Origin of the sequence: Colwellia sp. BRX10-3, assembly GCF_014077505.1 — a bacterium.
Lineage (GTDB): Bacteria > Pseudomonadota > Gammaproteobacteria > Enterobacterales > Alteromonadaceae > Cognaticolwellia.
Window position 1 is genome coordinate 57,672 of sequence record NZ_JACGWA010000002.1, and the last position, 57,671, is coordinate 115,342.

Below are 57,671 nucleotides of genomic sequence, written 5' to 3' on the forward strand. Positions count from 1 at the left end.
TAAATCCTCAGTAGGGCTAGGATTATTGCTTGCTGAAGGCATTGGCGATACTTTGAGAGTTTCACTAGCGGCTGACCCTATTGAAGAAATTAAAGTCGGTTATGATATTTTAAAATCATTAAAGCTGCGCAGTCGTGGCATTAATTTTATTGCTTGCCCAAGTTGTTCGCGTCAAGAGTTCGATGTTATTTCAACGGTAAATGCTTTAGAACAACGTGTTGAAGATATTATGACGCCCATGGATGTGTCAATTATTGGTTGTATTGTTAACGGGCCAGGTGAAGCGTTAATTTCTGATTTAGGGTTAACGGGCAGTAGTAAAAAAAGTGGCTATTACCTTGATGGCATCCGTCAAAAAGAGCGCTTTGATAATAATAATTTGGTTGACCAACTGGAACAACGCATTCGTGCAAAAGCTAAAATGCTCGATGCGAGTTATAAAATAGCGATACAAGAAGTCGATTAATAATAGTTAATTAATTCCTCTATTGCGCTGTTATTTACGTTTGACAGTAAACTGCCTATACTATGCGCGCGATAAATATATGTGCGTGCGATAAAATATTCTTTGTATAAGCCAATGAATAAATAATTGAACAAATAAACACTAGCGAGAAAATGATACGTGAGTAAAGCACTTCAAGCAATTAGAGGTATGAACGACTGTTTACCATCTGAAACAGGCGTTTGGCAAATGGTAGAATCAGTATTACGCCGAGTTGCCAGTAATTATGGTTTTGCTGAAATACGTATGCCAATTGTCGAATCTACGGCACTATTTAAACGCTCTATTGGTGAAGTCACCGATATTGTAGAAAAGGAAATGTATACTTTTGATGATCGTAATGGCGACAGTTTAACATTACGTCCAGAAGGTACAGCAAGTTGCGTGCGTGCTGGTAATCAACATGGATTACTGTATAACCAAGAGCAACGCTTATGGTATATGGGGCCTATGTTTCGTCATGAGCGTCCGCAAAAAGGTCGCTATCGTCAATTTCATCAATTTGGCCTAGAAGCCTTTGGTATCGCAACACCGGATATTGACGCTGAAATTATTATGTTAACTTCTCGACTTTGGCGGGAACTTGGCATTAATGAATTTGTCACACTAGAACTAAATTCTTTAGGTTCGAATGAAGAGCGCGGAAAATATCGTGATGCGTTAGTGATATTCTTAGCTGAAAAAGAACATCTTTTAGATGAAGATAGCAAGCGACGCATGCACACCAATCCATTGCGCGTACTGGACAGTAAAAATCCAGAGGTACAAGCCGCATTGGTTGGCGCACCTAAATTAGCGGATTATTTTGGTGAAGAATCAAGTACACATTTTGCTTCGGTTTGTCAGCGCTTAGACGCTGCCGGTATCAAGTATGTGATTAATGATCGTTTAGTACGCGGTTTAGATTATTATAATCGCACCGTTTTTGAATGGGTGACATCTAGCTTAGGTGCCCAAGGTACTATTTGTGCTGGTGGTCGCTATGATGGGTTAGTTGAACAACTTGGTGGTAAATCTACACCAGGGTTTGGCTTTGCTTTAGGCATTGAACGTTTAGTGTTAATGCTGACCAGTTTAGAAAAAGCCAATAATATTAGAGCACAAGTGGACGCTTACGTTATTATGCTGGGCAATGACGTTGAAATCACGGGCAATGGCCTTGCAGAACAATGGCGAGATCAAGTGCCAGATATTCGCTTACAATGTCACTGTGGTGGTGGCAATATGAAAAAACAAATGAAGCGTGCGGATAAGTCGGGTGCCCAAATAGCATTGATTCTTGGTGAAGATGAAATAGCTCAACAGACGGTAACCGTAAAATATTTGCGCGGACAACAAGAACAACAAAGTTTGCCACTTGAGCAAGTGCCAAGTCTTTTAACAAATTTACTTTAAGGGTTAGTTTTGGATATCAATCAAACAGAAGAACAACAAGTCGAATCAATCAAAAGATTTTGGAGTGATAATGGTAATGCCATCATTGCAGGTTTAGCTATTGGTTTTGCCGGATTTATTGGTCTTAATTATTATAACGACCATAAATTGCAACAAGAGTTAAATACCTCAGAAGCCTATCAAACGATGATCGAAGCTGCGGCTGAAGATAGCGTTGCTTTTGAAACAGCAGGTAAAGCTTTTATTGCTGAAAATGACGCCTCTAGTTATACCATGTTAACGGCTATTGCTTTAGCAAAAGAAGCCGCTGAAAAGCAAGATTGGGTAAAAGCCGAAACGTATTTGACTACGGCAATTGAGAAATCAGTTGATGATGGCATTAAAGCAATTGCTATCGTGCGCTTAGCGCGTGTGCAATTACAATTAGAAAAATATGAACAGGCTTTAGTGACATTAACGCCAAAACTACCGGCTTCATTTAACGCTAGCGTTGAAGAAATTAAAGGTGATATATACTTTACACAAGGTAAAACGGAGTTAGCCCGTAATGCATATCAAGCAGCAATTGATGGTGCTACAGAAGGCACTAATCCTGCATTACAAATGAAATTAGATAACCTAGCGCAAGTTATTAACTTAAGCAAATAGAGAGTGGTATAAGCATGTTTATGAGTAAACGCTTTAACAAAAATCTCCTTGCTATGTGTTTTCTAGCGGTGGGGATTTCTGCGTGTTCATCAACAGATGATGAAGATGATGAACTGAGAGTTGCGGATTTAACCGAAATTAAAGCCCTATTTACACCTGTTGTTAAATGGGATGCAAGTGTTGGTAATGGTGTGGGAGGTTACTTCTCTCGTATTCAGCCAGTTGTTGCGTACGGAAAAGTATTTAGTGCAAGTCGTGACGGTGAAGCTTACGCATTTGATGAGAAAACCGGTGAACAAGTTTGGCATGCTGACTTAAGTGACATTGATAAAAAGCTTGGTTTTTTCGATAAGAAAGAACCTGCTTTAATTAGTGGTGGTGCTGTTGCTGGTATTAATAAAGTGTTTTTCGGTAGTGAGAATGGTGATGTTATTGCCCTCGAAGCTGAAAGTGGCAAGGTATCATGGCAAGGAAAAGTTAAAGGTGAAGTGATTGCTGCACCCGCGCTCGATTCTGGCAAACTAGTGGTTAATACTGCTTCTGGTGTTATGAAGGCTTTTAATGCTTCAAATGGCCAAGACGATTGGCAAATTGAACAAGATGTTCCACCACTTACCTTGCGTGGAATTAGTGCGCCAGTAATTGCTGGCGGTGGTGTTATTGTTGGTTCAGCTGACGGCTCTTTGGCTGTTTATTTGCTAGAACAAGGACGCCAAGGCTGGACAGTAGACATCGGCGAAGCGACAGGGTCGACCGAATTAGAACGAGTAATTGATGTTGACTCAACGCCATTAGTATACGGTGATAACATTTATACCGTGTCTTCTCGCGGTAATTTAAGTGCGGTTGAATTACGTACGGGTCGATTGTTATGGCAACGCCAATATTCATCTTATCGTGAAATATCTATTAGTGGTAATAGCTTGTTCTTAACGGATGTTAAAGGACATATCTATGCTGTCGATCGTAATAATGGCTTAGAGCTTTGGAGCCAATTATCGTTTACAAATCGTGGTTTAACCGGGCCTGCTCCTATGGGTAGCTATGTTGTGGTTGGTGATTTTGAAGGTTACCTGCATTGGTTAGATCAAGCAACGGGTGAAATTGTTGCTCGTCATCATGTCGATAGTAGCGGTATTCACGCAACACCGACAGTTGATAATAACGTTTTGTACAGTCAAGCACGTAATGGTGACTTAGAAGCGATTACCATTCCAAAATAAGTTATTCGACTAACTGGCAAATAATTAGTGGCTAGTTGAATATGTAGACTAAAATTATAAACGGCTCCAATGTAAAGTGCATTGGAGCCGTTGTTTATTAATAAAACTGATATAATTGTTAAATTATATTAAGTATAAAGAGAGATTTGAGGTGAAAATGCTTCCTGTAGTAGCACTTGTTGGGCGACCTAATGTCGGAAAATCAACATTATTTAATAGATTAACACGCAGTCGAGACGCGTTAGTTGCCGACTATCCAGGATTAACTCGTGATCGACAATATGGTAAAGCGGAAGTTGAAGAGCATCCTTTTATTGTTATTGATACCGGTGGTATTGAAGGTAACGAGAAAGGTATTGATGCCCTGATGGCAGAGCAATCACTGATTGCCATTGATGAAGCTGATGCCGTGCTATTTATGGTTGATGCCAGAGCGGGTTTAACTTCTGCTGACCAAGGCATTGCCAGCCATTTACGTAAACAAGACAAAAAAGTATTTTTAGTTGCCAATAAAGTTGATGGTATTGATGCTGACTCTGCAGTTGCCGACTTTTATTCTCTTGGCTTAGGCGATGCTGTACATCAAATTGCAGCGGCACATGGCCGTGGTGTTACGCAACTACTCACCTTGGCACTAACGCCTCATATAGAAGAACTTGGTCGACCCAAAGCACAAGAAAATGATGAATTCGATGGTGAGTATGATGAAACCATAGATCATGAAGCGTTAGACCAAAAAAATATTGATGACGCCCCTGAAGAAACTGACACCATTAAGTTAGCTATTATTGGTAAGCCTAACGTTGGTAAATCAACGTTAACTAACCGTATTTTGGGTGAAGATAGAGTTGTGGTATTCGACATGCCAGGTACAACACGTGACAGCGTTTATATTCCAATGGAACATAATGGCCGACCGTATACCTTAATTGATACTGCAGGTATTCGTCGCCGTAAAAATGTTACTGATATAGTAGAGAAGTTTTCTGTTATTAAAACGTTACGTGCGATTGAAGATGCTAACGTTTGTTTATTAATTATTGATGCGCAAGAGGGTATTAGTGATCAAGATTTAAGTCTGCTTGGTTTTATTCTCGAGGCTGGTCGCTCTTTAGTATTAGCGGTAAATAAATGGGATGGTTTAGATGATCATGTTAAAGATCGTATTAAATCTGAATTAGATCGTCGTTTAGGTTTTATCGATTTTGCCCGTATTCATTTTATATCGGCGTTGCACGGCACAGGAGTTGGTCATTTATACGAATCAGTTGAAGAAGCTTTTGTTTCAGCGACTAAGCGTATTTCTACTTCTATGGTGACTAAGATTTTAGATATGGCGGTGTTCGATCATCAACCCCCTATGCATCATGGCCGCCGTATTAAACTTAAATATGCTCATGCGGGTGGTTATAATCCACCTATTATCGTTATCCACGGTAATTTAGCGAAAAACTTACCACTTTCTTACAAGCGTTATTTAATGAACTACTACCGTAAATCGTTAAAAATTATGGGTACGCCAATTAGAATTGAGTTTAGAGAAACCTCTAACCCGTTTGCTGGTAAGAAAAAGCTAACTTATACTGAGCAAAAGAAAATGGCTCGTGCTACTCAAGGTTATAAGAAAGATTAAATTGTAAATATGTAACCACATTTTAGTTTCAGACATATCATGATGAAAAGCTGATTATAAAATCAGCTTTTTTTATGAAAAATTTCACGCATAATAGCGATAAACTTTATTGCTTTAGCAGTAATATTCCGCTAATGTAAAATTTCTAAACAACTTATTTAATTGTATTATTTTGTTTCACTGAGGCCGAACCTTTAGGAAATTTATGCCTGATAATTCTACAAGAATGGAAACGGAAGGGCGGTTAAATAACAATTTAGCGTTATTGCACCCGGGTTCTGTGGTGACATTAGATATGACGACTCCCGCAGGGCAACGCGGTAAGTTCCGTTCAACTTTTATTGGCTATCTGAAAAAAAATTACGTTTTAGTGCAATATCCTGACAGTTCAAAAATAGGCAGTTTTGCAAAATATATTGCGCCTGGTATGGGCGTTACAGTACGTGGATTAATTGAAGGTCATGAAGGTGCTGTAGTAGCCTTTGTTTCTAATGTTAAGCAATCAATCCAAATTCCATCACGCATTTTAGTACTTGAATTTCCTCGTGAAGTCAGTTTACAAAATTTACGTGCCTCAATGCGTATCGAAACGCATATTAAAGCTAAAACTAAGATAAAAGATGAGTATTGGTCTTCAGTAATATCTGATATTTCTGTCTCTGGTTGTAAGCTGATGATTAATAATGGCGAAAAGCTGACATTAAATGATGATAAGCCAGTAGAAATAATTATCGAAGATTTTCAAAGTTTAAAAAATCTTAAGTTAGAAGCAGAAATTTGTAACAGTAAAATTCAAACAGGTGGCGTGATGCTAGGGGTTAAGTTTAGTGAATCATGTAAAACTGAAGTCACTAAACTATTACAAGAAGCTGTTATTATACCTGGCTAACTAGCTTGTACTGTTATAACTTTCGCCTTGATTATACCATCTGAAACTTCCACCTTAATATTATTCTCGATATTTATATCCTTAATACTTTTAATCATTTGCCCTTGTTCATCACGGGTTATACTGTAACCGCGCGCAATCGTTGCTAGCGGACTCACCATATGAAGTTGTTCGCATTGATGCGCAAAATTTTCTTGTTTAGTTATTAATAAACGCTGTTGTGCGCTAATAAGTTTTGCCTTGAAAACAATTGATTGCTGTAGGTTTTGCTTTATTTGGTTTAACGGTGAGGCATTGAGCAGCCGTTGTTCGAGATATTTAGGTTTATGCTGAAGTTGGCTTAACGCTCGGGTAATAAACCTTTGTAAACGAATGCTAAGCTCATCAGACTTTTGCTGCTTATTTTGTAACTGCTGTTCAGGATGTACTTGGCTCAACCTATGGTTCAAACTGGTTAATGTGTGAGTAGAGCTTTTTAACTGTTGCTTAAGCGCCCAGTGCGCCCGGTAGAGTAGTTCTGCGACTTTATTGATACGTTCATCTACATCAGCAGAAACCATTTCAGCAGCCGCTGATGGGGTAGGGGCTCTTAAGTCGGCAACATAGTCAGATAACGTGGTATCAATCTCATGTCCAACAGCACTTATGGTTGGTAAAGTAGATTGGAAAATAGCCCGGGCAACTATTTCTTCATTAAATGCCCATAAATCTTCCAGTGACCCACCGCCGCGACCTATTAATAATACGTCAACTTCATTGCGTTGATTAGCCATAGCTATGGCACGAGCAATATCATATTTAGCTTGTTCACCTTGTACTAATACCGGGTAAATAACTACCTTTAATAAAGGATTTCTGCGCTTTAATACTGTGATGATATCTTTTACCGCAGCGCCGGTAGGGGAAGTTATAATGCCAACCGTTTGAATTAATTTAGGTATAGCTTGTTTGTGATGAAGCTCGAATAAGCCTTCGCTGTGTAGCTTGTCTTTTAATAATTGATATTGCTGGCGTAATAGTCCTTCACCGGCTGATTCCATTTGTTCGATAATCAGTTGGAAATCGCCTCGAGGTTCATATAACGAAACTTTAGCTCGTACCAAAACTTGTTGGCCATTTTGAGGCTTTATTCTTACCCGACGATTATTACCTTTGAACATGGCGCAACGTACTTGTGACTTTTGATCTTTTAGTGATAAATACCAATGCCCAGAGCTTGCGGCGATAAAATTGGATATTTCTCCACATAACCAGACCGTATTTAACTCACTTTCTAAGATAAAACGTACTTTTTTAGTGAGTTCACTTACTTGTAGAATATGCTGTTGAGCCATAAATGCTTTACTTTTTCAGTTGTTAAGAGGTAATAAAGGAGTAATTGCCCAGTATTATATATTTGTTTAAACAGTCATCGACAGTTTATTTTCGTTTAATTGCAATTTTAAGTTTACCTTAGCAGTGAAAGCGGTTAAAATTCTGCCGCAATATTTCCTCCCTAACCACTCATTTTAGAGAGATGTTGCGATGCTAAGAATTGCCCAAGAAGCGTTAACTTTTGACGATGTTTTACTGGTACCTGCTCATTCCACGGTACTACCCCATACTGCCGATTTAAAAACCAAATTAACTCGAAAGATCAATTTAAATGTTCCTATGATCTCTGCGTCGATGGACACAGTGACCGAAGCACGTTTAGCCATTACCTTAGCACAAGAAGGTGGCATAGGTTTTATTCATAAAAATATGACCATAGCTGAACAAGCCAAAAACGTTTCTCAAGTTAAGAAATATGAAAGTGGTATTGTTTCAGATCCCGTAACGGTCAACCCAAGCGCGCGTATTGAAGACACTATGCGATTAGCGGATGAAGTTGGCTTTTCTGGTTTTCCTGTTGTTGATGAAAAAAATAAGTTGGTTGGTATTATTACCGGTCGTGACTTACGTTTTGAAACTGACTTAACAAAACCTGTTTCAGCATTAATGACCAAAAAAGACAAATTAGTTACGGTGAAAGAAGGTGCGTCACGCGAAGTAATTTTAGGTTTAATGCATGAACATCGCATTGAAAAAATTCTTATGGTTGATGATGCCTTCACGCTTAAAGGTTTGATCACAGTTAAAGATTACCAAAAAGCGGAAAGCAAACCTAACGCCTGTAAAGATGAATTAGGTCGCCTACGTGTTGGTGCGGCTGTTGGTGTTGGTGCTGGTACAGATGAACGTATCGACGCACTAGTAGCTGCAGGTGTTGATGTATTATTGATTGATACCTCTCATGGCCATTCACAAGGTGTACTTGACCGCGTTGCTGAAACGCGTGCTCGGTATCCTGATTTACAAATTATTGCGGGTAATGTCGCCACTGGCGCTGGTGCTAAAGCATTAGCTGATGTTGGCGTCGATGCGGTAAAAGTTGGTATAGGTCCAGGTTCTATTTGTACGACTCGTATCGTTACCGGTGTAGGTGTACCGCAATTAACAGCAATTTCTAATGCGGTTGAAGCATTAAAAGGCACGGGTATTCCAGTTATTGCTGATGGTGGCATTCGTTTTTCTGGTGATATTGCCAAGGCATTAGTTGCCGGTGCACATTGTGTGATGGTTGGCAGCATGTTGGCGGGCACAGAAGAAGCACCAGGTGAAGTAGAGCTTTATCAAGGTCGATATTACAAGTCATATCGAGGCATGGGCTCTTTAGGTGCCATGAGTCAGAAGGAAGGCTCAAGTGACCGTTATTTCCAAAAATCAGATGGTGAAGCAGATAAGTTAGTGCCTGAAGGCGTCGAAGGTCGTGTTGCTTATAAAGGGCCTGTTGCCGCTATTATCCATCAACAAATGGGTGGTTTGCGTTCATCAATGGGTTTAACAGGTTCAGCAACGATTGAAATTATGCGTACTAAACCTGAATTTATGAAGATTACTTCTGCAGGTATGGGTGAGTCGCATGTGCATGACGTAGCCATAACCAAAGAAGCACCGAATTACCGTATGGGATAATCCAACAGTTGATTTTATTGCTATTTAACATGCTTCGAAGTCAACTATTCTCAAATTGGGGTGGATTATTTATGCGCATTTCGTTGTTGCAAGTGCTGACCTAGTAAACTAGGTTTCGCGCTAGCGCCTTGAACTAGGATGGCAATATTTTCAATTGAATGTGAATAGAAAGTACAAAAATTGATGAAGGAGAATACTTCATCGAGAAAAAACTCAAATAGGCTGAGCTCAAACTCGAAAAGAGGCAGCTCAGCCTGTTCATTTTATAGTTAAATAAAAGTAGGAAAACAACATGAGTAAAGACATTCATGATCACCGCATACTGATATTAGATTTCGGTTCACAATACACTCAACTTATCGCACGTCGTGTTCGAGAAATTGGCGTTTATTGTGAGTTATGGGCTTGGGATGTTACCCAAGAACAAATTAAAGGCTTTAACCCTACGGGTATTATTTTAGCTGGCGGACCTGAGTCAGTCACTGAAAATAATTCGCCACGTGCGCCAGAATATGTGTTTAATGCCGGCGTACCTGTATTAGGTATTTGTTACGGCATGCAAACCATGGCTGAACAATTGGGCGGTGGTGTTGAGGGCTCTGAGCATAAAGAATTTGGTTATGCTGCGGTTGAAATTATCACGCAATCTGCACTCTTTAATGCTATTGAAGACAATGTGGGTGAAAACGGTAATGCTTTATTAGATGTTTGGATGAGCCATGGCGATAAAGTGTCAGCTATTCCTGAAGGTTTTGTTACGGTTGCCCAAACTCCTAGCTGTAAATATGCGGCTATGGCGAATGAAGATAAACAATTTTATGGGGTGCAATTCCATCCTGAAGTCACGCATACAAAACAAGGTATGCGTATTCTTGAGCATTTTGTAGTTGATATTTGTCAATGTGAAAAGCTTTGGACCTCAGCGTCAATTATTGAAGACGCGATTGAGAAAATGAAGGCGCAAGTCGGCGATGATGAAGTGGTGCTTGGTTTATCAGGTGGCGTAGATTCATCGGTTGTAGCTATGCTTTTACATCGCGCTATTGGTGATAAATTAACTTGTGTTTTTGTTGATAACGGCTTGTTACGTTTAAATGAAGCTCAACAAGTTATGGATATGTTTGGTGACCATTTCGGTTTGAACATTATTCATGTTAATGCTGAGAATCGTTTCTTAGACCGTTTAGCGGATGAGAATGACCCTGAGAAAAAACGTAAAATTATTGGTAATGTTTTTGTTGAAATTTTTGATGAAGAAGCTAATAAACTTAAGAATGCTAAATGGTTAGCGCAAGGCACTATTTATCCTGATGTTATTGAATCAGCAGCCTCGGCTACCGGTAAAGCGCATGTGATCAAGTCTCACCATAATGTCGGTGGTTTACCTGAACATATGAAACTTGGTTTAGTTGAGCCATTACGTGAATTATTCAAAGATGAAGTTCGTAAAATAGGTCTTGAATTAGGCTTGCCATACGATATGTTATATCGTCATCCGTTCCCAGGACCTGGCTTAGGTGTAAGAATCTTAGGTGAAGTGAAAAAAGAATATGCGGATTTATTACGTCGTGCGGATCATATTTTCATTGAAGAATTACATAAGCATGACTTGTACAAAAAAGTAAGCCAAGCATTCACAGTATTTTTACCTGTTCGCTCAGTGGGTGTAATGGGCGATGCACGCAAATATGATTGGGTTGTGAGTTTACGTTGTGTTGAAACTATCGATTTTATGACTGCACGTTGGTCGCACTTGCCATATGACTTCTTAGGATTAGTGTCTAACCGCATAATTAACGAAATTGATGGTATTTCGAGGGTAGTTTACGACATATCAGGTAAGCCACCTGCCACGATCGAATGGGAGTAACTTTGTCTTAAACTGGTTAGAACATTTAACTTCTGTGTGGGAAGTGCTCACCTAGTAAACTAGGCTTAGTGCTACCGCCTTGAATTTAAATGTTCTACTTGCACTTAAGTACCAAGTTATTACATATTGAATATCATAAAACCCTGAGGCTTAAACCTTGGGGTTTTTTATTTAAATATATTAAGGAAGTCATAATGACTATTGAAAGATTAGAAACTAAACCGCGCATGAGTCGTATTGTTAAACACAATGGTACGGTTTATTTGTGTGGTCAAGTTTGTGCTGACGCGACGCAAGATATTACTCATCAAACACAAACGATGTTAGATAAAGTTGAGACATTATTAACACAAGCTGGAAGTTCAAAGCAGCATATGCTTTCAGCGACAATATACCTAAAAACAATGGCTGATTTTGCAGCAATGAATGCCGTATGGGATGCTTGGGTTCCTGATGGTTTCGCTCCTGCGCGTGCTTGTGTGCAAGCAGCAATGGCAAGAGATGTATTGTTAGTTGAAATAAGTGTTGTTGCTGCCCTAATACAGTAAGCTATTGCTAGATTCAGAATAAATAGGCGAGATATGTCGACGTTACAGCAATCATTAAAAACTACCTTTGGCTTTGACGATTTTAGAGTCGGGCAAGAGCAAACGATAATGCAGTTACTTAATGGTGATTCATCATTAGCTATTTTCCCTACCGGTGCTGGCAAGTCACTGTGTTATCAATTAGCCGCAATAAACTTACCGCATTTAACCTTGGTGGTATCACCTCTGCTGGCCTTGATGAAGGATCAATTAGCATTTTTACATACTAAAGGCATCACGGCAGCAAGTATTGATTCAACTTTATCATTTGAAGAAAGTCAGCTAATTACGCGTGATGTTCGTTCGGGTAAAATAAAAATTTTGATGGTGTCGGTTGAGCGTTTCAAAAACGAGCGTTTTCGTCAGTTTATTGAATCCATTGCTATTTCAATGTTGGTGGTAGACGAAGCCCATTGTATTTCTGAATGGGGACACAATTTTCGGCCCGATTATTTAAAATTACCACGTTATCGACAAGAACTTAATATCCCATTAGTACTGTTGTTAACGGCAACGGCGACTAAACAAGTTAAACTCGATATGGCGAATAAGTTTGCTATTAGCCAAGAGCATATAGTACAAACCGGCTTTTATCGTAGTAACTTAGATTTATCTGTTTATCCGGTTGCGGAGATAGCAAAAAACCAAACACTGGTTGATTTAATTCGTCACCACGAGGGTTGCGGTATTATTTATGTTACCTTGCAGCAAAGTGCTGAAAAAGTGGCAAATTTCCTACAACAACAAGGCATACCCGCAAAGGCTTATCATGCCGGTTTTAAAGACGACGTACGAAAGCAAATCCAGCAAGATTTTATGCAAGGTAAAACACCAATAATCGTCGCAACTATTGCTTTTGGTATGGGGATAGATAAATCAAATATTCGCTTTGTTATTCATTATGACTTGCCAAAATCAATTGAAAATTACAGTCAAGAAATTGGTCGAGCAGGTCGAGATAAAGCCGATGCGGCTTGTTTTACTTTAGCCAATCTTGATGGTATTCATACCGTAGAAAATTTTGTTTATGCTGATACACCTGAGCGCGCAAGCATCGACTATGTTTTGCAAAATATACGTAGTGAAGTGCAAAATGGCCAATGGGAATTACAAGTGCTGAGCTTGTCAAATGCCAGTAATATTAAGCAGCTACCGTTAAAAACCTTGTTGGTTCAGTTAGAACTGCTCGGTGTTATTGATGCGAAATTTAGCTATTTTGCCGATTTTAAATTTAAATTTGTTACGCCAAAAGAACAAATCATTAGTGCTTTTAATGCTGAGCGAAATGAATTTTTAGCGCAAGTGTTTAGTTGTGCAAAAATGAAAAAAATCTGGGGAGAACCTGATTTTGAGCTAATGCACACTCGCTATAACGCGCCAAGAAAAAGAATTGTTTCGGCATTAGAATACTTAGCAGATCAGCAGCATATTATTTTGGAAACGAAAAAGGCCACTGAAGTATTTAGTGTTAATACAGCGGCATTTGAAGATAATACTCTGCTTGATACGCTCACCCATTACTTTCTTGAGAAAGAACAATCTGAAATTGAGCGTATAAGTAAGCTGGTCGCGTTTTTCCAAAGCGATAGTTGTTTAACTCAGCAGCTTTCTCATTACTTTGATGATCAACATGCACCAAAAAAATGTGGTCATTGTTCAGTTTGTCGTGGTCAGGTGGCAATATTACCTTATTCGAGTCATCATCAAACGGTAAATTCTGAGACCATTGCGCTCGCCATTTCGCAGTTACAGCAACACTTTTCGGCTTTAAAAACTAATGCTACACAACTTGCAGATAGGTTATCTATTGACACTATTTGTCGATTTTTATCTGGCATGAGTGTACCGCTCTTTACTCGTGCTAAAGTGCGACAACTCAGTTATTTTGGCGTTTGTCAGTACATGCGTTACAGCGAGATTAAGGCAAAAGTAATAAGTTATTTAGAAGTGAATCAATAAGATCAAAAAAGGCACTGATAAAGTGCCTTTTTTGTCATCTGAGATCAGATTAAAATAAACTAACGACTAGTGACTATGGCCACAACCGCCTTCACCATGAACATGGCCATGTGCTAACTCTTCTTCAGTAGCATCGCGTACTTCTAAAATTTCAACATCAAATTTTAAGTCAAGACCGGCTAGCGGGTGATTCCCGTCAACTGTAATCTCATCTTCTTGAGCATCAATCACTATCACGGTTTGTTCGCCGTCGTCAGTAGTAGCACGTAGCTGACTACCCACTTCTAAATCTTCAATACCAGCAAACATATCTTTTGGTACCGTTTGCACAAAACCGTCTTCACGTTGTCCATAAGCATTATCTGCACTTACTTCAACTTCGAATTTATCGCCCGCTTCGTGACCAACTAAAGCTGCTTCCAAGCCTGGAATAAGGTAATGAGAGCCCTGAATTACCGCTAATGGGCTGTGATCATATGAACTATCAATTAAGGTGTCTTCGCTATCAGATACCGCGTAATGCAGTACAACAACTTTGTTGTCAGTAATTTTCATATTATGTCCTATTCAATGTCTGTGCTTAATTTGTAAGGTAAGGGTAGTATGGTTAAATTTGAATCTTGTGTTTTAACTCTTAGTTCGGTGGCATCATCAATATCGTTAGCTAAAACGCCTTGAATATAGCTCTGTTTATTGCTCGCTTGATAAACCGCTAATACATCACCAGCTTTACGCCAATTTTCACCGAGCTTTTTCTCGATAATATCACCAACGTTAACCACCATATCTTGGCCGGTAAGCGCAAAAAGCGCACGTTTGTTTTTACCTAAATATTGCATGCGCGCAACGGTTTCTTGGCCTAAGTAACAGCCTTTAGTAAAGCTAATGCCATTAATTGCTTGTAGGTTAAGCATTTGCGGTACATATTCGGCGACATACTGTTGAGCAAGTAATGGAAAACCTGCTGAAATGTCCAGTAAGTTCCAGAGCGCACTTTCATAAATTGGAAAGTCAAAAGTCGCTGAAATTTCTGTTATTTTTTCAACATTATCAATAATGACATAGCGGCTAGTATTACCAGCAATATAAATCAAGGTAGTATTATTTTCATGAACTACTGGTGTTAAACTATCAGGCACTTGTTGAAATAACTCGGCCATTTTTATCGATGCTTGCTGACCCGCAATCGCTAAATAAGCATGCTCAGTGTCTTGGGTTATTTCAACTTTAGCAAAAACACCAAATTTCTTTAGCTCTGCTAATGACTGTTCAATCGAACTTTTCGGTTGTAACAGTAAGAAGTTTCCTTGACGCTCCAATAAGCGAAACGCAGAAAAGACTTTACCTTTAGCATTACAGTGCGCGCCAGTCAGTAGTTTTTCTTTCGCCAAGCTGGCAACGTCACAAGTGACTTGCCCTTGTAGGTATTTTATTTGTTCTTCACCCGTTAAGGTAATGGCGCCAAGACTATCAAGGTTGATTGCAAATACTTCTGGTAATTCGTTATAACTTGGTAAGTTATTATTCATTATGTGGTTCATCCGACAATAGTGCTAAAAAAAGGCTATTAACCTCATAGGTGAGGACATTTATTCAAATTACAACCATATACTTTATTTTTTCTGCTACTTTACTATAAGATGATTCCTAATTTAATGATCAATTCGTGGCTATTTTAACTTTGGTTTTGATAGAATACGGTGAATTTTACTAATTAGGCTGATGTATGACATTAACAGATAATAAACCTCGACTGCGCTGGGCTTGTCGACGTGGCATGCTAGAGTTAGATGTGCTTTTTATGCCATTCGTTGAAGAGGCATATGATGAACTATCTATTGAAAATAAAGCTATTTTTGAGCGTTTATTAGTGTGTCAAGATCCTGAGTTATTCGCGTGGTTTATGGGACACGAAACTTGTGAAGATAAAGAACTTAACGCCATGGTGCAGATTATATTACAGCGAGTTAAAATATAATATTAAACTAGCGCCTTCTGCACAAAGGGCGATGTTCAGCTTATTATTTTACCTTGGTTTTGCTTACCTATCCTTAACTATTTTTATGGGGATTAAGCTTTGGCATGGGCTTTTTATTGCTGCATCATTTGGTTTAATCATTTTTTTGTATCGGCAGGTTCCTGAATCAATCGCTAATAAATGGCTTGATTTATTTACCTCGAACGAAGATGCAGCCACAACAGATTTTGTTTTATCAGCTACGGGTGAATGTAAATTTAACCAGCAAGAGACCTGGCAAATCTGCGCTAATTCACAGATTAATTTGTGGGGTTATTGGCTTGTTTTTTCAAAGGAAGATACTGCAGTTGCTAAACAGTTTATTTTTAAAGATAGTTTGTCTAGTGAAGATCAGGCGCGTATTGCTCGCACTATCATGCGTGTAAAAAAATCACCTGAACTTAACCATTAACCGAATATCTATTATTCATACTGCTGAGGGCTCAGAATGGTGATTTTCGCTTCTGGCAGCAAATCAGGATAATCAAGGGTGTAATGTAAACCTCGGCTTTCTTTGCGATCTAAGGCTGATCTTATGATCAATTCAGCTACTTGCACTAAATTACGTAATTCTAATAAGTTATTGCTAACTCTAAAGTTACAATAATATTCTTCTATTTCACTTTGTAATAGCTCTACTCGATGCAAGGCTCGTTCTAAGCGTTTAGTGGTGCGAACAATACCAACAAAATCCCACATAAATAATCGCAATTCGTGCCAGTTATGTTGAATAACAACTTCTTCATCAGAGTTGGTTACCCGGCTTTCATCCCAAGGTGGTAATTGTACACAAGGTTTTGTTAGATCAATATTCTGCTCAATATCAATAGCAGCTGCGCGAGCAAATACTAGGCATTCTAATAAGGAGTTACTCGCCAAACGATTGGCACCATGAAGGCCGGTATACGCGACTTCACCTATGGCATATAAATTCTCAATATCAGTTTTGCCTTGTTGGTTAATCATTACGCCGCCACAAGTATAATGCGCAGCAGGTACAACAGGCATGGCTTGTTTAGTAATATCAATACCTAAGGCTAATGTTCGCTCATAAATTGTCGGAAAGTGCAGTTTAATAAACTCACTTGATTTGTGGCTAATATCTAAATACATACAATCAGCACCAAGTCGTTTCATTTCGAAATCGATGGCGCGTGCCACAATATCACGTGGTGCTAATTCAGCTCGTTCGTCAAAGCTTGGCATAAAGCGGCTACCATCTGGGCGAAGTAATAGTGCGCCTTCACCTCGCAATGCTTCAGTTAACAAAAATGTACCGGCTTCAGGGTGAAATAAGCAAGTAGGATGAAATTGATTAAACTCCATATTAGCGACGCGACATCCTGCACGCCAAGCCATGGCAATGCCATCTCCGCTGGCAACATCAGGATTAGAAGTATATTGATAAACTTTACTCGCCCCACCGGTTGCTAGAATAGTTTTTTTAGCAAAAACGCGTTCAACATGCTCGTCATTTCGATTCCATACATAAGCACCAATACATTCTCGTTGAGCAATCACTGTATTTTCTTGGTAAACCAAATCAATAGCATTATATCGTTCAAAAATACGAATTCTACTATGATTTTTTACTTGCGCAACCAGTGTGGTTTGTATCGCTTGTCCGGTGGCATCAGCAGAGTGGAGAATTCGGCGATGACTATGACCACCTTCACGAGTTAAATGATAATGAACATCCCCGTTAGCAGCAGGAGCGTCTTGATCAAAATGCACGCCTTTATCAATTAACCATTCTAAGCAGTCTTTGGCATTTTCAGCCGTATATTGCACTGCAGCTTCATCGCATAAACCAGCACCAGCAATTAAAGTATCGGCGACATGTGATGCAACACTGTCATTTTCATCGAATACTGCTGCAACACCACCTTGAGCGTAAAAGGTAGAGCCATCATTAATTTGGCCTTTACTTAAAATGATAACATCGGCATTTTTAGCTAGGTGCAATGCAAGCGATAATCCTGCTGCACCACTACCGACAATTAAAACGTCACAATTGTGTTGTTGATTCATATATTCTTGAAATTAAGGTACAATAATTGATAACACAATATTAGCTTTTATTGCCGTTACAGAACAGCATAAAACTATTTTTATAAATAAAATTTAATTTTTTTCAATATTTATCGAACTTTTTAACATAAGGCTAGTCCTACTTGTTGCGTTTGCTATGAGCCAGATGTAAACCAGATGTAGATAAGTTAAATAATGGTGAGTAGGAGATACGGCTCAAATGAGCGAACAGAACGTTGACCAGAAGTTGGTTGAGCGGGTTCAACGTGGTGATAAAAACGCATTTAACCTGCTGGTAATTAAATACCAACATAAATTAGCAAACTTGGTTTCACGCTATGTTAAAAATCATAGTGATGTGCCTGATGTAGTACAAGAAGCATTTATTAAAGCTTATAGAGCTTTACCTAATTTTCGTGGTGATAGTGCTTTTTATACATGGTTATACCGCATAGCGGTAAATTGTGCGAAAAACCACTTAGTTGCCGGAGGACGTAAACCTCCTGGCTCAGATATTGAAATTGAAGATGCAGAAATGTATGACTCTGGTGAGGCTTTACGTGAAAATGCTTCACCAGAAAAATTATTACTTACTAATGAAATAAAAGAAGTCGTGTTTAAGACTATAGAACAATTGCCGGAAGATTTGCGTACAGCGATCAACCTAAGAGAGTTAGAAGGCTTAAGTTACGAAGAAATTGCAACGGTTATGGATTGTCCTGTTGGTACAGTGCGTTCGAGAATATTTAGGGCGCGTGATGCCGTAGATAAAAAAATCAGACCATTGTTGCAACAATAACAAGCAAAACATTAAGTAACGTAGCAATAGTAAATATAGTATTACCTGACAGAACTTGATTTTTGTTGAGTAATTAATGAAGTGTTAGAATTTTAAGGTGTCTTTATGAGTGAAAATAAGTTTGAGACAGTATCGTCGATTGTTGATAATTATCAGCAAAATGACGAGTTATTTGAGGAAATGCTCAATGACTCTCACTTGTCAGCAACGTGGCAACGTTACCATTTAATGGGTGATGTCATGCGCGGTGAAACTTCTGATATTATTAATCTTGACCTATCGTCGCAAATAGCCACAGCAATTGCTGATGAACCAACGATTTTAGCGCCTCAAAAAAGCAGTAATTTAGCGGGTAAATTAAAAGCTAAAGTGGTGCAATTTGCTAAACCCTTTGGTCAAATGGCGATAGCTGCATCAGCGGCTGGTCTTATGGTAATGGGTGTTCAACAAAACAGTGCGGATACCGATGCTTTTCTACCGGCTAGCCCAGTAGTTAAAACTATGCCATTTGGTGGTATTGCAGAACCGGTAAGCTTAAATTTTCAACAAACTAGCCGCAGCAGTGAAAAACAAGCTTTTGTTGAACAACAAAGGCGCTTTCAAGCATTATTATCCGATCATCAACAACAAATAAAATTAAGTTCTGTTGATGCAAACATTACACCTAAACAAGACAAGGCTGAAGAATCAGCTAAATGAAATTAATATCTAGTCTGCTGCTATTGGTTACCATTAGCACATCAGTAGCGGCCAATGAAAACGAACCAGCCGAACCCTGGCTTGAGCGCCTCGCAACATCCTTACAAACACTTAATTTTAGCACTTCTTTTGTTGTCGTTAAAAATAACCAGGCAGAACCCTATCACTGGTTTCATGGCGTTGATGAAAACGGCAATGAATTAGAGGTACTTTCTTTGTTAAACGGGCCGCGCAGAGATGTGTTACGTAAGCACAATATTGTCAGCTATATTGAGCCTGAATTACCTCCGTATTCCGTCTCATCACAACAAATAACCGGGCCTATTCCTGCTGTTTTACGAGAAGGTGTCACCAAACTTGCTCAAACCTACGATTTTATTTCTGTTGGCCGTAGTCGTGTTTTAGGGCGTCCTGCGCAATTAATTCGTATTGTTTCTAAAGATGTTTATCGTTATGGGCATTGGCTATGGTTAGATCAAAAAACCGGCATGATATTAAAACTCGCCTTGGCTAATCGTACTGGCCAACTACTAGAACAAATACAGTTTACACACTTAGATATTACTGATGATTTAGGCGAGAGTTTGATGCAATTACAGCAAACAACGCTACCAACAGTGATTGAAATTCCAGCAGGATACCAAGAGCAAACACTGCAATGGCAAGTGAAATGGTTGCCCGAAGGCTTTAAACGACTAAATGCTAATCGTCATCGCATGGCGGCGACTAAAAAACCGGTTGAATTTATGCTTTTCAACGACGGTTTAGTCGATGTCTCAGTTTATGTAGGGAAAAGTGAAGAAAAACAAAGAGCTACAGATTACGTTATGGATGGCGCAACCGTTGTTTTGAATCAAGTCGTCAATGGTCTTGAAGTGAGCGTTGTGGGTAAAATACCCGCAAAAACCGCAAAAGCAATTGCTGACTCTGTAGTTTTTACGCCTAAAGCTGCTCCATGATAGAAGAACAAGCCACCGTTGTCGCAATTGATAAAGACAATGTCACCGTTACCAGTTTAATAAAATCGGCTTGTGGCGGCTGTCAGCAAGTTGATAACTGTGGCAGTGGCCAAGTAGCAAAAGCTTTTCCACAGAAAAAATTATCCTTGACCTTAAAGTCTTCATTAGCGTTAGAACTTGGCGATAATGTAGTTTTAGGGTTGAATGAAAGCGCACTTTTACAATCTGCATGGCAAGTTTATTTATGGCCGATATTAGGTTTATTAATGGCTTCATGGTTTGGACAATGGCTTGTTATTAATACCATTCTGCCACATGAAATATTTGCCATTATATTAGGAGTTTTAGGTGGTTTTGGTGGTTTTTCTTTAGCGAAAAGGCAGCAAATAAAAAGCGCAACATGTGCAAAATTGGCTCCAAAAATTATCCGCCGAGAAAATCAAAACATCATGATTACAGAAATCACTGATTGAATCGCAACAAAAGATAGCCCCAGCGCGCTAAATTCGCTAAAATCTCGCCATTATTGAATTAACTACAAGCTTATTTGACTTCCCATTTATGAAAAATATTCGAAACTTTTCTATTATCGCCCATATTGATCACGGTAAATCAACGCTTTCAGATCGCCTAATACAACATTGCGGTGGTCTACAAGAACGTGAGATGGAAGCCCAAGTACTTGATTCTATGGATATTGAGCGTGAACGCGGTATTACCATAAAAGCACAAAGTGTTACCTTGGATTATAAAGCGAAAAACGGTGAAGTGTATCAATTAAACTTTATTGATACCCCCGGCCACGTTGATTTTTCTTATGAAGTTTCCCGTTCATTAGCCTCTTGTGAAGGTGCTTTATTGGTTGTTGATGCTGGCCAAGGTGTTGAAGCCCAAACTGTAGCTAACTGTTACACCGCACTTGAAATGGATTTGGAAGTTATCCCAATTCTCAATAAAATTGATTTACCACAAGCGGATCCTGAACGTGTTAGTGAAGAGATCGAAGATATAATCGGTATTGACGCTACAGGTGCCGTTACCTGTTCTGCTAAAACGGGTTTAGGCATTGAAGATGTACTTGAAACTATCGTTGAGAATATTCCGGCGCCAGAAGGTGATCCAGATGCGCCGCTGCAAGCACTTATTATCGATTCGTGGTTTGATAATTACCAAGGCGTAGTATCATTGGTTCGAATTATGAACGGCCAAGTTAAAAAAGGCGATAAAATGGTGGTTATGTCGACCGGACAAAACCATATTATCGACAAAGTGGGTATTTTTACCCCTAAGCAAAAAGACACAGGTATATTGAAAGCCGGTGAAGTTGGTTTTCTCATTGCTGGTATTAAAGAAATTCACGGTGCGCCAGTTGGCGACACAATTACCATCTTTAAAAAAGAAGCTGAAAAGGCCTTACCAGGCTTTAAAAGAGTTCAGCCGCAAGTTTATGCCGGTATTTTTCCGATCAGTTCAGACGATTATGAAAACTTCCGTGATGCTTTGAATAAACTTAGCTTGAATGACGCATCTTTATTTTTTGAACCAGAAAACTCTTCAGCACTTGGTTTTGGTTTTCGTATTGGTTTCTTGGGCATGTTGCACATGGAAATCGTTCAAGAGCGCCTTGCTCGCGAATACGATCTTGACCTGATCACAACAGCGCCGACAGTAAATTACGAAATAGCCTGCACCAACGGTGATGTTATCTCAATTGATAACCCTAGCGATTTGCCTGCAACAAACAACATTGAAGAAATTCGTGAGCCAATAGTACAAGCGAATATTTTGGTGCCTCAAGAGCATTTAGGTAATGTAATCACCTTATGTATCGAAAAGCGTGGTGTACAAAAAGATATTATTTATCACGGGAATCAAGTCGCGGTAACTTATGAATTACCAATGGCCGAAGTGGTGATGGATTTTTTTGATAAGTTAAAATCAACCAGCCGTGGTTATGCCTCATTAGATTATCATTTCATCCGTTTTGAAGCTGCAGACATGGTTCGCGTTGATGTTATGATTAACAGCGATAGGGTTGATGCGCTAGCGATGATAACGCATCGTGCGAACTCAGTTGCACGTGGCCGTATGTTGGTTGAGAAGTTAAAAGAGCTTATTCATCGACAAATGTTTGATATTGCCATTCAAGCGGCTATTGGCAACAATGTTATTGCGCGTACTACTGTTAAACAGCTTCGTAAAAACGTAACCGCAAAATGTTATGGTGGTGATATTTCTCGTAAGAAAAAATTACTACAGAAACAAAAAGATGGTAAGAAACGTATGAAGCAAGTAGGTAATGTAGAAGTGCCACAAGAAGCGTTTTTAGCTGTGCTTAAATTGGATAAATAATTATACCAATTTGATGACTTACTTGTTCATTTTTAATAGTTAAAATGAAAAGCTACAGTGTTATAAAATTAAGTTAAATAATTTTTCACTTAATTTATGCCTGTATTTTTCATTTTTCCTCATAAAAAACTAGCATACTTAATTCGTCAAATTCGTATTAGTTTAATTACTAAAAAAATAGGAATAATATGGCAGTTTACTTTTCAATATTTTTAGTCATAGTTACCGTAATTACCGGTATTGTATGGCTAGCTGATAAATTTTATTTAGCACCACAACGACAACTTAAGCTAGCAGCTACACAAGAACAATGTGAAGGCGAATTAAGTGGCGATGTTGTTGATAAAATTCTTGAAGCGCCTTACTTTATTGATACACCCGTGCAAATTTTCCCCGTTATTGCCTTTGTTTTAATATTACGCTCGTTTATTTATGAACCTTTTCAAATTCCGTCTGGTTCTATGATGCCAACCTTACTTGATGGCGACTTTATTTTAGTCAACAAATTTAATTATGGCTTACGCGATCCAGTGGTACGTAATAAATTTATTGAAATTGGCCTGCCTGAACGTGGCGATGTAGTCGTATTTAAATATCCACAAAACCCGCAAATTGATTACATCAAACGGGTAGTCGGTTTACCGGGTGACCGAGTAATTTATAAAAATAAAATTTTATATATCAAAGCCGCATGTCTAGCTTCAGATGATAAATGTCCAGACTTTGAACAAGTAGAGCAAACATTTAAAAATAAAACGGATTATAACGATCAAGGAATGCCGTTAACGCGTTACACCTCAATCATGGGTGAGAAAACGCATGATTTATTGGTTAATGAGCAAATATTACCGCGCACGCAGCACTACTTTCAGCAAGGTGGCACACGAGACAATGAATTTGTCGTACCCAAAGGCCATTACTTTGTCATGGGCGATAATCGCGATAATAGCTTAGATGGTCGTTTTTGGGGTTTTGTTCCAGAAGAAAACTTAGTTGGTGAGGCAGTTGCTATTTGGATGAGTTTTGATTTTGATCGAGCGCCTGATAGTTTTTTACCACGTTGGATACCCACTAGCGTACGCTTTTCTCGAATTGGTGGAATTGAATAGCTGTGTTACATACTCAAGCCGCCATTGCACGGATATCCAAAAAAATTGGCTATAGTTTTAAAGAGCCGAAACTATTACTGCAAGCGTTAACGCATAGGAGTGCTAAAGGTGCTCATAATGAGCGATTAGAGTTTTTAGGTGACTCTATTTTAGGCTTTGTTATTGCAGAATCTTTGTTTCAGAGTTTTCCTAAACAAGCCGAAGGCGATTTAACGCGCATGCGCTCAAGTTTAGTTAAAGGAGTTACTTTAGCTGAAGTTGGTCGTGGATTCGATTTAGGTCAGTATTTGATATTAGGACCAGGTGAATTAAAAAGCGGCGGTCACCGACGAGATTCAATTCTTGAAGATGCTATTGAAGCCATAATAGGCGCGGTTTATTTAGATTCAGATTTAGCCACTTCTCAGGCGTTGATACTCAGTTGGTTTGACAAACGCTTAGCCGAAATTAAGCCAGGTAACGAACAAAAAGATCCAAAAACACGGTTACAAGAATACTTGCAAGGGCGAAAAATTCCTTTACCGCAATATGATGTAATTAATACCACGGGGCAATCACATAATCAGCAGTTCACGGTACGCTGTACAACCAGCGTGCTTGAGAAGGAAGTGATTACCAAAGGCAGTAGCCGACGTAAAGCTGAGCAATCAGCCGCTTCGCAGGTTTTAGCATTAATCGAACAAGCTAAATAGCTTGTTCGACAATTAAGTTGATAATTTAATCATGACAACAGAACAAACCCATTGCGGTCTTATTGCCATTGTTGGCCGTCCAAATGTTGGTAAATCAACATTATTAAATACTTTGCTTGGCCAAAAAGTCAGCATTACGTCACGTAAGCCACAAACCACACGCCATCGAATATTAGGTATTCTAACCGAAGGGAGCAATCAAGCGGTTTTAGTTGATACCCCTGGTCTGCACTCAGAAGAAAAACGTGCTATTAATCGTTTAATGAACCGTGCAGCAAGCAGCACCTTGGCAGAAGTTGAAACCGTCGTGTTTTTAGTTGAAGGTACCCATTGGACAAGTGACGACGAAATGGTACTGACAAAAATTAAAAACAGTGGTGCTCCTTGTGTATTAGTGGTTAATAAAATTGACAATATACAAGATAGAGACACCTTGCTGCCGCATCTACAAAAGCTAGGTGCTATGCATGACTTTGCTGACATTGTGCCAATTTCAGCCAGTAAAGGGGAAAACGTTGATGCAATTAAAAAGATTTGCTTCAACGCATTACCAGAAGGAGATTTTTGGTTTCCAGAAGATTATATAACCGATCGTTCAAGTCGATTTATGGCTTCTGAAATTGTCCGTGAAAAGCTTATTCGCTTTACCGGTGATGAATTACCTTATTCAACGACTGTCGAAATTGAACAATTTAAGATTGATGACAAAGGTATCCTGCATATTAACGCGCTAATTTTAGTAGAAAGAACAACCCAAAAGCGTATGGTCATTGGTAATAAAGGCGAAAAGCTAAAGGTTATTGGCCAAGAAGCAAGACGTGATATGGAAAACCTATTTGAACGTAAAGTCTTTTTAGAAACTTGGGTCAAGGTTAAGTCAGGCTGGGCAGATGACGAGCGCGCATTGAGAAGCTTAGGCTACGGCGATGATTACTCAGGTTAGTTTGGTATAATTACGGGGCTAATTTACTTTTCGCTGAGTAGTCGATTAATGCTTGGTTTACATCAGGATAGGTGCTTATGTCAGTCTCAAACTTTGTACCGTTACCCATAAATCTTAGAAGTATAGCTTTGTGAACAGTTCATTAAAGCAATTGGGCCAACTTGGAATGTAGATGCAAGAAATTACGCAACCAGCTTTTGTTCTTCACACTCGACCCTATCGAGAAAATCAACTTCTGGTTGATTTATTAACCGAGAATGATGGCAAATTGGCTGCGTTAAGTTATGTTGGCCATTCTACAAAGTCGAGTCGTAAAGCTCTGTTACAGCCTTTTTCACCGATTAACGTTACCTTGAAAGGGCAACATAGCTTAAAAAGCTTAATTCGCGTAGAACCCGCGGGTAAATCATTTCTTTTAAAAAAAAACGCTCTATTCAGTGCTTTTTATATTAATGAATTATTGGTTAAATTACTGGGTGAAAATATTGCTTGTGGTGAGCTTTTTCAGCAGTATAAATTTAGCTTGGAATCTTTAGCAGAAGCTAGAAGTATTGAGATTTGCTTACGAGAATTTGAATTGATGCTAATGGATGAATTAGGTGTTTCTTTTGATTTTTCATTAGTATTTGATCATAGTGCAGAAGGCTTCTATTATCTGCCAGATGAAGGCTTTATTCCAGCCTACACAAAGTTAAAGCAACCTTGTTATAATCGCTGGCATTTACAAGCTATTGCTGAACGTGACTTATCAACACCAGAAGTGCTCAATACCTTTAAAGCTTTGATGAGACAAGTCATTAATCATTTGCTTAATGGTGTACCTCTGAACAGTCGTAAACTATTTAGTAAAAAAGCATAATTACTTTAAAACTGAATAAATTAAAGCGCTAAATTATAAATCAGCACTAAAACCAGAATAAGAGATTTAATATGAATGATATTTTATTAGGCGTAAACGTAGATCATATTGCCACATTACGACAAGCACGTGGCACAAACTATCCTGATCCTGTCTATGCCGCTTCTGTGGCAGAGCATGCTGGAGCTGATGGTATTACGGTGCATTTACGTGAAGACCGTCGTCATATTCAAGACCGAGATATTTATGTGTTAAAGCAAACGTTACATACGCGGATGAATTTTGAAATGGCCGTTACTGATGAAATGTTGGATATTGCCTGTGAAGTAAAACCGGTGTTTTGTTGTTTAGTACCAGAAAAGCGTGAAGAGTTAACCACCGAGGGCGGATTAGATGTTGCAGGGCAGCAGGATAAAATTAACGCTGCTGTAGCTCGGTTAGCTGACGCGGGTATACAAATTAGTTTATTTATTGACGCAGATAAAAAGCAAATTGATGCTGCACTTATCAGTAAAGCAACTTATATCGAAATTCATACTGGGCAATATGCAGAAGCTAAAAATGAAGAAGAACAACAACTAGAGCTTGCTCGCTTAGTTGAAGGCATTGAGTACGCCCATGCTTTGGGCTTGAAAGTTAATGCAGGCCATGGGCTTAATTATTTTAATGTAAAACCTATCGCGGCTATCCCTGAAATAATTGAACTTAATATTGGCCACGCAATTATCGCCCGTGCGGTAATTGATGGTTTAGATAAAGCCATTAGAGATATGAAGCGTTTAATGCTTGAAGCGCGTGGTTTAGCTTAATTTAGCACTACAGAGGGTTAAAATTTGTCAGTTATTGGAATTGGTACCGATATAGTTGATATTCGTCGTATCGCTAAAATGTCTGACAGTGCTCAGCAACGCTTAGCAATGCGCATTTTAACGACGAAGGAATACCAGCACTATTTAACCTTAAAACAGCCTGAGCGTTTTCTTGCAAAACGCTGGGCTGGTAAAGAAGCTGCGGCAAAAGCGCTTGGAACAGGTATTGCTAATGGCGTATCGTTTCAACATTTTAATATCGTGTCGTTAGCGTCTGGGCAACCGACTCTTGAACTCAGTTTACAGGCTTTAGCGCTAGCTGAAGCATTAGGGGCGAATACATGGCACATATCACTTTCTGATGAAATAAAGTATGCCACTGCCTTTGTTGTATTATCAAAATAATTGACTGTTTTTTAGATTGATTAACAATAGTATTTAATCAATCTAAAAATAAACTTAGCCTTAGCAATAATATATGTTCTATACTTTAATGAAAGTAGGTGTGTTTTTTAATCAGTAATTGAGAGATTGTTAATCAGTGAATGTGGATTTAGGAGTTGATATGCACACGAAAAAATACCCTATTGTTGATAGGCGAGAAGAAGCGCCGGAGCAATCAATATGGTGGTCTAAGCTCTCGTTAGCACAAAAGTTTTCTGCGAGTAGTTTAGGAAAGTTTGGTTATGAATTAAGTTTTGTTCGTAATGAACAAGGACATAACTTGGCAGTGTTAACGTGTAATTCAGGCGTGGCCGTGATAACTGAAGATGGCGATATTAATACCTCTCCCAATATAAATATTCGCTAATTATTTAGAATATCCCTTTAGTTTTTTGCATCTTTAATTTCATTTTAAGATTGATTTTCGAGCTTTGTAATAAACACTTCAGCATCTTCTAGTACCAAATCTATTTGCTCAAAAAACTCAAAAAATTCTGGTTGTAAATCATCTAGGCCAATTCCTCGTTTTAATTCCGTTTCAAGTTCATGAGTTACTTTCCCTAAACTAGGCACACCAGAGTAACAACAAGCACCATTGAGTTTGTGTATTAACACTTTTAGTTGTTCAATATCTTGAGAAATGAGTGCTTCAGAAATGTTTGCTTTACTTTCGGGTAAGCTATTAACTAAGCCAACAAACATGTCTTTGGCTAACATCTTTTTTTGTCCCGCTCGTTGTAAAGCCAGTTTCCAGTCGATGATTTTTGGTCTAGAGCTTCTAATAGCAACTGGCGATGGAGTAACGAGTTCTGGGCGATAAGCGAGTAATGTCGAATCACAATATTCATAAATACTGTGATGTAGCATGGCTTCATCAATAGGTTTTGTAATAAAAGAGTTAAAGCCATTTTCGAGTAATTTGTCTTTTTCTTCTCCGAAAACATGTGCGGTCACAGCGATTATCGGGGTGTGTTCATTAAGCGTTTGCTGACGAATAATAGACAAGGCAGAAATACCATCCAATACAGGCATTTGTATATCCATAAAAATTAAAGCAAATTTTTCATGTCTACATAACTCTACTGCTTGAGCGCCATCGGTGGCAGTGGTGACATCATGCACTTGCTCAAGTAACAGTTCATTGATCAACTTTAAATTGGCTTCATTATCATCAACGGCAAGTACTTTAATAGGCACTTTTTGCTCTGACACTTCAATTAAACTATTGATTTCTGGTGTGGTAGTTGGAGACAGTGTTTTGCTTAAACGCTGCAGTGTTATGGGTTTGCTAATACAAGTTTTAGCACCACTGGAAATTAATGCTTCATGTAAACTTGGAGAGTTACTATTAATGGCTAAATGTATTGACGGAATAATATCTTTAAGGGTAAAAACAAATTTTTTCACGTCATTGAGTGCTGATGGCGTAACGTCATGACCGATTAAGGCAAAGTCGAAGGACGAGAGCATTTTTTTATCGGCGAGAATAATATCCATTTCACTACGCTTGCTAATACAGGTAATTTTCATTTGCCAACTTGCTAATATTTCACTGGTTGCTAAACGACTTGCTGCATGAAGCTCATAATATAATATAGCCTTACCGCTTAGGCTTTCTGGTGTTGATAACTGCACAGTGGGTATTGTGTTTAATTCACACTGGAAGGTAAACCAAAAGGTTGAACCTTCATTTTCGACACTTTCAAAGCCAATACCACCGTGCATTTCTGATACTAAACGTTGTGATATAACTAAGCCTAAGCCAGTGCCACCATAAATACGGGTCACACTTTTATCTCCTTGCCCAAAGGCTTCAAATATTGAATTTTGTTGCTGATTTGATATGCCGATACCCGTGTCTTGTACCGTTACTCTAATTTTGTAGAGGTTTTTGCCAATGACATTACCTTCAAGATTAATATCTACAGAGCCTTTATCAGTAAATTTAATGGCATTACTCGCTAAGTTAACCATCACTTGTTTGATACGCATGGCATCACCAATAAGTGTGTCAGGTAACTGAGGGCTAACGCGTAATGATAATTCTATGTTCTTTTTATGAGCGCTTGGTGCCAGTAACGTTAATGTTTCTTCAATGGATTCACGAATTGAAAATGGAATGTTTTCAATGATCATTTTACCCGCGTCAAGTTTAGAAAAGTCTAAAATATCATTAATAATAGATAACAAGCTGGCAGCTGAACGTTCAATCGTTTGTAAATGATCGCGCTGTGTATCGCTTAAGGGGGTTTTTAATACTTGTCTGGTAAAGCCAATAACGCCATTAAGAGGTGTGCGTAACTCATGGCTCATATTGGCTAAAAATTCAGACTTTACCTTGTTAGCATCTTGAGCTTTGCGTTTTGCGATATCTAACTCAACGTTTTGAATTTCAAACTGCTCTAAACTTTCACGTAAATCTATCGTGGCTTGGTCAATACTTCGCTGCATCTCATCTTGATAATCCCCTAAAGATTGAGCCATGGCATTAACACCATTTTTAAGGAAGTTAAGCTCGCCAACGAGTTGACCGCTAATTCGGCTTTCGATTTTACCTTCTCTAATACGATCTATAGCTAATACCATAGATGATATTGGACGGGTTACACTATTAATGAGTTTATATGCAAACCATGCGCTGATGATAAAGCCAGCGAGTAAAATAAAAAATACAGTTATTAATAGCTGTTGCTGAGCATACTTAATCGTACTCTTATCTATTTGTATAGCGATATAGCCAATTATATTCATCTCTAAGGCAGAGTTAGTGGTTTGTGTCGTAAACTCGTCAATTATGGGGGCGCGATAAATAAGATAGTCATCATAGTCATCATATTGAATTCTTTTGGGCAAATTTTGCCCCGCTTTAATTCGCAATGTATGAGTGTCGCCATGATAAGCGCTGGTGACAAAAACTTGGTTGTCTTTGGTAAATATGGCAATGCTTTTGATAATGTCAGACTGACTTCGATGACTAAACCCTATTAAGGTTCTTAAACTATCTCTTTTTTTCTCTAATAGTGGTTCGGCACTGCTAATGGCAAGAGGAGAGATTATGCTATTGGCACGTTGATAAATAAACTGATCGAGTTCGCTATAGCGACTATAGGATAAATAGCCTGCAACAAGTAAACTGATTATGATCGTAGGAACGATCGTAAGTAAAATCACCCAATCTTTCAGGCTTATTTTATGCATTTTTTGCTGAACTTTAGTGTGAAATATTTGGATGAATAACGCTATAATGGCACAATTGTGACTAATACCAAATAGATAATCGTTCACTATGGCAGCTAATAGACAATTTATGCTGCTCTTTGATGGCAAACTAAGATAGCTATGGCAAATTTTTTTAAAGCAAGCCCCAAAAAAACGCAAGTTCAACAACACTTAACCCTTAACGTTAGTCACCTTGATCAACAAGGCTGCGGCGTCGCTTTTCAGGGTAAAAAACCAATTTTCATTGAAGGTGCTCTGCCTAATGAAACAGTAGAAGTTAACCTTTATGAGCAAAAAAGTAAGTTCTCAAAAGCAAAGTTATTGCGAGTTATAACTGCCAGTGCCGATCGAGTTGAGCCTAAGTGCCGTCATTATTTTCAGTGTGGTGGTTGTAACTTACAACATATTGATTACCAACCCCAGTTAGCTTATAAGCAAGATAAAATAACCCAATTATTTTCTCGCCAAGCACTCAATGAAAGTTTGCCGTGGCAAAATCCTATTGTTAGTGAACCATGGCACTATCGCCGCAAAGCAAGAATTGGTGTGCAATATAATAAACATGGAATGCCTATTGTTGGTTTTCGCCAACGTGAGAGTAGCTATTTAACGGCAATTAAATCTTGCCCGGTAATCGTGGAGGCATTTGGTGATATTTTTATTGAGCTAAAAGGCCTTTTACCCAAGTTGTCGGGTAAAAATGCCGTTGGTCACGTTGAGATTATAGCGGCGAATGAAAATGTGGTTGTAGTGCGACAATTAGTAATATTGACAGCGCAAGATAAACAACTGTGGCAAAATTTTGCTAATAAAAATCAATGGATAGTCTATATTGACGATGGTAAAAACGTTACGCCACTAACAGAAGATAAAAGCTTATTTTATTCTTTAACTGATTCAATAAAAATTGAGTTTTCTGTTAATAACTTTATTCAAGTTAATCATCTCGTTAATAAACAGATGGTTGAACAAGCCCTGGCCTGGTTAGCGCTAAACGATAAGGATATTGTGCTCGACTTGTTTTGTGGTTTAGGTAATTTTAGTTTACCTATTGCGCAGCAAGCGAGTGCTGTTGTCGGCATCGAGGGCATTGTGTCAATGGTTGAAAAGGCACAAGAAAACGCCCAGATAAATGGCATAACTAATTGCCAATTTTACCAAGCTGATTTGAACAGTGATTGGCAAAGCGAACTTTGGGCGAAACAAAAGTATACCAAGGTATTACTTGATCCTGCTCGGGCTGGAGCATATCAAGCGTTAACGCAATTACTCTCCTATAAAGTAAGTAAAATACTGTATGTTAGTTGCGATCCTACGTCATTGGCCCGTGATGCAAAATTGCTTATTGATCAGGGTTATAAAATTGAAAAAATTACCTTAATGGACATGTTTTCACAAACAAAGCATGTTGAAACTATGGTAATGTTTAGCTTATAAATGTTGGTGGAAAATTGAATCAGAGGTAGAGAGTTCCATGGTTTCTGTGCGTAAGTCACATCAAATGTCACAAGCAAGTTTTGAGCAATGGCTAGCGGCGCTTGAATTAGATGCTGACAAAAAAGCGGCGTTAGAAAAATTGTATCAAAAAGTCAGTTATTTATTTGATGACACCACCCAGTGCCAAACTAAATCTTTAGAGATGGTGGAAATTCTTTCGGGTTTAAATCTTGATACCGACTCATTATGCGCTGCCTTTATCTGTCCCTTGTTTGAGTATAAGTGCATTAGTATTGAATATATTCAAGAGAACTTCTCTAAACAAATATATTTGCTTTGCAAAGGCGTAGGCCAAATGGAAGCAATTAAGGCTTTACAGCAGCCACAATCAAGCCATATTAGTGCCAATCAAATTGATAATATTCGTCGTATGCTATTAGCTATGGTTGAAGATGTTCGTGCCGTTGTTATCAAACTTGCAGAACGTTTATGCCACTTACGTTTAGTAAAAAATAGTGATGAAGAAACCCGTGTTTTAGCGGCTAAAGAAACCAGCAATATATACGCACCATTAGCCAATCGTTTAGGTATAGGTCAGTTAAAATGGGAATTGGAAGATCTTTCGTTTCGCTATCTGCATCCTGACGTTTATAAAAAAATAGCGGAACAACTAGATGAAAAACGTCTCGACAGAGAGCAGTACATGACTGACTTTGTTGATAACATATCTAAACAGCTACAGTCGTCGGGCATAAAAGGTTGCGTATACGGGCGCCCGAAACACATTTATAGCATTTGGAAAAAAATGCAGCAAAAGTCGTTGGATTTTGAACAGCTCTTTGACGTAAGGGCGGTACGTATTATTGTTGATGAACTACAAGGTTGCTATGGCGCACTAGGTTTGGTGCATACCAGTTGGAAGCATTTATCGAAAGAATTTGATGACTATGTTGCAACGCCAAAAAGCAACGGTTATCAGTCAATTCATACTGTAGTTATCGGCCCTGAAGGTAAAGCAATAGAAATACAAATTAGAACACAGCAAATGCATGATGACGCTGAATTAGGTGTCGCCGCACATTGGCGTTACAAAGAAGGTAACGCTAATGGCAAAACTTCTGGCTTTGACGAAAAGGTCAGTTGGTTAAGAAAAATTCTACAATGGCAAGAAGATGTTTCAGAAAGCGGCGAGTTACTCGAAGAACTTCGCAGTCAGGTATTTGAAGACCGTATCTATGTTTTTACCCCAAGTGGTGACGTGGTAGATTTACCGAGTGGCGCAACACCGTTGGATTTTGCCTACTATATTCATTCAAATGTTGGCCATAGTTGTATAGGTGCTAAAGTATTTGGTCGAATTGTACCTTTTACCCACCGCTTGCAAACAGGCGATAAAGTTGAAGTTTTACGCAGTAAAACATTAAACCCGAGCAGAGATTGGCTAAACCCAAGTTTAAATTATCTTCATACATCGCGTGCTCGTGCCAAGGTTCAACACTTTTTTCGCTTACTCGACCGAGATAAAAATTTAGCAGCGGGTAAAGAAATGTTAGAAACCGCGCTGGGTAAGTTACAGTTATCTTTAGCTAAAGTTGATTTATCACCAGCGATAGAGCGTTTTAATTTCACCATAAAAGATGATTTGCTTGCCGCGATAGGTTCAGGCAATACTCGTTTGTTACAAGTGGTTCATTGTTTACAACAGGAAGATGAAAAATCAAAACCTGAAGTTGAAATTGACCCACAAAGTTTAATTCGTCAACCCCAACAAACTGATACACAAACCGGCGATAACAATGGCATTACCGTTTCAGGTGTGGGCAACTTATTAACTCATATGGCGAAATGTTGCCATCCTGTGCCGGGTGATGAAATTTCAGGTTTTATTACTCAAGGGCGTGGTATTTCTGTGCACCGGGTTGATTGCGAGCAACTGGCTAACGCACTGAACCAGCAACCAGAGCGTGAAGTAGAAGTGCAGTGGGGCATAGATAGCAAAAAAAGTTATCAAGTTAGCATTAATATTATCGGTGGGGATCGTCAAGGTTTATTGAGAGATATATCGACGATAATTTCTAATGAAAGAGTCAGTATTATTGGCCTTGAAAGTAATACCGATAACGCCAAGCAAAGTATGAGCATGACAATCAAAGTAGAAGTGGCGAATAATGAAGCGTTAATGCGATTATTAGCGAAATTGAATCAGTTAGACGACGTTACTGAAGTTAAACGATTATAGTTAGTCATTAAGTCATGTTAACGCCAAGTTCTTAAGAGAAAAACTTGGTGTATTATGCTTTAACTAGGTAACCCACAACGTGATACCTATTGAATCTTAAATAAATGAACGGGTTAATATCGCCCATCTAACTTTATATCAAAGCAAAGATGGGCATGATGTTACAGTAAATTAATTATTTAATATCAATAGGATGATAACCTATTACGTGATTGCTCCTTTGGATTAAACTATTAAATTCATCTCTAATTTCTTTCGATTTTTCTTCGCCTTCTTGTTTGTTAAAGGCTTGCATCCACTTTATTCCTTCTGCGGATATTTCCCATTCCATAGATGAATAGCCCTCTTTTAATGTCCATGCTGTAGCCATATCCCATTCACCACTTTGCAGCCTGACAATATAAGGTACTTGAGTCCCTGCTGTTTTAGACGCCGGAAAATAATGCTCTTTGATTATTTCCATAGCTCTATCGGCTTTTCCGGGTTTGAAATCGGTATAAGTGATAGATAGATATTCAACGTTTGCTAACTTTTTAGGTTTTTGTTCTTCTGCATCAACCATAAACGGCAATACAGTTAACAAAAAAGCTAAACTAGAAATGATAGCTTTATTCATTATTATGTTCCTTTTGTAAAGTTTATGTTTCTACTGCATGTTTGAATTACCCCACAAGCTTAGTACATAAAATATACAATCACGAATTGCCAATATCTAAACGCTAATGAATATAATATATTTGCTTAATATGATGAAGTAGGATGCTACGCTAATTACACAAAGCAGTATGAACATACCGTTAAGGTAAATAATCAGGATATTAAATAATGTTGAACGATAAACCCTCAATATCAAAGCTTCGCTGGATCATGTCTGAACTGCGCAATCCTGAAACGGGTTGTCCTTGGGACTTAAAGCAAACTTTTACATCTATTATTCCTCATACGCTTGAAGAGGCTTACGAAGTGGCTGACGCCATAGAGCAAGAAGAATTTACTGAATTGGAAAAAGAGCTAGGTGATTTATTGTTTCAAGTGGTGTTTTATAGCCAACTTGGCGCGGAAGAAAAGCGTTTTGATTTTGATAGCGTAGTAAGTGCCATTTGTGAAAAGTTGATTCGCCGTCATCCACATGTTTTTGCCAGTAGTGATTTTCAATCAGATGTTGAAGTTAAAGCCAACTGGGAAAATGAGAAAGCGAAAGAGCGCCAGCAAAAAAACAAGGATACTAATTTAAGTATATTGGCTGATATTCCACGTAATTTACCAGCGTTATCACAAGCGGTAAAAATTCAAAAACGCTGTGCGCATGTCGGTTTTGACTGGCACAATATTGATGATGTTTTTGCTAAAGTTGAAGAAGAAGTTTTAGAAGTTAAAGCCGAGTTACATCGTGACGATACTGCTTTGGCGGAAGAGTTAGGTGATTTGATGTTTGCCGTAGTCAATTTATGTCGACATGCTAAACAAGACCCTGAAGCGTTATTACGTCAAGCAAATAATAAGTTTACCAAGCGCTTTTATGGTGTTGAAGCACAAGTGAATAATGCCGATAAAAGTTTTGAACAGCATTCTTTAGACGAACTTGAAGCCTTTTGGCAACAAGTTAAAGTTACTGAAAAATCATAACCTGAAATTTAATATTAATAAAACTTATCAAATAGCATAGCGAGGTAAAAATGAGTTCACTACCTAAATTAGTCGACAGTAAAATAACACTCAGTAATAAAGTGGTTACCTTGAGGTTTAATCGCCACGATGTCCGAAATGCTTTAACAGGCACCGCAATAGCAGACGATATTGTTAATACTGTTGAATGGATTAATCGCACACCTGAAATAGCGGTGCTGATTATCACCGGTGATGGCTCAGCATTTTCTTCAGGCGGCAATATTAAGGACATGGCTGAGCGAGCAGGCGACTTTGCCGGTGATGTGCAAGCGCTAGAAAGACGTTATCGAGAAGGTATTCAGCGCATCCCGTTAGCCTTGCACAAATTAGAAGTACCGGTAATTGCCGCAGTAAATGGTCCTGCAATAGGCGCAGGTTTTGATATTGCCAATATGTGCGATATAATAATTGCCTCGACAAAAGCTAAGTTTGGTGAAACCTTTGTTAACTTAGGAATTATTCCTGGCGATGGTGGCGCATGGTTTATGCAACGCTTAATTGGTTATCAAAAGGCCGCAGAGTTAACCTTTACGGGTCGTGTAATTGATGCTGTAGAAGCAAAAGAAATAGGTATTGTATTAGATGTTGTTGAGCCTGAAAACTTAATCGAAAGAGTGAACAAGCTTGCAAGTGAAATAGCGGCTAAACCAGTAGCGTCGTTACGGTTAACAAAGCGATTAATGAAGTTAGCACAACGCACTGAATTGCCAGACTTTCTTGATATTTGTGCGGTTTTTCAGGGTATGTGTCATAACAACCCAGAGCACTTGGCTGCGGTAAATACTATGATTGAAAAACTAGCAAAATAAATATCGTTCAGGATATACAAAACCGGTTACTAAGGGTTAACTAACGAGTCTCCCTTAGTCATTCATAACACTAAGTTTTTACACTCAGTATTTGTACTTAAGCTTCTGACTCCAAAATATTTATTCGCTTGCTTTAGCGGTATTACTTCCCTAGTGTTAAAGCGCCGCTCAACTGTGTTATAAAGTTATCAATATCCGCTTTATCAATATCTAGGTGCGTAACTAGTCGCATAGGGTTACCAGAGGTTAGCAATATACTCTTGGCTTTGAATTGGACTACTAAATCTGCAATATCAATGTTTTCAGCGAATGTAGCAAATACCATGTTAGTTTCAACTTGGGCTAAGTTCACTGAAACGTTATCAAGCTGATTTAAGGCCTTAGCCAAATACTGAGCATTGTCATGATCTTGTTGTAGTTTTGCTGGATTTTGTTCCAGTGCTATTTTTGCCGCCGCGGCAATAATACCAGCTTGGCGCATGCCACCACCCACCACTTTTCGCCAACGCTTAGCACTTTTTATCAAAGCTTCTGAACCGAGTAATATTGAACCTATCGGTGCGCCGAGGCCTTTTGATAAGCAAATAGACATCGAATCTACGTGTTGGCAAATCTCTGTAATATCGATATTTAATGCACTGGCCGCATTGTAAACACGCGCACCGTCTAAATGTAAGGCGAGGTTATTTTGCTGAGTAAACTCACGTGCTTTTGCCATGTACTCCAACGATAGTACTTTACCGTTAATGGTGTTCTCAATACTGAGTAATGTGGTACGAGCAAAGTGAGAGTCATCAGGCTTAATTGCTGCCGCCAGCTTTTTGAAACACAAGGTACCGTCTTTCTCATTCGCTATGGGTTGTGGTTGAATTGACCCTAAAACAGCCGCGCCACCGCCTTCAAATTTATAGTTATGCGCTTGCTGGCCACAAAGGTATTCATCGCCCCGTTGGCAATGTGCCATTAAGGCTAACAAATTAGCTTGCGTGCCTGAGCTACAAAACATCGCACTGGCAAATCCGTGGCGTTTAGCGGCCCATAATTCAAGCTCGTTAACCGTAGGGTCGTCGCCATATACGTCGTCACCGACTTCCGCGTTTGCCATAGCATTGCGCATTGATTTACTAGGTCGAGTTACCGTGTCAGAGCGAAAATCAATCATGGTTAGCCTTTGTTAATCAAATTTTAATAGTGAGTATAATTAAACAAAAAAGGCATCCGATAAGATGCCATCAATTCATATGTTTTTCGAGAGTGTTATTCTTCAGCTAGCTCTGCATTGTGATAAATATTTTGTACGTCATCACAATCTTCAAGCATATTGATGAATTTTTCGAAATTAGCTAAGTCATCTTCACCAGAAATTTCAGTGTAGGTTTGTGGTACCCAAGTAATTTCTTCTACTTCTAGTTCAACCTCAGACATACTTTCTGCAAATTCAGTTTTAATTTTAAAGAATTCAGTATGCGGTGCGTAAACGGTAATAATACCGTCTTCGAGCTCAACATCAGTAACATCGATATCAGCCATCATTAAATTTTCTAATACAGCCTCGTCGTCTTCACCTTTAAAGGCAAACACGGCTTGATGATCAAACATGTGTGAAACTGTGCCTGATGAACCAATTTTTGAATAAGTTTTAGTAAAACATTGGCGAACATCTTTAATCGTTCGATTACCGTTATCAGTTAGACAGTCAATAATTACCATACAGTTACCCGGTCCAAAGCCTTCGTAGCGCGATTCTACGTAATCTTCACCACCAACACCTGTAGCTTTTTCTAATGCTTTTTCAATAACATGAGTAGGAACTTGATCTTTTTTTGCTTTCTCGATAGTACGACGCAAAGAAAGGTTGCCATCGGGGTCTACACCGCCATTTTTCGCTAATACGTAAATTTCTTTACCGTACTTTGAATAAACTTTAGTTTTTTGGCCCGCAGTTTTGGCCATTGATAATTTGCGGTTTTGGTATGCTCTGCCCATCTGAATACGTCTCGTTGCTGATAATTTAAATTTCTATGCGCTAGATTCTAACGGGTAGCGACGGCTATTTCTAGTGCTGAACCCATTTGAGCTTTCAAATTTTAAAAAAGCATGCAAAAATTTGATCAAATCTATATGAAGTTGTTTGTTGGAGTCGTTATTTGAATATAATTTTTGTCGCTGATATTTTTGGTCTTACGGATGATTTTACAAAGTTATGTCAGCAAGTTACTGCCAATGTTGAACAATTACTTAAAGTGAAGCAACCGCTTGGGGTTAAATGCCAGCTGCATTTGATTGGCCCATATTCAGAACAAACAAAATCATTTTCCAGTGAAGAAGATGCTTATCAGTATTTTATCGAAAATGTTACTTTAGATGGCTACGTTAAAAAATTAGAGCAAAAGTTATCAGCAATATCAGGCAGTAAATTGTTAGTGGGCTTTAGTATAGGGGGCAGCGCTATTTGGCAGTTATATTCACAAAAATATGTTGAGCAAAGCTTAGCTGCTATTTGTTTTTATAGTAGCCAAATTCGGCACATGACGCAGTTAACGCCCAGTATTGAAACTAAGCTAATTTTACCTGCAACAGAACAGCACTTTTCAGTTGCCGCGCTCAGGGCTATTTTACAAGAAAAATCAATGGTCACCATTGAGCAAAGTGAATACTTACACGGCTTTATGAATGCATTATCTAATAACTATAACCGGCATGCTTATGAGTATTATACAAAAAGGCTTGCTGAGTTATTGTTAGAGCAATACCTTAACGAAGAGGCTAGCTAAATCGTTAGTAGTAATAAAGCGTAGCTCAAATATAACATTTGGTGTTAATGGTAAATCGATAAGCCTAATTCTTCGGCTAAACTAGCCACTAAGTTTGTGCCAATAACTGAGTTACCAAAAGAATTTAACGGTGGACTCCATGTACAAATAACACCATAGCTTGGCACTATGGCAATTACTCCGCCGCCAACGCCGCTTTTAGCAGGTAAGCCAATAGAAAAGGCAAATTGGCCTGACTGATCATACATACCACTGGTCGATAATATTGCATTAACTCTATGGGCATCTCTGGGTGTGCAGATAACTTTTTTAGTTAAAGGGTCAATACCTTTATTCGCTAAAAATAGTAAACTGGTCGCCAATTGTTCACAACTCATCGCCACTGAACATTGGGTAAAGTAATGACTTAATACTTCCGGTATTTCTGATTCTATATTGCCAAAGCTTTTCATTAAATACCCTAGCGCGGCGTTTCGGCTGCCATGGGCTAATTCTGATTGATAAACATAATTGTCGATAAATACAGCTTCATCATGAGCCAACTTACGCATAAAGCTTAAAAAGGCTAACTTACTTGAAGAAAAATGGCTAGTTAGTACGTCAGCAACCAATAATGCACCGGCGTTTATAACTGGGTTTCGCGGAATACCTTTTTCCCACTCTAATTGGATAATAGAGTTAAATGGTTGCCCTGAAGGCTCCATATTAACGCGTTTCCACAAATCATCTCCAATACGCTTCATCGCCATGACCAAACCAAATACTTTCGAAATACTTTGAATAGAAAAGGGCTCTTGATAGTCACCTGCGCCTGCCGTTTTACCATCAATAGTGGTAACACAAACCCCCATTTTTTCAGGGCTAATTTCGGCTAAAGCTGGAATGTAGTCGGCCACTTTACCTTGCGTGTAAAAGCTTTGCTGCGCTGCTAGTAAGCTTTGTAATTTAACTTGCAAGTTGGAAATGTCTTTTATCATATAAGCGAACTTGTTTATCTGTTGAATAACTGCAATAAAGCATGAATAGGCGTTCATTATGCACAAAAAGTGATACATGCCTAGTGCTTTGTCAACGTTGAGATATTTGGACGAGTAAATTACTAACTACGAGGGAATATTCTTGGTTTTTTTATGATGTAAAACATATTGATTTTAGTTAGTTGCAACGTCAGCTAAATAATATTTACCCTGCATTTTATTTACTATTATCTAGCTGCGTTGTGTTGACATTATTCATTAAGTTAGCTGTATGCTGATAAACCATTGTAATGAATAATGCTATATTATTACTCAACATCCCACTGACTGATTGAGATATGCTTAATTTCAATAATAAAGCTAATTGTTGAGCTTATTTCGTTAATAATATTATTTACCATTTAAATGCTCCTATTTGAATGAATTGAGTTCTAATCAGATAATTCTGTTGAGTTTTCAATTTGATTTATAGGTAAAAGTTGTTTTAATTTTTGTAAGTTACCTGCGGTAATTGCGTTGTCGTTAATGTTAACCGCCAATTCAAAATCTTCTAATGCTGCGGTTAACTGGTTTTTCCTAAATCGAGCAACACCACGGTTACTATAATTAAGTGATGTTAAATACCGTACTTTAGTACTTTGACGTTTCGCAGACTCTAAGCTATCGATAGCGTCTGTACAGGCTGTTTCTGATTTATCGCTATGAGTAACGTTAGACTGTAAATATGCAACGCATAAATTCATTTTATTAGCATAAAAATCTTGGCTTTTTTCGTTCTCGGTTAATTTTTTTATACCTGATTCTAATTTACCTTTAGTGATCTCTTCAGTACCAATAGCCCCTTTTATTATGGCTACTTGGAATACGTCATCACTGGCAAAAGCTGAATGTGTGGCACTTAATAATATAGTGGCTAATAAGGTGTTTTTTAAAGTTAATTTCTTCATTTTGTTTTCTCTATATTGGTTACGCATCAAGTTGATACAGGGCTAATATAGAGAGAAGTTGGATGACTGACAAACGATTAGAATACACTCATCAAGTGAATAATATTCACTTGTATTACCAATGCTTGAATGTGTTAGTCAGGGCTATTTATGCCAGCCTGAATATCAGTCTCTAGTGGCCTATCTGTTCCACTTTAAGATGAGCCTTAGCAAAGTGTAGCAACTGCATTTTAAAATGGAGCGGGTATAAAAGGGTAAGAGCATTATTTCTGTAAAGTTCTTACCTCAATCATAAATGATTAAATTGTGAAGGTTTCTTTTACCCATTTAGCGAATAAAGACAGCTCTGTATGGTTGTCCATATTTTCATGTTGAATAAGGTAGTACTTATCATTGGTATTTAATTCTTCATCAAATAATTTAACTAATAATTGCTCACTGAACCAGGCTTTACTCATGGGCAATGGCACTAGTGCTATCCCCATCCCTTGCTGCGCAGCTCTTGCAACACCAAACATGCTATCAAATTGGATAATTTGCTTAGGATCAAAGTCCTCAACATTGTTTTTATCAGCCCATTGATGCCAAGACCAGGGTCGTGATCTGTGTAAAATTAACGGCGTGGTTTTTAATGCGGAAAAGCCAGAGGCTTTTAATTTTTTATATAGCCTTTTGTTACATGCAGGTGCGTAACGGATAGGAAATAATTCTTGAACAATTTTCGCATTGGGTTTGCCATTAGCAAGCACAATGGATAAATCTGCCGACTGTGATGGCTGGCTACCAGATTTTACGGTTTCGAGTTGAAGATTAATTGTTGGATTGTTTTCGGACCAAAGTGATAAGCGAGGTATAAATAATTCGCTAGCAAAAAACTCCGGCAAGCTAATGACTATCGTTTGATTTTGCTGCTTTTTAGTAAACTCGGATATAGTTGACTCTAATTGATTAATTATCGGTTGAATTGACTGGTAAAACTGTTTGCCTGCACTGGTTAGTTCAATGGTTCTGGTACCACGATTGAACAAAACGATGCCTAATTGCGTTTCAAGTTGTTTTATTTGATGACTGACTGCTGACGGAGTTAGAAATAATTGTGATGCTGCATGTTTAAAGCTTAAACATTTCGACGCAACACAAAATGAGCGCAGGCCACGTATAGGTGTTTGGATTGACATAGTTAACATTTATTAGTGAAGACAAAATCTATTTGCAAAACTTAAGCCGTAATTTAAGGTTATGATTTTAATTGCTTTATTGTTTTATTCGGGTTTTGATATGCTTTTGGATGCACCATGATAGTGTGCTTGCACCAAATTAATGTTGTTAAAAATAAATAAAAAAAAAGGACATCAATAGATGTCCTTGAAATAAAACAAATTAACTATGTAAAAAACGTTATGGAATCGGGGGAGATTCAAAACAAGTTCATCTTAAGGTCATTTCTTGTCGCCCGCAAACGAGATAAATTCATTTAACAGATGAATTAATTTCATGCATTAGCTGTGTATGTTTATATGAGGGGGCAATGTTAAAGGAGTGGTATTTTATCTTTTACTTTATTCTTTTTTTAAAATTAAAATCAATTTTTATTATTCACTGATATTTTATACAAAATAAGTCAGCTGTAGGGGTTTTCCCCTGTATGTACTAGGGACTGATCCTGATAGTAAGCCATGCTGAAATCGCGTCAAATGAAGGTGTTCATAAAATATACTTTCAGAGATGGGTGGATACAAAAGATGAAAACACTAATTAAAAATATGGCATTAACCATGTCAATCGCAGGTATCAGTCTAAACGCAACAGCTGCGGCTGTTATCGGTTCTCAATTAGAACAACAATTACAAAATATGACTGCCACTGACAGTGCAATGGTAGTCGTGTCTTATGACCAGCTCGATGCACTAACCACATCGCAGTTACAAAACTTACTAAACATAGGTTTAGCGCAAGGCGTTCAATTCCAATCATTACCTATTATTGGTGTGATGGCAAGTCCGGCTCAAATTAATCAATTAGCTGCTATGCCAGGTGTGCGTTCAGTTTTTGCAAACCGTACACTTGAGTATTTTAACGCAGAAGCACGTGAAATAACGGGCGTGGAAAAGTTACAATCAGACAGTTTTGCCGCTAATAATGGTATGAAATTTACCGGTAAGGGCGTTACGGTTATTGTTAACGATTCAGGCATTGATGCAACGTTAGATGACCTAGAGTACGGCGCTAAAGTGGTTGAAAACGTACAGGGCGTTACTCATGCACAAGCCATTTCATTAACCGGTGTTGACGGCGTCTGGATTGAAGGCCAACCCAATACTGATTTAAATGTTGGCCACGGAACACATTGTGCCGGCACAGTAGGCGGTTGGGGCACACACTCTGACGGTAAGTACAAAGGTGCAGCGACAGGTGCAGATATTGTCGGCTACGGTTCTGGTGCTGGTCTTTCTATCCTAGATGCACTTGGTGGCTATGATTATGCCATTAGTCATATTTGGGATTTTAACTCTCCTATTCGTGTGATGAGTAACTCTTGGGGCTCAAGTGGAAAATTTGATCCAGCAGGCCCTATTTCATTAGCGTCATACAAAGCTCACAAATTAGGTATGATTTCAGTATTTGCTGCTGGTAACAGTGGTGCAGGTGAAGATACCCACAACCCTTATGCACAAATCCCATGGGGTATGTCAGTTGGCGCAACCACAAAACAAGGCACTTTAATTGATTTTTCTTCACGTGGTAAACGTGGCGAACAAGCTGACTTTACAATGCCGGATGGTTCGACCTGGACTTATAAAAACGAAGTAACGATAGTTGCACCTGGTGTTGATATTATTTCAACCCGTGCTAAAACTAACCTTGCCTCTAACGGTGGTGCTGACGATGTAGGTGTTATCGAAGATGAATACTTACCTTTCTACACTAGGATTTCTGGCACCTCGATGGCAACGCCTCATGTAGCGGGTATCATTGCTTTAATGTTAGAAGCTAACCCTGACTTAACGCCTTTACAAATTAAGCAAATCATTCAAGAAACCGCGACTAATATGCCGGGTTATGAATCTTGGGAAGTGGGTGCTGGTCATGTCAATGCTTATGCGGCAGTAGCAGGAGCACTAGGTCATGATGAGCAAAATAGCGCGACAGTAAATAACTTAAGTGAGTTTAATGCCAACGCTATCCTTACTTCTGGCGGCGAGCCTGAAGCGTTTGAAGTGCTATTTTCTCCTGTTGGTGAACCTGAAGTGCATACCTTCGATGTTGAAGCTGATGCAGCTTGGATCAGTGCTTCGTCTGAAACCCTTGCCAATCTAGTTAAATTAAAATTAGAAGCGCCAGACGGGACTGTTTATTTTGGTAACTTAACGACGCCAGTACTGAGCGATACCATGCGAGTTTCTGCCCCTGCACAAGTGGGTCAATGGAAGCTTTCTGCTTACGGCATAACTTCACTTTCAGGTGTTCAAGCAGATCCAACAGGCACATCAAATGGCCCAGGACTTCCTGAATATGTTAGCGGTGAAATTTCAATCTTGAACTCTGGTGGTTATGAAGGTTTAAATGATATTGCTGGCCATCCTGCTGAAAAAGCGATTGAGTTTGCGGTAAGTGAGCGTTTAGTGGATAGCAAAAATGACCGTTTTTACCGCCCAGATGCTAACTTAAAACGTCAAGAATTAGCTAAATTCTTAGTAATGGGTTTATCAATCAGACAGCAACGTGACATCTTGAATGAGCAAAAAACAGCTTTTACTGATGTAAACAATAAGTATGCACCTTTTGTTGATGCAGTGACCACTGTTGGCTCGGCACTTAAAGACAGAGTTCAAAATCAATGGCCGGTAATGTTATCAAATGGTGACGAATTCACTCCTCGTAAAAATGTTACTAAACAAGAGCTTGCTTATTCATTAGTGCAAGGGCTAGGACTTGAAACACAAGCATTAAGTTTCTCTGGAGAGTTAACAGTTGATTATAAAGGCGAGCGCATTGCTGTGATGGACTCAAGTTCTGTACCACCTGTCTTAAAAGGTTATGTGCAAGCTGCTATCGATATGTCATTAATGGGTGTTCGTTTTGCACTTGAGCAAGGACCTTATGACTTATCACCAACAGTAGTTGCTTACTTTGAGCCAGCTAATAACATTAAGCGTGGTGACTATGCCGTTATTATTGGCCGAGCGTATGATAGCTACTTACGTTAATTGTTAGCTTTATGAAGAAGAACCAACCTGATAGTAGGTTGGTTTTCTTGCTACTAAATGAGCCTAAATACTTGCTAATTTATTAAATTCAACGTAGGTTCTGTTAGCAGAGTCATAAAACAATCTGAGTTAACTAGCAGATTCGTATCCAGAGGAAAAAAGATGTTGAACAAAAAAAATATAACGACTAAATTTTTGGCCACAACTGCCATTTTTTTTAGTACCTTATCTTTCGCTTCCCAACCATTATCGGTCGACGTGCAGGGTAATAAAGTAGAAGTTATTGTTCATTTACCCGGTGATATTTCTGCAGACCTTAGCTTACAGTTTGAAAATGCAGTCGGCCTAACTAAAGATAGTTTAGGATTAAGTGCAGAATTAATCGATGTTACCTCATTAGACATTATAGACCGCTTACCTAGTGGGTTAAATATTACCCCCGCAGCGGCCTTTCCAATGATGATCACCATTGAACCTAAAGCGAATACTGGTTTTTCGTTCTCGGGTGTTGCGACAATAGATCTACATACGCATAATCTAGAATATACAGCCGGCACGCCTTTCCGTTTCTTTAAAGCACCATTAAACGGGGAGTTTAAAGATATTACCGAGACCTTAGGCTCTGGAAGCTTGCGTACTCGTGGTTCAACAGGCAAATTTTCTCAATTTATAATTGTGGCTGATTTGCGTGCACCTCTAGTGGTTGTTCAACAAAAATTTAATGATTTACAAACCGCGCTAAATGAATTTTCTCCGCAAATAAATGCAGCGGTTTATTCAGCGTTATTACAAGATATTAACGACATTAATCAGTTGATATCAACTCAAGACTATAATTTGGCAAGTAATAAGCTTAATGAGTTTAATCGTCGTATTAACGACAACCGTGGTATTAATATTCCAGATGTATGGCGTTCAAGCCGAGATATTCGTAATATTGCCGGTGAGTTGATGGCATTCTCAAAAACCTTGCGATTTAGTTTGCGTTTAATTAAGTAACGCAACCATTTTTTTTATGTAGAGGTGTTGTTATGCCAGCTAGAATTACCGTTTGTTATCCTAACCAACCTGCAGTAGAAAGTTTTCTTTATGAAAACAGTGGTTACCGTTTAGGGCGCTCAAATGAATGTGAACTTTTATTAGATCACCCTACGGTTTCTCGCCAACATGCTAAAGTTGCGCATACAAATAAAATTTGGCAACTTAATGATGAGCGCAGTCGCAACGGTACAAAAGTCAATGGTATTGCCATTACTCAGTCCACTTTAAATACTGATGCCTTAATTTCGATTGGTGAGTTAGACTGCTTATTTGAAACGAAATCATCTGAACAGCTTGATGCTATTATTACACATAATCAATGGCGTTTATCCAATAGCCAATCACCAATATCAACCCCTTTAACAGAACACTTACAAGACAATTTATCGGCACAATTACAAAATATCATTATGTTAACGGGTACACAGCGTGGCATTATTTTATTGGGTGATACTCTACAAACCTTAAGTGTTAGCATTGCTCATGGCATGCAATTAGCTGATTTTAAATTAGCTAACTTCGAAGGCAGTGTCGGCGCTATTACTCGCTGCTTTGAGTCCGGGCAAGCGGTTATTGCCATGGATGTTACTCGCCATGAACTGTTAAGCTCACGTAAGAGTATAGAAACCAAAAAAATATCCGCATTAGCCTGTATCCCCTTGTTCTATGAAGATAAAGTTGTGGGTGTTGTTTACACTGACAGTAAAATATCTGATAAAGTACTCACTGAATTAGATATCGAAATTTTAAGCACCATGAGCCAGCAAATTCAAGCATCAGTTCAAGCAATATTACTGCAACAATCGATTGATTCGTTGCAAAAAATTCTCGATGATGACTCAATACGGATATCAGGTAAAAAAGACGCTAGTTTGCTTAATTTGTGCCATTAAATTTTATTAATAAATAGGCTGTATGAGCACTCCTGAAAAGCCAAAATTAATTAAGCCTGTTGAAATATCACAACAGACAACGCAAATTATCCAACCTGACAATTCACTGGCAATAGGTGAATGTCTTGTTGGTCGTTTTGTGATTAAAAGCCTGCAAGGTAGAGGTCGTTATGGCTGTGTTTATAGCGCGTATGATCAGCAACTCGATGCTGTTATTGCCATCAAAGTACTTGATAAATCCCTTAGCCAAAATGCAAAAAATTTAGCTGATTTTAAAAATGAATTGTTATTAGTTCGTCAACTTAGTCACCCCAACATTATTCGTGTCCATGAATATTATCAGCATCAAGATTTACACTTCTTAACCATGGATTGGATAGAAGGGGGGAGCTTAGAAAAAATTATCACTAGTCAACCTCTGTCTATCAAGCAAGTTCAAAGTTTTATTGAACAATTACTGAGTGGTCTAGCTTTTGCGCAGCAAGCGGGTATAACGCATAAAGATATTAAGCCTGAAAATATTATGATAGACACATCTGGTCGGCTCTATATCGCTGACTTTGGCCTTTCGGTGCTGAATAAAGAAAGTGCCGCGGCCAGTGTGATGGGCACGCCGCACTATGCGCCACCTGAATATCTTCAGTCAGGTAAAATTAATGCCAGTACAGATTTATATGCTGCTGGTATTGTTATATTCCAACTCTGTTGCCATTGCTTACCGTTTAATGGTGATTCAATAGATGAACTAATAGAAAGCAAGTTACTCAATAAAGCTAAATTTAACCCAAAGCATGCGGAACTTAATACTCTAAAATCTTGGTTGTTATCGTTAATTTCAGCTCATAGTGCATCACGCCCAGTAAATATCGCACTGGCAGAACAGCAATACATAGCACTAACAACGGACAAAAAAACATTAAGTAAAACCTCAGTATTTTATGGTGTTTTTGCACTTTTTCTGGTTGGGATTTTTATTACGATTTGGATTTATAATCAACCAAAAGCAATCAAGTCGAGTGCCAAAAATCACTACGCTGTAGCTATCTTGCCAACGTTGACCAAAGATGAAGAGTTTGATCAAACATTTGCCAATTATTTAAATTATCAACTAAGCGAGATTTCGAATTTACGGGTAATAGAGCAATCGAGGCTGAAGCAATTATTAGCGCAACTAGGTATAAAATTACCGTTAGATGACAACAAAATTGAGCTAATTACTGATCTACTACAAATTGATTTAATGATTAGTCCGCAAATTATTGTGGCCGGTACCCAAGCGAAGGATATACAGTTTGAACTAATCTTTGTTGATGGTTTTAAAACCCATCGTGAAACTTTACTGCGGCAAGTGTTTGACGAAAAAAACTGGCAAAGTACTTCGGTTAACTTTGTTGATAACTTTATAAAGCGCTTAGCTATAGAAGCGAGTGCCACGCAGACCTTGTCATATGAGCCTAATCCACTGCTTGATTTATTTGCTATTAAAGCTTTTATCGCACAAGGGGATTTTGAGAGTGCGCAACTAGCGCTTACCCCAATACTTAGTGATAATTCAGAGTCTGCGCAAACTTGGTTGCAACAAGGTGAACTGAATCTTGCCCAAAACTTAATTTTAGAAGCAGAGCAAGCTTACGGTAAGGCAGCAGAGTTTAGTACAGTTAATTCATATACTACAAAACTTGCTAGTGCCCGATTGAATGATTTAGCAGGCAAAGTTGAGCAAGCACAAACTGACTACTTAGCCTTAGTGAATGCCTTTCCTTATAACACTGAACTTAAAATGATGTTGGCGGAGTTTTATTTTTTAATTGAACAGCATCAAAAAATGGAATCGCTATTACTGGACGTCGTAAACATTGATGCTAATCATCCTAAAGCTTGGTTTATGTTAGGCAGAGCCGCCTTTTTACAAGGTGATTTTGAAAAAGCACTGAATGAATATTTTGTTAAAGCATTAGTCACAGCAAAGAAACTAAAAAATCAATATAAAGAAGGTGAAGCCCTAAATGCTTTTGGTGTGGTGTACGAGCAGTTAGGTGAAACGAAACTAGCCTTTGATTACTACCAAGAAGCGTTAGCAATTAGAAAAGTGACCGGAGATTTGGCCGGCACTGCAACTACGATGACAAACCTTGCAGCTATGCATTTAGCAATTGGCGAGTATCAAAAAGCTGAGCAGTATTTAAAAGAAAGTTTAGACATTTATCCGCAGCTAAACGATCAAAAGGGGCTTGCCAATACCTACAATGAACTTGGCAATTTGGCGGAAGAACAAGCCTTGTACCAAATTGCGTTAGAAAACTATCGCCATGCCTTAAATATTCGTATCGATTTAGGTAACTTAATGCTACAAGCAGAGAGCATGAACAATATAGGGTATAGCTATTTTATGTTGCTTGATCCTGAGAATGCATTGGTTTATTGGCGTCAATCAGAGCAGTTATATCAGCAGATCCAATTTCCAATTGGCATTATTCATGTCAGACAAAACTTAGGTCAATTGGAACTAGCAAAAGGTAATTGGCGTAATGCCTATCATCTTTTTAACAATACATTAGCAGACGCGAATGAACTGAGTAGTTCTGAAGAATCGCTGGTATCACACAGTTACCTCACTAAACTGGCATTTTTACAAGGTAACTTTCAATCGAGTATTATCGAGTTGATAGCGCTTTATTCGGAAGCAGAAAAATTGCATGATGTTAGAGCTACAGCGCAACTCGGGCTTTGGTTGGCTGATTGGTCTCTGCAATTAGGTGATATTAAACAAGCTGAACAACATCTAGCGAAAATTAGCAAAATCGTCTCAACTTATGGCAATAAAGAATACAAAACGACCTACCATTTTTTAATTAGTCAGGACCAAAATAATGTCACAAGCACGTCGTTTGGAGCTAAAGATGTTGTTACTGATCACGCACACCAAACTATTTATATCCGCCAGTTAATAAAGCAAGCGAGAGAGCTTTTACGTGCAGGAAATAAAGACATTAGCGCTAATTTGACACTATTGGCTGAAATAGACTTTGGACTCTATCAGTATCAGTATATCGAGTATTTAGAGCTACTAGCTGTGCAACAATATTATTCTCAGGCGTGGACTGATTTAAAAAGTACTTTGCGCGAAGCAGACCTTTTATTAAGAAAAATGGGCGATTATTGGCGAAGTTTTCAATTTGATCGTTTACGAGCTCAATTAGCGATCGCAGATAAGCAAGACCCAGAAAAATATCACGATACTGTCCGTAAAAAACTTAAAAATTTGATGACTAATTTACCTACTGAAATGTCGTCAAACTTCTTGAAAAAACAAGATTACTTTCAATTAAATGACTCGCTACAGGAATTACTGCGTTATGAGCAATAATATGGATATGACTAAGTTGGTGGCACAACTTAATGAAAAGCAAAAGCAAATATCTCAGCAATTATATATTGGTAACGAGCAAATGCGTGGCTTAGCTAAGCGGGTATGGCGAGTACAAGAAGATGAACGTAAACATATTGCCCGAGAATTACACGATGGTGTAGGGCAACTTCTAACGGCTTTGATCAATCAATTACAACAAGTACAAAAGGGCGATCCAGCAATAGCATTAAGTGAAAGTATTGATTTAGCGCGCCAAGCTTTGTCTGATACTCGGGTTATTTCTCGTCTAATGCGACCAAGAATTTTAGACGATCTTGGCCTTATCCCCGCTTTAGAATGGTTAGTGAGAATAATGGGCGAGCCAGAAGAGGCAGAAATTGAATTTCATCATCAGATAAATACCGAGATAGATAACGATACGCAAACCTTAGCTTTTCGTGTCATACAAGAAGCTCTAACTAATGCGATTAAACATGCTCAAGCTAAAACTATTACCTTAAATGTAATAGCAACAAGTAAACTGTTAATGATCAAAATAGCAGATGATGGTGTTGGTATGCCTCTTGGTACAGAAGATAACCCAGATGGCTTCGGCTTGGGCGCTATGCGAGATAGGGTCAGTGCTTTTGGTGGCCAGTTAACCATTAATTCATCACCTAACCAAGGTTGCGAAATCAAGGTTTTAGTGACAGGAAGAGAAATGTCATGATCAGCGTACTTATTGCCGATGACCACACTATTTTACGCCACGGTCTGGTGAGTTTATTAAGCAAAGATGAAAATATTCGCGTGGTAGCTGAGGCTGCAGATGGCGTGGAGGCGATTAAAAAAGCACTGGAATTAAAACCAACGGTTATTGTTATTGATATCAGTATGCCTGAGATGAATGGCATGGAAGCAGTTAAACGCTTACACGAACAATTACCTGAAGCTAAGGTGTTAGTGCTTACTATGCATGAAGAGCAAGAATATGTAATACATATGGTTAGAGCCGGGGCTTCAGGTTATCTATTGAAAGATAGTGCGAGTGATGAATTAATTGATGCGGTAAAAGCCTTGGCTGAAGGAAAAACCTATTTCAGCCAGTATGCCGCTAGCGTTTTAGCTACTCAATACAATAAACCAGCAGAAAGTTGGCAAGACCCTTATAAAAACCTGACTAATCGTGAACGTGAAGTGTTTCACTTGATCATTGAAGGTAAAACCACGAAAGAAATCGCTCGATCTTTAGATATTAGTGTCAAAACCGCGGAAAACCATCGCGGAAAAGTATTAGACAAACTTGATGTCGCTAATGCGGCAGAACTAGTGCGCTATGCCGCTAAACACCATCTATTAATGTAATTTCAATAAAAAAATTATAGTTAAGCTTTACTGCATTAATTAAATTTTTATCCATCAGGTGTTTTACCCTAATCCTTCTAGGGGTTTATCCTGATTCTTTAATACCTTGTTGTTTGAGATGCTCGTTGTATCGAAACTACTTAGGTTACTCCCAATGCTTAAAACTAAACTAAAAAATAAATTGCTAATCGCTGGTTTAATGGGGGCAGGTATACTGTCTTCTAGTCTCTCTGCTAAATCTTTCGGACCTGAATTACAAGGCTTGATGTCAACAGCAGCTGTTCATGATGTCTTCGAAGTTATTGTGACATTTGAAGGTGAGGGTGCAATAAATACTGAACGCTTAAATATTATCGAATCTGCTGGTGTAATTGGTGGTGTTAGCTTCAAGCAATTGCCAATTGTTGGTATTACCGCAACGAAAGCGCAAATCGAACAAATATATACTTCAAATAAAGTGCGTTCTGTTTATTTTAACGCGCCACTTTCATTAGAGAATGATGGCGCAACACAAATTACCGGCGTCGACCGTTTACGTGCTGATTCAACAATGAGAAGCCAAGGTACTCCATTTTCTGGTCGCGGTATCGGTGTTGTTGTTAACGACTCAGGCGTTGATGGCACACACAGCGATATTAAATACCCGAATCACGTTGTACAAAACGTATTAGCGCAAACTAACTTACATTCATTATCAGATATTTTACCTATTACTTATCAAGAAGATACCGCCAACACAGATATTGCTGGCGGTCATGGTTCACATGTTGCCGGTATTATTGGCGGTAATGGCGCTATGTCTACTGGTAAATACCAAGGTGTAGCACCTGGTGCAAAAATTATCGGTTACGGCTCAGGCGCAGGTCTCTTCATTTTAGACACGATTGGTGGTTTCGATTATGCCTTAACCCATCAATATGATTACAACATTCGCGTTATCTCAAATTCTTTTGGCAGTACTAGTGACACAGGAACTGATTTTAACCCGGATCACCCAACCAACGTTGCCACTAAAACTCTATCAGATAACGGTGTTATTGTAGTGTTCTCTGCGGGTAATTCTGGTAGTGGTGAAGCGACGATTACTGGTAACTTTAAAAAAGCACCATGGGTTATTACGGTTGCGGCAGGCGATAAAGAAGGAAAGTTGGCTGACTTTAGTTCACGTGGTGTTAAAGGCAAAGGTGGCGAAGTGATGGTTGGCGATGAAATGTTTCATTGGGAAGACCGTCCAACCGTTACCGGACCTGGTGTTGATATCATTTCTACACGCGCATCATTATCAAGCTTGAGCGCGTTAAGTATTGGCGATGACAGTGAAGTAATGGCGCCTAACCATGTGCCTTATTACACGTCTATGAGCGGTACATCGATGTCTGCTCCACATGTTGCTGGTATTGTTGCTTTGATGTTAGAAGCTAACCCAAGCTTAACTTGGCGTGAAGTAAAAGCAATTTTACAAGAAACTGCTACTAATATGCCTGGTCGTGAAACGTGGGAAGCTGGCGCAGGTTATGCAAACGCATATGCTGCAGTTAAATCGGTGGTAGATCAAAGCCTAAACTTTGGTAGCACAACTAAAATTGAACGTAATTTTAATGCTAAAGCGTTAACGTCAGTACAAGCAGAATACGCTGAAACTGTTACCTTCAGTCCTGTAGGTGACAGCGAAGGAACTGTTATACCAGTGAAAGCTGACGCTTCTATGGTGATGGTACGCGCAAATATTGATGATAATACGGTTGGTTTATCATTAACTAGCCCAAGTGGTAAACGTTACGGTTCTAGTATCGCCATTCCAGTGTTAGGCCAAAATATTGCAGTAACGGCTCCCGCTGAAGCAGGTAACTGGATATTGAAAGCAAATGGTATTGGTGGTATTTCTGGAGTAGCGCTTGACCCAGCGGGTGTTACTAACGGCTACGCGGTTCCAGGTGATATTGCAGTATCAATCAAAATTATTAAAACTGACGGTTATACCGGCCTTGGCGATGTGGAAAACCATCCGGCAAAATCATTTATTGAATATGCGGTAAGTGAAGAACTAGTTGATGCCAATGCAAACGGCTTTCAACCAGATGAAGTGTTAACTCGCCAAGTGCTAGCTGACTTTTTAACTTTAGGTGCAGGCATTCGTCAATCTAACTTAGCAACAACAAGCGCCTTTAATGATGTTTCTGGTCAGTATGCTGCAGCAGCAAATGCGGTTAATAATAAAGGTGCGGCTTTACGTAATACTGCGCAAGATCAAGCGCCTGTTATGCAATCTAATGGCAGTAGCTTTAACTCAGAACAGTCAGTTGACCGTAATCAGTTAGCATACTCTTTAGTGCAATCATTGGCATTACAACCTTTGGCAGAAAGCTTTAGTGGTGAGATCACTGCGATTTTTCAAGACCAACGCGTAGTACTAGCGGATCAAGCGCAAATTCCTGCTGAGTTAAAAGGTTATGTACAATTGGCATTAGATTTAGGGATATTAAATGCGCACTTTGACATTCAACAAGGTCCTTATGATTTAGAGCCAACTATTATTGCTAACTTTAACGGCGACAATGTAGTAACTCGTGCGGATTATGCAGTAGCAGCAACGCGATTCTTTAACAACTATTAAGCGTTGTAGACCTCTGGAAGAAAAGCCCACCAGTTTGTATTAGGTGGGCTTTTTATTCAGACCAAAAACTTTAAAATATTTTAGCAATAAGCATTATTTAATCCGATTGGTTTAACAATTAACTGCCCAAGTTATAGGCAAATAAATAAAAGGTATAATCCGATGAAATTTAAATATATCAATCGTTTAGTCATTGGCTCAGTGTTGTCTTTAAGTTGTTTAGTTAGCCCGGCACAGGCTGGCTTGATCACTATTGGCGCGTTAACCAGTAATAATGACGGTAGTACCAGCGTTATTACCGATACCCTTAATAATCTTGAATGGATGCGATGGAATGAATCAGCTAATTTTAATTATGCTGAAGCTTTATTGCAGAACACGTCAGGTTGGACAATAGCTGGTGCAAACCAAGCTAATTTATTCCTCGATGCGTTATATAACGGTATTAGCCATGGTTGTTCTGATAACATCGACGACTCTTTATTTTGCGCAGATAGCGGTAGCTTCTCAAGTGAAGAATACACTGCGCTGTTAGGCGACTCATCTACACGTGGCACAAGCAGTATTGATGCAGCATGGTTCTATGATGACGAAATAACAGATGGTAAAGCCGGTTATTTAAAGCTAGGGTCAGGAACTAGTAATGAGAAATTTAATACTTATGGCACTATTGCTAAAACTGAAGTAGATAGACTTTTGAGTAATGAAACTATTGGCTGGTTAATGTATAGAACAACCACAGTGCCTGAGCCTACCACACTAACTATTTTTGCATTAGGCATTATCGCTTTAGCGTCACGACGATTTAAGAAGCAAGTGTCACCGCAAGTGTAACAGGCTTTGTTGTCTATAGATTTTTATCTCAGTTGATTAATTCAAAGTTAATAGCTGTTGAGCAGTTTTAGTTAAGTTTGATAAAAAAATAAAAAAAGGACATCAAACGATGTCCTTAAAATGAAAGCAATTAACTGTCTAAAACCTTGTGTCGAATCGGAAAAGAACCGTAAAAAAGTTCATCCTAAGGTTATATTTTACCGCCTGTAAACGAGATAAATTCATTTAATAGATGAAATTTTTCATTCACTGAAATTGCAAAAGCTATAAGTAGTTATTGCTTCAACCTACTTTCAGTAGCATCAAACCTAAAGTATTCAGGTCATTTTAACATTTGCAAGACATGCTATGCATTTATAACCTGAAGCAATCATAAGCCTTATCTTAATTCTCTTCGCAATAATTTACCGACCGTTGATTTTGGAATTTCATCAAGAAATACCACTTGTTTCGGTACTTTATAAGCGGTAAGTCCTTGACGACAATAAGCTATAATATCTTTTTCGGTAATGCTCTGGTCTTCTTTTACCACAAATAGCTTAACAGCTTCGCCCGTTCTATCATCTGCGACACCAATACATGCTGATTCTAATATACCAGGCATTTTGGCAACCTCAGCTTCAATTTCATTCGGGTAAACATTAAAGCCTGAGACATTAATCATGTCTTTTATGCGATCAACAATATGGAAAAAACCATCATCATCTAACATAGCCACATCACCGGTTTTAAAATAACCATCAGGAGTCATGCATTCTGCAGTTGCTTCAAGATTATTCCAGTAACCTTTCATTACTTGTGGACCTTTAGCGCATAATTCACCAGATTGGCCTTGTTCAACGGTATTGCCGCACTCATCTCGAATAGAAATATCTGTGTTGGGCAAAGGCACACCAATACCAGGTACACTCTCACTTTGATCACCATTACCAAAGTTTAAGGTTAAAACGGGTGAGGTTTCCGACAAACCATAACCTTCATGTAACCTAGCACCGGTAACCTGTTGCCATTTATCTGCCACAGCTTGTTGTACTGCAGCGCCACCACCAACGCAAAGTTTTAATGATGAAAAGTCGATTTGATCAAATTTTGGCGTATGTAATAAGCCATTAAATAATGTATTCACGCCAGTAAACGAAGTTGCCGCAGAGTTCTTCCATATTTCAACAAAGCTCTCCATATCACGAGGATTAGTCACTAACACATTTTTAGCGCCAAAAGTGAAATAAGCTAAGGTGTTGGCCATCAAAGCAAAGATGTGGTACATCGGGATTGCCGTAATAACAACTTCATGACCATGGTCGATGTGATTTTTAGTAAATTCTTGAAATTGCAGAATATTGGCAATTAAATTGCCATGGCTCAACATAGCACCTTTAGATAAACCTGTAGTACCACCGGTATATTGCAGGAACAGTAAATCATCATGATTCAGTGCTGGTTCAGACAACTCAAATTTTTCACCTTGAGTTAAAACATCTGTGAACTTAATCGTATGAGTCAAACGCTCGTCAACAGGTGCACAAGGTAAACCTTTATTGACTAAGTCGTCTAAATCAATAGTAATAATGTTTTTAACATCGGTTTTATCGAGCACGTCAGCTAGCATTTTACTTGATTGAGAAAATATAATGATGGTATCAACTTGAGCGTCGTTAAGTTGATGTGTTAACTCTCTTGCAGTGTACATGGGGTTTACGTTTACTTGCACAGCACCCGTACGAATAATTCCCCACATGGCGATTGGAAAGCATAAGGTGTTAGGGCACATTAAGGCGACACGTTCACCTTGTACAACATTGAGCTTATTTTGTAGATAAGCGGCAAAACATCGTGAAAGTTCATCTACTTGCTTAAAAGTAAGCTCAGCGCCAAAAT

49 protein-coding genes (2 of these 49 cut by a window edge) are annotated in these 57,671 nt (G+C 38.7%); 37 read left to right on the plus strand and 12 right to left on the minus strand.

What is annotated here, in order from left to right; all coding sequences use genetic code 11:
- The 6 genes from ispG to H4J38_RS05405 form a co-directional block, all read left to right on the plus strand.
- Positions 1-466 carry the end of a flavodoxin-dependent (E)-4-hydroxy-3-methylbut-2-enyl-diphosphate synthase gene (gene ispG, locus H4J38_RS05380; RefSeq protein WP_182130297.1) on the plus strand. Its footprint begins 653 nt before the window's first position, so the window shows 466 of its 1,119 coding nt (coding positions 654-1,119); its start codon lies off the left edge, out of view; its stop codon occupies positions 464-466.
- 159 nt (positions 467-625) lie between these two features.
- A complete protein-coding gene (hisS, locus tag H4J38_RS05385; protein ID WP_182130299.1) occupies positions 626-1,900 on the plus strand; it encodes a histidine--tRNA ligase in 1,275 nt (424 codons plus the stop codon).
- A gap of 9 nt (positions 1,901-1,909) precedes the next feature.
- Positions 1,910-2,548, plus strand: a complete 639-nt coding sequence (locus H4J38_RS05390; RefSeq protein WP_182130300.1) for a tetratricopeptide repeat protein — start codon at positions 1,910-1,912, stop codon at positions 2,546-2,548.
- 14 nt (positions 2,549-2,562) lie between these two features.
- Complete coding sequence (gene bamB / locus H4J38_RS05395; RefSeq protein ID WP_182130302.1) at positions 2,563-3,771, plus strand: outer membrane protein assembly factor BamB; 1,209 nt, start codon at positions 2,563-2,565, stop codon at positions 3,769-3,771.
- Between the two features lie 157 nt (positions 3,772-3,928).
- Positions 3,929-5,404 (plus strand): ribosome biogenesis GTPase Der, encoded by a 1,476-nt coding sequence (gene der / locus H4J38_RS05400; RefSeq protein WP_182130304.1) that lies wholly within the window; start codon positions 3,929-3,931, stop codon positions 5,402-5,404.
- A gap of 205 nt (positions 5,405-5,609) precedes the next feature.
- Complete coding sequence (locus H4J38_RS05405) at positions 5,610-6,293, plus strand: flagellar brake protein (protein WP_182130306.1); 684 nt, start codon at positions 5,610-5,612, stop codon at positions 6,291-6,293.
- Here H4J38_RS05405 and xseA read toward each other — a convergent pair.
- Positions 6,290-7,627, minus strand: a complete 1,338-nt coding sequence (gene xseA / locus H4J38_RS05410) for an exodeoxyribonuclease VII large subunit (RefSeq protein ID WP_182130309.1) — start codon at positions 7,625-7,627, stop codon at positions 6,290-6,292. The two genes, H4J38_RS05405 and xseA, sit on opposite strands and share 4 nt — an antisense overlap.
- 190 nt (positions 7,628-7,817) lie before the next feature.
- Between xseA and guaB the strand changes: the two genes are divergently transcribed.
- From guaB to H4J38_RS05430, 4 genes are all read left to right on the plus strand, one after another.
- Positions 7,818-9,290: an IMP dehydrogenase gene (guaB, locus tag H4J38_RS05415; protein WP_182130310.1), complete on the plus strand. Its 1,473-nt coding sequence runs from the start codon at positions 7,818-7,820 to the stop codon at positions 9,288-9,290.
- Between the two features lie 292 nt (positions 9,291-9,582).
- A complete protein-coding gene (gene guaA, locus H4J38_RS05420) occupies positions 9,583-11,160 on the plus strand; it encodes a glutamine-hydrolyzing GMP synthase (RefSeq protein ID WP_182130312.1) in 1,578 nt (525 codons plus the stop codon).
- Positions 11,161-11,354: 194 nt separating this feature from the next.
- Positions 11,355-11,708, plus strand: a complete 354-nt coding sequence (locus H4J38_RS05425) for a RidA family protein (RefSeq protein WP_182130314.1) — start codon at positions 11,355-11,357, stop codon at positions 11,706-11,708.
- A gap of 33 nt (positions 11,709-11,741) precedes the next feature.
- Entirely contained in the window at positions 11,742-13,706 is a 1,965-nt protein-coding gene (locus H4J38_RS05430; RefSeq protein ID WP_182130316.1) for an ATP-dependent DNA helicase RecQ, read from the plus strand.
- Positions 13,707-13,772: 66 nt separating this feature from the next.
- Here H4J38_RS05430 and H4J38_RS05435 read toward each other — a convergent pair whose 3' ends face one another.
- On the minus strand, positions 13,773-14,261 hold the full coding sequence (locus H4J38_RS05435; RefSeq protein WP_182130318.1) for a peptidylprolyl isomerase: 489 nt from the start codon (positions 14,259-14,261) through the stop codon (positions 13,773-13,775).
- 8 nt (positions 14,262-14,269) lie between these two features.
- The gene (gene ygfZ / locus H4J38_RS05440) at positions 14,270-15,235 is read right to left on the minus strand and encodes a tRNA-modifying protein YgfZ (RefSeq protein ID WP_259365408.1); all 966 of its coding nucleotides are present in this window, start codon (positions 15,233-15,235) and stop codon (positions 14,270-14,272) included.
- Positions 15,236-15,432: 197 nt separating this feature from the next.
- Between ygfZ and H4J38_RS05445 the strand changes: the two genes are divergently transcribed.
- Together H4J38_RS05445 and H4J38_RS05450 are read left to right on the plus strand one after the other, a co-directional pair.
- Positions 15,433-15,684: a succinate dehydrogenase assembly factor 2 gene (locus H4J38_RS05445; protein WP_182130322.1), complete on the plus strand. Its 252-nt coding sequence runs from the start codon at positions 15,433-15,435 to the stop codon at positions 15,682-15,684.
- Positions 15,626-16,135: a protein YgfX gene (locus tag H4J38_RS05450; RefSeq protein ID WP_182130323.1), complete on the plus strand. Its 510-nt coding sequence runs from the start codon at positions 15,626-15,628 to the stop codon at positions 16,133-16,135. The genes H4J38_RS05445 and H4J38_RS05450 overlap by 59 nt, the downstream gene beginning before the upstream one ends.
- Before the next feature lie 11 nt (positions 16,136-16,146).
- Here H4J38_RS05450 and nadB read toward each other — a convergent pair whose 3' ends face one another.
- Complete coding sequence (nadB, locus tag H4J38_RS05455) at positions 16,147-17,754, minus strand: L-aspartate oxidase (RefSeq protein ID WP_182130325.1); 1,608 nt, start codon at positions 17,752-17,754, stop codon at positions 16,147-16,149.
- A gap of 220 nt (positions 17,755-17,974) precedes the next feature.
- Here nadB and rpoE point away from each other — a divergent pair, with 220 nt between their 5' ends.
- The 12 genes from rpoE to H4J38_RS05515 all read left to right on the plus strand — a co-directional run bounded on the left by rpoE (position 17,975) and on the right by H4J38_RS05515 (position 27,786).
- Positions 17,975-18,553: an RNA polymerase sigma factor RpoE gene (rpoE, locus tag H4J38_RS05460; RefSeq protein WP_081151799.1), complete on the plus strand. Its 579-nt coding sequence runs from the start codon at positions 17,975-17,977 to the stop codon at positions 18,551-18,553.
- Between the two features lie 105 nt (positions 18,554-18,658).
- Positions 18,659-19,252, plus strand: coding sequence for a sigma-E factor negative regulatory protein (locus tag H4J38_RS05465; RefSeq protein WP_182130327.1), 594 nt, complete (start codon positions 18,659-18,661; stop codon positions 19,250-19,252).
- On the plus strand, positions 19,249-20,211 hold the full coding sequence (locus H4J38_RS05470) for a MucB/RseB C-terminal domain-containing protein (protein WP_182130329.1): 963 nt from the start codon (positions 19,249-19,251) through the stop codon (positions 20,209-20,211). The genes H4J38_RS05465 and H4J38_RS05470 overlap by 4 nt, the downstream gene beginning before the upstream one ends.
- The gene (locus tag H4J38_RS05475; protein WP_182130331.1) at positions 20,208-20,684 is read left to right on the plus strand and encodes a SoxR reducing system RseC family protein; all 477 of its coding nucleotides are present in this window, start codon (positions 20,208-20,210) and stop codon (positions 20,682-20,684) included. Before H4J38_RS05470 ends, H4J38_RS05475 begins: the two co-directional genes overlap by 4 nt.
- Before the next feature lie 88 nt (positions 20,685-20,772).
- Entirely contained in the window at positions 20,773-22,563 is a 1,791-nt protein-coding gene (gene lepA, locus H4J38_RS05480) for a translation elongation factor 4 (protein WP_182130333.1), read from the plus strand.
- 188 nt (positions 22,564-22,751) lie between these two features.
- Positions 22,752-23,672, plus strand: a complete 921-nt coding sequence (lepB, locus tag H4J38_RS05485; RefSeq protein ID WP_182130335.1) for a signal peptidase I — start codon at positions 22,752-22,754, stop codon at positions 23,670-23,672.
- 2 nt (positions 23,673-23,674) lie between these two features.
- Positions 23,675-24,364 (plus strand): ribonuclease III, encoded by a 690-nt coding sequence (rnc, locus tag H4J38_RS05490; protein ID WP_310733448.1) that lies wholly within the window; start codon positions 23,675-23,677, stop codon positions 24,362-24,364.
- Between the two features lie 31 nt (positions 24,365-24,395).
- Positions 24,396-25,307, plus strand: coding sequence for a GTPase Era (gene era, locus H4J38_RS05495; protein ID WP_182130337.1), 912 nt, complete (start codon positions 24,396-24,398; stop codon positions 25,305-25,307).
- A gap of 172 nt (positions 25,308-25,479) precedes the next feature.
- Positions 25,480-26,166 carry a DNA repair protein RecO gene (recO, locus tag H4J38_RS05500; RefSeq protein WP_182130339.1) on the plus strand — a complete coding sequence of 229 codons (687 nt, stop codon included), beginning with the start codon at positions 25,480-25,482 and terminating at the stop codon, positions 26,164-26,166.
- Between the two features lie 71 nt (positions 26,167-26,237).
- Positions 26,238-26,975, plus strand: a complete 738-nt coding sequence (pdxJ, locus tag H4J38_RS05505) for a pyridoxine 5'-phosphate synthase (RefSeq protein WP_182130341.1) — start codon at positions 26,238-26,240, stop codon at positions 26,973-26,975.
- A 24-nt stretch (positions 26,976-26,999) separates the two neighbouring features.
- On the plus strand, positions 27,000-27,380 hold the full coding sequence (gene acpS / locus H4J38_RS05510; RefSeq protein ID WP_182130343.1) for a holo-ACP synthase: 381 nt from the start codon (positions 27,000-27,002) through the stop codon (positions 27,378-27,380).
- Positions 27,381-27,540: 160 nt separating this feature from the next.
- Positions 27,541-27,786, plus strand: a complete 246-nt coding sequence (locus H4J38_RS05515) for a hypothetical protein (RefSeq protein WP_182130345.1) — start codon at positions 27,541-27,543, stop codon at positions 27,784-27,786.
- Positions 27,787-27,830: 44 nt separating this feature from the next.
- Here the strand turns inward: H4J38_RS05515 and barA are convergent, their stop codons facing one another.
- Complete coding sequence (barA, locus tag H4J38_RS05520; RefSeq protein WP_310733449.1) at positions 27,831-30,704, minus strand: two-component sensor histidine kinase BarA; 2,874 nt, start codon at positions 30,702-30,704, stop codon at positions 27,831-27,833.
- A 54-nt stretch (positions 30,705-30,758) separates the two neighbouring features.
- Between barA and rlmD the strand changes: the two genes are divergently transcribed.
- Both rlmD and relA read left to right on the plus strand, forming a co-directional pair.
- Positions 30,759-32,075, plus strand: a complete 1,317-nt coding sequence (gene rlmD / locus H4J38_RS05525) for a 23S rRNA (uracil(1939)-C(5))-methyltransferase RlmD (protein WP_182130347.1) — start codon at positions 30,759-30,761, stop codon at positions 32,073-32,075.
- Between the two features lie 37 nt (positions 32,076-32,112).
- Positions 32,113-34,314, plus strand: coding sequence for a GTP diphosphokinase (gene relA, locus H4J38_RS05530; RefSeq protein ID WP_182130349.1), 2,202 nt, complete (start codon positions 32,113-32,115; stop codon positions 34,312-34,314).
- Positions 34,315-34,489: 175 nt separating this feature from the next.
- Here the strand turns inward: relA and H4J38_RS05535 are convergent, their stop codons facing one another.
- On the minus strand, positions 34,490-34,930 hold the full coding sequence (locus H4J38_RS05535) for a hypothetical protein (RefSeq protein ID WP_182130352.1): 441 nt from the start codon (positions 34,928-34,930) through the stop codon (positions 34,490-34,492).
- Positions 34,931-35,139: 209 nt separating this feature from the next.
- Between H4J38_RS05535 and mazG the strand changes: the two genes are divergently transcribed.
- Together mazG and H4J38_RS05545 are read left to right on the plus strand one after the other, a co-directional pair.
- Entirely contained in the window at positions 35,140-35,940 is an 801-nt protein-coding gene (mazG, locus tag H4J38_RS05540) for a nucleoside triphosphate pyrophosphohydrolase (RefSeq protein WP_182130354.1), read from the plus strand.
- A 50-nt stretch (positions 35,941-35,990) separates the two neighbouring features.
- The gene (locus tag H4J38_RS05545) at positions 35,991-36,791 is read left to right on the plus strand and encodes an enoyl-CoA hydratase-related protein (RefSeq protein WP_182130356.1); all 801 of its coding nucleotides are present in this window, start codon (positions 35,991-35,993) and stop codon (positions 36,789-36,791) included.
- 142 nt (positions 36,792-36,933) lie between these two features.
- Here H4J38_RS05545 and ltaE read toward each other — a convergent pair whose 3' ends face one another.
- The gene (gene ltaE, locus H4J38_RS05550) at positions 36,934-37,953 is read right to left on the minus strand and encodes a low-specificity L-threonine aldolase (protein ID WP_182130358.1); all 1,020 of its coding nucleotides are present in this window, start codon (positions 37,951-37,953) and stop codon (positions 36,934-36,936) included.
- A gap of 95 nt (positions 37,954-38,048) precedes the next feature.
- Positions 38,049-38,777, minus strand: a complete 729-nt coding sequence (locus H4J38_RS05555; protein ID WP_182130360.1) for a YebC/PmpR family DNA-binding transcriptional regulator — start codon at positions 38,775-38,777, stop codon at positions 38,049-38,051.
- 161 nt (positions 38,778-38,938) lie between these two features.
- Between H4J38_RS05555 and H4J38_RS05560 the strand changes: the two genes are divergently transcribed.
- The gene (locus tag H4J38_RS05560) at positions 38,939-39,565 is read left to right on the plus strand and encodes a dienelactone hydrolase family protein (protein WP_182130362.1); all 627 of its coding nucleotides are present in this window, start codon (positions 38,939-38,941) and stop codon (positions 39,563-39,565) included.
- Between the two features lie 44 nt (positions 39,566-39,609).
- Here H4J38_RS05560 and glsB read toward each other — a convergent pair whose 3' ends face one another.
- From glsB to H4J38_RS05575, 3 genes are all read right to left on the minus strand, one after another.
- Positions 39,610-40,542 (minus strand): glutaminase B, encoded by a 933-nt coding sequence (gene glsB / locus H4J38_RS05565; protein ID WP_182130364.1) that lies wholly within the window; start codon positions 40,540-40,542, stop codon positions 39,610-39,612.
- A 431-nt stretch (positions 40,543-40,973) separates the two neighbouring features.
- Positions 40,974-41,489 (minus strand): hypothetical protein, encoded by a 516-nt coding sequence (locus tag H4J38_RS05570; RefSeq protein WP_182130365.1) that lies wholly within the window; start codon positions 41,487-41,489, stop codon positions 40,974-40,976.
- A gap of 299 nt (positions 41,490-41,788) precedes the next feature.
- Entirely contained in the window at positions 41,789-42,661 is an 873-nt protein-coding gene (locus H4J38_RS05575; RefSeq protein WP_182130797.1) for a LysR family transcriptional regulator, read from the minus strand.
- Between the two features lie 570 nt (positions 42,662-43,231).
- Here H4J38_RS05575 and H4J38_RS05580 point away from each other — a divergent pair.
- The 8 genes from H4J38_RS05580 to H4J38_RS05615 all read left to right on the plus strand — a co-directional run bounded on the left by H4J38_RS05580 (position 43,232) and on the right by H4J38_RS05615 (position 55,793).
- Positions 43,232-45,697, plus strand: coding sequence for a S8 family serine peptidase (locus H4J38_RS05580; protein WP_182130367.1), 2,466 nt, complete (start codon positions 43,232-43,234; stop codon positions 45,695-45,697).
- Positions 45,698-45,859: 162 nt separating this feature from the next.
- On the plus strand, positions 45,860-46,696 hold the full coding sequence (locus H4J38_RS05585) for a DUF6689 family protein (RefSeq protein WP_220465449.1): 837 nt from the start codon (positions 45,860-45,862) through the stop codon (positions 46,694-46,696).
- A 32-nt stretch (positions 46,697-46,728) separates the two neighbouring features.
- Positions 46,729-47,631, plus strand: a complete 903-nt coding sequence (locus tag H4J38_RS05590; RefSeq protein ID WP_182130369.1) for an FHA domain-containing protein — start codon at positions 46,729-46,731, stop codon at positions 47,629-47,631.
- Positions 47,632-47,653: 22 nt separating this feature from the next.
- Positions 47,654-50,998 carry a serine/threonine-protein kinase gene (locus H4J38_RS05595; protein WP_182130371.1) on the plus strand — a complete coding sequence of 1,115 codons (3,345 nt, stop codon included), beginning with the start codon at positions 47,654-47,656 and terminating at the stop codon, positions 50,996-50,998.
- Positions 50,988-51,710 (plus strand): sensor histidine kinase, encoded by a 723-nt coding sequence (locus H4J38_RS05600; RefSeq protein WP_182130373.1) that lies wholly within the window; start codon positions 50,988-50,990, stop codon positions 51,708-51,710. Before H4J38_RS05595 ends, H4J38_RS05600 begins: the two co-directional genes overlap by 11 nt.
- The gene (locus tag H4J38_RS05605) at positions 51,707-52,345 is read left to right on the plus strand and encodes a response regulator transcription factor (RefSeq protein WP_182130375.1); all 639 of its coding nucleotides are present in this window, start codon (positions 51,707-51,709) and stop codon (positions 52,343-52,345) included. The genes H4J38_RS05600 and H4J38_RS05605 overlap by 4 nt, the downstream gene beginning before the upstream one ends.
- A gap of 154 nt (positions 52,346-52,499) precedes the next feature.
- On the plus strand, positions 52,500-54,959 hold the full coding sequence (locus H4J38_RS05610) for a S8 family serine peptidase (protein WP_182130377.1): 2,460 nt from the start codon (positions 52,500-52,502) through the stop codon (positions 54,957-54,959).
- 162 nt (positions 54,960-55,121) lie between these two features.
- Positions 55,122-55,793, plus strand: coding sequence for a PEP-CTERM sorting domain-containing protein (locus H4J38_RS05615; protein WP_182130379.1), 672 nt, complete (start codon positions 55,122-55,124; stop codon positions 55,791-55,793).
- 379 nt (positions 55,794-56,172) lie between these two features.
- Here H4J38_RS05615 and H4J38_RS05620 read toward each other — a convergent pair whose 3' ends face one another.
- Positions 56,173-57,671: the 3' portion of an AMP-binding protein gene (locus H4J38_RS05620; protein ID WP_182130381.1), read on the minus strand. 130 nt of this gene lie beyond the right edge of the window; 1,499 of the gene's 1,629 nt are visible here — the last part of the coding sequence; its start codon lies beyond the right edge, outside the window; it ends in the stop codon at positions 56,173-56,175.

Bases quoted from the DNA above. Each gene is read 5' to 3' on its own strand.
- bamB (WP_182130302.1), top strand. From the start codon at position 2,563: ATGTTTATGAGTAAACGCTTTAACAAAAATCTCCTTGCTATGTGTTTT.
- der (WP_182130304.1), top strand. From the start codon at position 3,929: ATGCTTCCTGTAGTAGCACTTGTTGGGCGACCTAATGTCGGAAAATCA.
- H4J38_RS05405 (WP_182130306.1), top strand. From the start codon at position 5,610: ATGCCTGATAATTCTACAAGAATGGAAACGGAAGGGCGGTTAAATAAC.
- xseA (WP_182130309.1), bottom strand. From the start codon at position 7,627: ATGGCTCAACAGCATATTCTACAAGTAAGTGAACTCACTAAAAAAGTA.
- guaB (WP_182130310.1), top strand. From the start codon at position 7,818: ATGCTAAGAATTGCCCAAGAAGCGTTAACTTTTGACGATGTTTTACTG.
- guaA (WP_182130312.1), top strand. From the start codon at position 9,583: ATGAGTAAAGACATTCATGATCACCGCATACTGATATTAGATTTCGGT.
- H4J38_RS05425 (WP_182130314.1), top strand. From the start codon at position 11,355: ATGACTATTGAAAGATTAGAAACTAAACCGCGCATGAGTCGTATTGTT.
- H4J38_RS05430 (WP_182130316.1), top strand. From the start codon at position 11,742: ATGTCGACGTTACAGCAATCATTAAAAACTACCTTTGGCTTTGACGAT.
- H4J38_RS05435 (WP_182130318.1), bottom strand. From the start codon at position 14,261: ATGAAAATTACTGACAACAAAGTTGTTGTACTGCATTACGCGGTATCT.
- ygfZ (WP_259365408.1), bottom strand. From the start codon at position 15,235: ATGAATAATAACTTACCAAGTTATAACGAATTACCAGAAGTATTTGCA.
- H4J38_RS05445 (WP_182130322.1), top strand. From the start codon at position 15,433: ATGACATTAACAGATAATAAACCTCGACTGCGCTGGGCTTGTCGACGT.
- nadB (WP_182130325.1), bottom strand. From the start codon at position 17,754: ATGAATCAACAACACAATTGTGACGTTTTAATTGTCGGTAGTGGTGCA.
- rpoE (WP_081151799.1), top strand. From the start codon at position 17,975: ATGAGCGAACAGAACGTTGACCAGAAGTTGGTTGAGCGGGTTCAACGT.
- H4J38_RS05465 (WP_182130327.1), top strand. From the start codon at position 18,659: ATGAGTGAAAATAAGTTTGAGACAGTATCGTCGATTGTTGATAATTAT.
- H4J38_RS05470 (WP_182130329.1), top strand. From the start codon at position 19,249: ATGAAATTAATATCTAGTCTGCTGCTATTGGTTACCATTAGCACATCA.
- H4J38_RS05475 (WP_182130331.1), top strand. From the start codon at position 20,208: ATGATAGAAGAACAAGCCACCGTTGTCGCAATTGATAAAGACAATGTC.
- lepA (WP_182130333.1), top strand. From the start codon at position 20,773: ATGAAAAATATTCGAAACTTTTCTATTATCGCCCATATTGATCACGGT.
- lepB (WP_182130335.1), top strand. From the start codon at position 22,752: ATGGCAGTTTACTTTTCAATATTTTTAGTCATAGTTACCGTAATTACC.
- era (WP_182130337.1), top strand. From the start codon at position 24,396: ATGACAACAGAACAAACCCATTGCGGTCTTATTGCCATTGTTGGCCGT.
- recO (WP_182130339.1), top strand. From the start codon at position 25,480: ATGCAAGAAATTACGCAACCAGCTTTTGTTCTTCACACTCGACCCTAT.
- pdxJ (WP_182130341.1), top strand. From the start codon at position 26,238: ATGAATGATATTTTATTAGGCGTAAACGTAGATCATATTGCCACATTA.
- H4J38_RS05515 (WP_182130345.1), top strand. From the start codon at position 27,541: ATGCACACGAAAAAATACCCTATTGTTGATAGGCGAGAAGAAGCGCCG.
- rlmD (WP_182130347.1), top strand. From the start codon at position 30,759: ATGGCAAATTTTTTTAAAGCAAGCCCCAAAAAAACGCAAGTTCAACAA.
- relA (WP_182130349.1), top strand. From the start codon at position 32,113: ATGGTTTCTGTGCGTAAGTCACATCAAATGTCACAAGCAAGTTTTGAG.
- H4J38_RS05535 (WP_182130352.1), bottom strand. From the start codon at position 34,930: ATGAATAAAGCTATCATTTCTAGTTTAGCTTTTTTGTTAACTGTATTG.
- mazG (WP_182130354.1), top strand. From the start codon at position 35,140: ATGTTGAACGATAAACCCTCAATATCAAAGCTTCGCTGGATCATGTCT.
- H4J38_RS05545 (WP_182130356.1), top strand. From the start codon at position 35,991: ATGAGTTCACTACCTAAATTAGTCGACAGTAAAATAACACTCAGTAAT.
- ltaE (WP_182130358.1), bottom strand. From the start codon at position 37,953: ATGATTGATTTTCGCTCTGACACGGTAACTCGACCTAGTAAATCAATG.
- H4J38_RS05555 (WP_182130360.1), bottom strand. From the start codon at position 38,777: ATGGGCAGAGCATACCAAAACCGCAAATTATCAATGGCCAAAACTGCG.
- glsB (WP_182130364.1), bottom strand. From the start codon at position 40,542: ATGATAAAAGACATTTCCAACTTGCAAGTTAAATTACAAAGCTTACTA.
- H4J38_RS05570 (WP_182130365.1), bottom strand. From the start codon at position 41,489: ATGAAGAAATTAACTTTAAAAAACACCTTATTAGCCACTATATTATTA.
- H4J38_RS05580 (WP_182130367.1), top strand. From the start codon at position 43,232: ATGAAAACACTAATTAAAAATATGGCATTAACCATGTCAATCGCAGGT.
- H4J38_RS05585 (WP_220465449.1), top strand. From the start codon at position 45,860: ATGTTGAACAAAAAAAATATAACGACTAAATTTTTGGCCACAACTGCC.
- H4J38_RS05590 (WP_182130369.1), top strand. From the start codon at position 46,729: ATGCCAGCTAGAATTACCGTTTGTTATCCTAACCAACCTGCAGTAGAA.
- H4J38_RS05595 (WP_182130371.1), top strand. From the start codon at position 47,654: ATGAGCACTCCTGAAAAGCCAAAATTAATTAAGCCTGTTGAAATATCA.
- H4J38_RS05600 (WP_182130373.1), top strand. From the start codon at position 50,988: ATGAGCAATAATATGGATATGACTAAGTTGGTGGCACAACTTAATGAA.
- H4J38_RS05605 (WP_182130375.1), top strand. From the start codon at position 51,707: ATGATCAGCGTACTTATTGCCGATGACCACACTATTTTACGCCACGGT.
- H4J38_RS05610 (WP_182130377.1), top strand. From the start codon at position 52,500: ATGCTTAAAACTAAACTAAAAAATAAATTGCTAATCGCTGGTTTAATG.
- H4J38_RS05615 (WP_182130379.1), top strand. From the start codon at position 55,122: ATGAAATTTAAATATATCAATCGTTTAGTCATTGGCTCAGTGTTGTCT.